This is a genomic window from Pedobacter sp. BS3, from assembly GCF_008274585.1.
In the GTDB taxonomy this organism is placed as follows: domain Bacteria; phylum Bacteroidota; class Bacteroidia; order Sphingobacteriales; family Sphingobacteriaceae; genus Hufsiella_A.
Map to the genome: position 1 here is coordinate 346,029 of NZ_VTRT01000001.1, position 57,671 is coordinate 403,699.

Genomic DNA, 57,671 nt, shown 5'->3' on the forward strand with positions numbered 1-57,671 from the left:
CCATAAAGCCGTTTATTACGCGGTGAAACAAGGTACCGTTAAAATATCCGGCATTAGCCAGTTTTACAAAGTTATCGCGATGCAATGGCGTTTGGTTGTACAGCCTTACAATACATTCGCCCTTGCTGGTGCTGATACGCACATATTGGTACAGTGGCTTTTTAGCGTAGGTTGTAAGCGTTGCAACAAGCAGCAAAAGGGTAGTCAGCTTTTTCATCAGCGGCTATCAAAAAATAGTTTCGAAATAGGTTATAATAAGCGATTTAATAATCATTTCCTGCTCAAGCAAGGTGTAGTTCGGTATGGGTTTTACCCGTTCCCAATGCGGCCAGCCGTCCTGGTCGATACCGCTAAGGCGATAAAATCCCATCTCGCTGAACAGCCGGCAGGTAGCAATATGCATCAGTTCTTCTTTCTGACGTTTACTGAATTTTGCCGGCCCTTTCCCTAATTCCTGCACGCCAATTAAAAACAGCATTACTTTGATATCCGGCTTATCGGTATCAAAATCCTGTGCTATTTTTTGTTGCAACTGCGCCCATTTGGCGTTTACTTCAGAAGGACTCATCCTTACAAAGATACAGATTGCAAAGCTATCGCGATGTCAAAAAACAGACCTTTAACAGCCGTTATGATATTGTTACAACAAACAATATAACGTATTTTATTTTTATATACCTTTGCTAAACTTTATGCGTAAATTAAAAAGATCGTATAAGCTATTAACCAGTGTGGTGCTGTTGCTGAGTTTCTCGGTAACCATACTTCCGCTCGATCTTTTTCATAACCACTCGTTTAAAGACACCCGTTGCCAGGAAGAGCGCTTAACGGGTACATGCCATCATAAAGTTCACGTTTCAGAAAAAACACCTTTTTGCTGGGTTTGCGGTATCCATTACGATAAAACGTTTGATAAGCAGCAAACTGCCAAAAAGTTCGAATCGCTGCCTGTAGTATCTTTTTTCCTCGAAAATCATGCTACAAAATACATAGCAGAACTACTCTTTACTGCACTACGCGGGCCTCCTTCCGGTTCATAGTAATCTTCTCTGCCGTAGCGTAAAACACTACGGTTTCAATCATTTTATCATTTAATCAATTTTCCCGTGAATGTAAATACGGGGATACTTTTCGCTATATATCATGACGAAATTAAAAATATACAGCTTAGTATTATCTATGCTGATCTTTATTATACCTGCACAAGGGAAGCTCATAACTGTAAAAGGTAAAGTTACAGATGCTGTTACCCAACAGGCACTGCCTGGCGCTACCATTGCGTTGCCGGATCTGAAACGTTCTGCAACAACTAATGCCGATGGCGAGTTCCACCTGGCCAACCTTCCGGCAAAAGGCCGTTACCTGGTTGAGGTAAGCTATATCGGCTATAAAAACTATACACAGGTTATTGATCTGTCTGCTATTTCCGACCTTACATTTGCCCTGCAACCTACTGCAATAGAAACCAAAGAAGTGGTCATTACAGGTACGCTTGTAAGCGGAAGCAATAAAAAGAGCAGCATTTCTGCTACTACGCTTGGCCGCAGCCAGCTTTTGCAACCGTCAACCAACCTGATCGATGCCTTGGCTAAAGTACCTGGCGTGTCGCAGATCAGTACCGGACTTGCCATCTCAAAACCGGTTATCAGGGGATTAAGCTATAACCGTGTTATTACGCTTGATGACGGTGTAAAACAACAGGGTCAGCAATGGGGCGATGAACATGGCATTGAAATAGACCAGTTTAAAGCCGAGCGTGTCGAGGTGCTGCGTGGCGCAGCTTCGCTGATGTATGGTTCTGATGCACTGGGTGGCGTAATTAATTTACTTGAGCCATTAACAGCGCCGGAAGGCCAGGTGAAAGGGGAGTTTATTTCCAATTATTCTACCAATAACGGTTTAACAGCTAATTCGCTGATGCTGACCGGTAACGAGAACGGGTTTGTGTGGCGTGCCCGCGGTTCGTATAAAAACGCATATTCGTTTAAAACTCCAACCGGGTATTTCCCCAATTCCGGCTACAATGAAACCGACCTGAGTGGTATGATCGGGCTGAACAAACGCTGGGGTTATTCGCATCTTAATTTTTCGAGCTTTAAAAACAATATTGGCTTTTATGAGCCGGAATTTAATGCCAATGGCGATTTTGTTAATGAAGATGGTGATCTGTTCACTTCTTCTGAATTTAAAAGCCGTAACCTGGAATATCCACGGCAGGATATCAGGCATTATAAAGTGGCCTTAAATAACAATTTCATTATTGGCAGCGGAAACCTGAAAGTTGATCTGGGCTACCAGAAAAACCAGCGCCGTGAGCTGGAAGACGGTCCTGATCCATCGCTGTTCTTTGACATGAATACCTACAGCGCCGACCTGAAATATTACCTGCCCCAAAGCAATGGCTGGCAACCGGTATTCGGCCTGAGTGGCGATGCCGCCCACAGTGTAAATAAAGGCGAAGAAGTTTTAGTGCCCAACTATGATACGTATGGCGTAGGAGTTTTTGCTTATGCGAAAAAAACCTGGACAGCCAGTACCTTTAATGCCGGGTTACGGTACGATTTCAGATCAAACGAAGGGCACCAGCTTTTTGCCGATGGCGACGAGGTGTTTGCTCCGTTTAAAAACACGTTCTCTAACATAAGCGGCGCTTTGGGTTTCACACACCAGTTTACCGATGAATGGAATTTTAAAGCTAACGCGGGTTCTGCTTTCAGATCGCCCAACCCTGCTGAATTGGGCTCTAATGGTGTGCACGAAGGTACCTTCCGCTATGAAATTGGCGACCCGAACCTTAAACCTGAACGGAGCTACCAGGTTGATGCTGAGTTGGATTACGAAGGTAAAATAATAAGCGCCAGCCTGAGCGTATATAATAATTATGTTCATAACTACATTTATGCATCTCATAACGGTGAGTTCAGGGATGTTACCGATGAAGACGGTAATACAGACAATTACCCTGTCTATCGTTACGGTCAGGCAAATGCCAATTTATACGGTACTGAGGCAAGCTTTATCATACACCCGGTTCCGTTTATCCATTTCGAAAATACCTTTGGTTACACACACGCACAGAATACGTCGTTTGATAAACCGCTGCCATTTATTCCGGCCGGGAATTTGCGAAATGAGCTGCGTTTTGAACCGAAGCTGAAAAACCTCAGCGACAGCTATATTTTTGTAGGCATTAATTCGGCCTTTAAGCAAACCCGTGTTGATGATGTGTTTGAAACGCCAACCAGCGGATATACCTTGCTTAATGCCGGTATTGGCACTACATTTAAGCTGGGTAAGCAACCCGTCAGATTATCTGTATCGGGAAATAACCTGCTTGATAAAAAATATTACGATGCATTGAGCCGGTTAAAACCGGGTCGTTTGGATCAGAGCGATCCTACACTGGGGGTTTATAATCCGGGACGGAACATTACATTTGGTATCTACCTGCCGTTCAGGTTTAATTAGGCTATTTTTATCCGGAGAAATTTTATGATACATCATGGTTTGTCCGGATAAACTTATGTAAATCAGATGTTAATAAATCTATAGACTTTGTGGATAAAAATCAGGATTTCTTAATATTTAACTAATAATTTATAATTATACTTGCACAAGCTCTCGGGGAAAATCCAAATCGTTCTTTATACTCTGTCCCTGAAAAGTTAATGATTAATAATAAGGAGCTGCCTGAAACAGGCGGCTCTTTTTATTTAAAGATCATCAATAGCTTATAAAAAACGCAGACAACGTTTGAAATGCTGCCTGCATTGCACAGCAATTTTGACAGCAATTTTGACAACTTTTAAAAAGTTGTCAAAATTAAATCAAATAAGCACTGCCCCGACCAAACTAAACCCGATTGAAGTGGATACCGGCCTGGTGGCTAATGCCGTGTGGTAGTTAAGCGGGTTGGAGTGCAGTATGAACATAAAGCGGGACTACCGGCACCGAAGTGATACCGGCATTGCTTTTCAAAAAAAGTAAAAACCTGATACCGCTATGCTACGGTTGGGGCTTAAAGCGGTTTACCGGGGGAATTTATATACCAGCCCTAATGCTAAACTTTGGCTGGCCTGTATTTTGGTGCTGGCATCGTCATCATATATAGCAATGCCGTTTAGGGTAACGTTAACAAAACGGTTAACTTTTGCTGTTAGTGTGATATCTAAACGATGGTCTATTTTTCCTAAAGCGTCATAGCTGGCAAACATCATATAACGGCTTTTCAGGTTAATATTTTCAAAAATATCCTTGTCAATGTTAGCCACTAACTGGAATGCCAGTTCATTTTTAAAGGTTTTTCCGGGCTCGACGCCGAAATTTTTGGCGTTGGTTTTATAGAGATTGGTATCTAATACAAACGTTTGGCGGGCGGTTCCGGTACCTATACGTAAACCGAAATATTTGGCGGGCTTATATTCAAAACCTAACGATTCGGTAAGATAAGCCGGCGCCATAAATTTGGATATGATGGTCCGGGTTTCGTTACCGGCAGCGTCTTTTGCGTACGAATACCCGTTATCAAACTGTGATTCAAAGCTCAGCGAACCGAAAAAATACCAGCTTTTAGACATTTTTAAGGCCACTTTGTTATCAAAGAACATGCGGTCGTTTGTTTTACGTTCCAGCTGGTCTTTGTTTTTCAGCTTACCGTATTGCAATATAACTTCGGAGGTATAGCTTTTATCGCCTTTAACATATTCTGCTTTAAAATTAAGCAATGATCCAAGCGCAATGGAGTTCACCCCGCCGCCGCTCCAGTTATTGCTAAAAGTGGCCTGGTTAAGGTTTATTCCCAGGCTGGTGCTTGTTTTCCAGTAGTTTACCTTCAGGTTTAAATCGTTAATGGCGATGTCAACCGGTTGGATAGCAATAACAGGCACTCGTACCCGCATAGGATTTTTTGGCGGAGGTAACCTGAGTTCCCGAAGCTGGGTGATATTGCTGGTATCGCTCTGGGCATATAGTGCAGCAGGAATAATAAGAAATACAACAAGCAGCCTTTTGATCATCTGTACAAAGAAACTAATGTTAAGTCAAAAAATCAAAAAAGGTGGAAGGTAAAAGGCAGACGGTTGATGGCTGGGTGGTTCGTAGTTTTATAGTCCGGAAGTCGGGAAAGTCAGAAAAGACCGGGTATAACAAAATAATACTTAGCCGGTTAAGACTAAGGTGATGTTCAACTTGACAAATAGTATCATTCACATAACCTAACAGTAGCAGAACAGTTAAAAACAATTTATCTTTAGATTTATTATGTAAAAATCTGTGTATACAATTATTACCTCCAATAAATTTTTAAAAGATTTAAAGCTTCTTAAAAAGCGATCAAAAGAAACCATTAATCTTATTGAATTAGTAAAATTAGGCACTCATTCTGATTTGTTTTAGTAACCAATAGAGTCCTTTACTTCCAACGCAACGTTTTTATCATCACATTGATATCCTGCTTAATAAAATCCAGTACGGGCTGAATAGAATCCAGTCGTGGTTCTTCGTTAAAATACAATGCTCCGCGAAGGTAATTCCGGGTACTGTCTGTTAAAAAAAATTGCACCGACGACGCCGCGTTACCGTCTATGGTATAATAAATACCATACATTTTCCTTTCGGGATAGGCTATACGCCCTTCATCAATGGATGTTGCTTTTATGGTATGTTTAAAGGCAAACGTTCGGGCATCTTCCACCAGCTCATTAAACATCGCTTTTGATGCTATCTGCTGATAGCTTAAATGAACACGGGCATTAAACTGCGGAAAATATACATCGTTCCAGCAGGGCTTTGCATCGCGGGCTTTATCAGGTACAACCTGTGCATATACGGGATAATCAAAAGAATAGGGACAGTTTCCGGTATATTGCCGGTAGGCTTTTTTGGGGAAATAAATACGAAAATATCCCCGTGGTTTGGGCGAATAGTTCGAATTGCCGCAGCCGGAAAAAATTAACAGAACTACAGCTAAAACTATTGCCTTATTCATTCCATATCTCCCACGATTTTTCAGCCTGTAAATGCAGCATTTCCAGTCCGTTTTTTGTGGCAGCTCCTTTGGCAGCTCCGCGTTTCAAAAATTCGGTCTGTTCAGGCGTATAAATTAAATCGTACAATAGATGCTCCGGTGTTAAAAACTCATACGGAATATCCGGACAGGCCTCTGTTTTCGGCGACATGCCCAGGGGTGTAGTATTAATTATCAGCTTGTTTTTGCGGATAATATCTTTATTCAGCTCGTTAAAGTTGATCTGGTTTTTTATTACCCGGCGACCTACAACTGTAAAATCAATATTCAGTTTTTTAAGCACATAAATTACTGCTCTTGACGAACCTCCGTTACCAAGTACCAACGCTTTGTCGTGCTGTTTTTTTAACAAGGGTTTAAGCGATGCTTCAAAGCCGTAAGCATCGGTATTATATCCTTCAAGCTTTACTTTTGAGGAGGTTATTTCGCCTGAAAAAAACGATTCTACCGGCTTATTTTTCTTTATTTTAATACAGTTTACAGCATCTATCTCTTTTGCAGCGGGATCTATTTTATCCAGGTAATACATCACGCCAATTTTATGCGGAATGGTAACATTCAAACCGCACAGATCAGGATGCGCTTTAAGCAAATCAGGCAGATCGCTGATGTTAGCTAATTCAAAAAGCTCATAAACATGATCCGTTAAGCCCTGCTCTTCAAACTTCCGGGTAAAATATCCTTTAGAAAAAGAATGTTTTATCGGGTAACCGATTAATCCATACCTCTTCATAGCAAACTACTTGTGGTTTAAAAAAAAGTCAAAGGTATCACCACGTAATCCCAGGCGAATAGTTTCGAGCGGGATAACCTCGGTAGGAGCTATATTGCCCAGGTTTACATTAGCTCCAATAAGCTTGATAAACCATACCTGCTGGTTTTTTTGCGGTGCTTCCCAGATGATGGTACCCTCGGGAACCTGGGTTAAAATTTCGTCTACCAAGCCTTGCCTCACTTCGCCCGAATCGCGGTAAATACCCACATTTCCTCCTTCACGGGCTTCGGCGATAATTTTCCATGAGCCTGCTTCTATTTCGGCTTTCATTAAGGCTATCCACTTGTAGGGTGCAAATATTTTTTCAGCGTCTTTTGAGCCTACTTCGGATATTACGGTAACCTGCCCGCTCAGCTTACGAATGTATTCACATTTTTCCTGGTGCGGAATATCAATAGAACCATCTGATATTTCGGCATATTCCATCTGGTATTCATCCAGCACCCGGCGATAATCATCAAACTGGTTACGTATGGCAAAGGCTTCAAATAATGTACCACCAAAATACGTTGGCATTCCGGCATCGCGGTATATCCTTAATTTCTCTTTAAGATTTGGCGTTACAAACGATGTTGACCAGCCTAATTTTACAATATCTGTGTGCGGACCTGCTACTTCAAGAAAATTTTCCACTTCACGTAAGCTCAGGCCTTTGTCCATCACCATAGTGATGCCTTTTTCCCTGGGCTTTTGTGTACGCTCCGGAATATTATTGAGTGAATAATTCATATTGCTGCAAATCTTAAAAAAAAATCCCATACAATGGATATTTACCAGTGTTGGGATATGATATTTTTACGTGCAACGCACTAACGGGTATAACGGTTAATGATATCGATTATTACCTTATTCTCCTGTAATTGAGGAAGATATTCAAAAAGAATATGATATTTTTCAGGGTCTGAGCTCAAAGCCAGCTCCAGGTAATTCAATGCTTCGTTATACTGTCCGTCGGCAAACAGGTAAGCCACCATGCGGTAATACAGCTCGGCCGCATCGGGATTATTTTTTATGGCTTCGGCTATGGTTTCTATAGCATTAACAAGCTTACTCTGCTCGTATAAAACCGACGAATAATCCAGCCAGGCCTCAACATCCAACGGATTTAACTCTACTACCTTTTCATACGCTTTTTCCGACTCGCCTAATTGTTTAAGCTTATATTGCGCATCGGCAATGGCAAACCAGTAATCGGGATTATCGTTTTCAAGCTCCAATGCTTTACGGTAAAAATGTAATGCTTCAAAATTACGGTCTTCGTAATCCAGCGTAACACCAATACCAAACCAACCATCGGCCAGTTTCGGATCTAATTTAACCGCTTTTTTATAGTATGAGCGGGCTTCTTCCATTTGCTCCAGCTTTTCGTAACACTCGCCAATAGCACAATAGGTATCCGCATTAGGTTGCTCATACTCAAAAGTTTGCTTATAAACTTCAATAGCTTCGCTGTATTTATCCAGGTGCACCAGCGAATTTCCTTTATTAAAGTAAGCGGATGCAAAGTTATCCTTTATCAGGATAGCATAATCATAGGCATCAATAGCTTTTTCGTACAAACCAAGCTTATTATAGGCATTGCCTAAATTGTACCAGGCCGCATACGAATAGGGCTCATTATCAATATACTGCTGATAAAACTGGATGCTTTCTTCCTGTTTATCGAGCACATCGTAGCAAAAAGCAAGCTCGTATAATGCATCCTGGTTTTCCATATTCTGCTCCAGGCATTTTTTCAGGTATTCTACCGCGGCTTCATAATCGCCAAGACTTTGATAAACATAAGCGATATGCAGTAAAATTTCATCAGTTGATTCGGCCAGTGCCAAAGCCTTTTCATAATTATCCAAAGCTTCCTGGTGCCGTTCTATACTTTCATAAATATTACCGCGGATGACATAAATATCAGCTTCCGACGGCTCTAAAATTTCGGCCTTATCTAATACTTTAAAAGCATTATCCAACTGGCCGGTTGCCATAAATAACTGAGCCTGCCTAACTAAAAATACAACTGCAAACGGATGCTGATTAACAGCATAATCTACTACCTGGAGCGCTTTAACCGGATCGTTTTTTTCTATATAATAATCAATGATATTTTCAAATGCCTGAGCGTCAAAAAAGTACTGATCGTGGTTACGGATCATCTCCTCGTAACGCTCTACTGAAAATTTAGGGTCTTCTGAATACTCAAAATCAAAGTTCTCTTCCATACATTACTAATTAAGAACTAATAAATTGTATTGCTTTATCAATACAATAAAATCAAAATACCCGGAAATAAGCGGAATTGCAGCGAATAGTTTTCAACACTGTACAGATATTTCTGTAAGTTATTGATAGATAAAATAATAGATTTTAAACATTACAGACAATATTCCGGCCCTTCTTTCCGTATCTTCTTTTGTTGTGGAAAACGTTGGATATTTTTTACAAAGGTACGTAAAATATTATGACATGGGTAGAAACGCGATTAATCGCGTTTCTACTATAATCCCAATTTTGCCGAAATCTCCAGCATACGTTCTATAGGCTTACGGGCACGGGCTATAGTATCTGCCGGCAACGTAACTTCCGGAAGCTCATTCTTAATGCACAAATACAATTTTTCTAAGGTATTGCGTTTCATGTGCGGACAATCGTTGCAGGCACAGGTATTAGTTGGCGGTGCCGGAATAAATACCTTATCGGGATTCGATTTTTCCATCTGGTGAATGATCCCGCTTTCAGTAGCTACAATAAATTCCTTTGCAGGATTATTGATAGTATATTTTAACAAACCCGTTGTAGAGCCAATGTAATCGGCCATTTTCAGGATGCTTTCTTCGCATTCCGGATGCGCTATAAACTTAGCTTCGGGATGACGCTCCTTAAGCTTTATAATGCGCTGCTGCGAGAATATCTCATGCACCATACAGGCCCCGTTCCATAAAACCAGATCCCTGCCGGTTTTCTTAGCTACATAAGCGCCCAGGTTTTTATCGGGCCCGAAAATGATTTTCTGGTCTTTAGGCAGACTTTCTACAATTTGTACAGCATTGCTCGATGTGCATACAATATCGCTTAAAGCCTTTAGTTCTGCCGTACAGTTAACATAAGTGATTACCAGATGATCAGGATAGCGTTCCTTGAACTTGGCAAATAAATGCGGCGGACAGCTGTCTGATAACGAGCAACCGGCTTTTACATCCGGTAATAACACTTTTTTATCGGGCGATAATATTTTAGCCGTTTCGGCCATAAAATGTACACCAGCGAATACAATAATATCAGCATCTGTTTTTGCTGCCTGTTGCGATAAACCTAAGCTATCGCCAATATAATCCGCAATATCCTGAATATCAGGATCCTGGTAATAATGAGCCAAAATAATGGCATTTTTTTCCTTTTTTAACCGGTCAATTTCATCAAACAGATCAATGTCCGGATCAATAGGCTCATCAATATATCCTTTTACATTAATTTCTTCTAAAACATCCATTTTTTCACAATACAATAAATACTAATTATTTTATATAAATATCTTCTTATGGTTTATTAGTGTGTTAGTTTGGTGAATAAATCGAGATACATTTAGTTGCTTTATTTGTTTCCCATAATTTACTAACAATTTTTTAACAGATTAGTAACTGTATCTCCTTGATTTACAGCTATTATTTATTTCATATCTTTTTTAAAGGATTTTTTCCTGTTAAGTTTTAGTGCTGTTTAAAACGTTAATATTTGTCCTTTTCGGTCGTTATAAAATCTGTATAAGTTCCTGTTTTAGCCGATCTGCTTGGATGGTAATTTTTTTATTAAAAAAAATGAACACCTGTTTCGCACAAAATTAACATCTTTAAGCAGCTTTATTAACATCTTTGTATGTTATAATTATTAATTGCAGAAGTTTTCAATGAAGCATGTTGATTTCTTAGTTGTAGGTTCTGGCATTGCTGGATTGAGTTTTGCCCTTAAGGCTGCAAAACATGGTAAGGTTCTGATAGTTACAAAGGCAAATGCCGATGAATCTAACACGAAGTATGCCCAGGGCGGTGTTGCTGTGGTTGTGGATAAAGAGGATTCTTTCGACAAACACATGGAAGATACATTGATTGCGGGTGATGGATTATGTGATAAACACGTTGTTGAAATTGTAGTGACGGAAGGTCCGGAGCGTATTCAGGAGATCATTGACTACGGTACTCATTTCGATAAAACCAACCAGGGCATGTTTGACCTGGCCAAAGAGGGTGGACATTCTGAGCATCGTGTGCTGCATTATAAAGATATCACTGGCTTTGAAATTGAACGTGCACTGCTTGAAAAGGTAAAAGAAGAGCCTAATATAGAGATACTTACACACTACTTTGCTGTAGAGCTGATTACGCAGCATCACCAGGGCGTGTTTGTAGATAAAAGTTCAACAGATATTACATGCTATGGTATTTATGCGTTTAATAACCGTACGCATCATGTTGAAAAGATATTAGCTAAGGTAACGCTGATGGCAACCGGCGGAGCAGGGCATGTTTATTCAAATACTACAAACCCGGTTATTGCAACCGGCGATGGCGTAGCGATGGTTTACCGTGCAAAAGGTAAAGTGCGGAATATGGAATTTATCCAGTTTCATCCTACAGCATTGTATAATCCGGGAGAGTATCCGTCCTTTTTGGTTTCCGAAGCTGTCCGTGGATTTGGCGGTGTATTGAAAACACGTCAGGGTGAAGAATTTATGCAGAATTATGATCCCCGGAAATCATTAGCTCCACGTGATATTACTGCACGTGCTATTGACTCTGAAATGAAGAAATCGGGTGATGATTTTGTTTATCTCGATATCCGTCATCGTTCAAAAGAAGATATTTTAGCACATTTTCCTAATATATACGCCAAATGCCTGAGCATTGGTATTGATATGACCAAGGATATGATCCCGGTAACTCCGGCAGCTCATTATATGTGCGGCGGCATTATGGTTGATGAATATGGCAGGTCTTCCATTAAGCGTTTGTATGCCTGCGGAGAATGCTCTTCTACCGGGTTACATGGCGCTAACCGATTGGCTTCAAATTCATTGTTAGAAGCTACTGTTTTTGCACATCGTATTTATGAAGATGCCTCGAATAATTTTACCAGCTATGCTATTCCTGGCGATATTCCGGAATGGGACGATACCAATACATCTTTATCAAACGAGGATATTTTAGTAACGCATAATCTCCGTGAAACGCAAAAGATAATGAGCGATTATGTAGGAATTGTCCGTTCTGATTTTCGTCTTGACCGTGCTATGCGTCGTTTGGGTTTATTGCATGAGGAAACGGAGAGTTTTTATAAACAAACCAAAGTTTCGGTGAAGCTTTGTGAATTGCGTAATGTGATACAAACGGCATATTTGATGATAAAGGCTGCGATGATGCGTAAAGAGAGCAGGGGGTTGCATTATACAACCGATTATCCGCAACACCAGGAAAACCCGGTAGATACCATTTTTTAGTTCGTGATTCGGATGGCTTTTTTGATTTTTTACTTTTTAATTTTGACTTGATCACCCATGCCTTTAATACTATCTGTAAAGAATAAATATCCCCGGTTCGGGAAAGATAATTTTATAGCCGAAAATGCTACGGTTGTTGGCGATGTGATACTGGGTGATCATTGCTCGGTATGGTTTAACGCGGTTATTCGCGGAGATGTCAATCATATCAGGATTGGAAATAATACCAATGTGCAGGATGGCGCTATTATACATTGTACCTACCTGAGAGCTGCAACAGAAATTGGTAACAATGTATCTATCGGGCATTTGGCCGTTGTGCACGGATGCACTGTTCGCGATAATGTATTAATTGGTATGCGTGCTGTTGTAATGGATCATGCTGTTATAGAACCGTATTGTATCATAGCTGCGGGCTCGGTGGTTCTTGAAAATACCATTTGCGAAAGCGGCCATATTTACGCCGGTTCGCCGGCTAAAAAAATAAAGCCTGTTACCCCGGAACAACGGGAATTGTTAGACCGTTTGCCTAATAACTATATCCTATATTCCGGTTGGTTTATGGATTCTGAAGAGGAGGAATTGTGATCTTTTCTTCCAGATCCCAGTTAGGCCGGATATTAAATTCCTTATCATAATTCCATATTCCTTCAGGGTATATTCTTTTTTTCACGTTACCGGTATCCCATTTCTTATTTTTATTGTCATCGTACACAATACGCAGGTTATATTTTGCAGCCTGTATATTGGTATAATGTATGGCACGGTTGCTGTTTATGGCATCAGACCGTACAATATCGCCGGTTGAGTTAAGCAGTAAGATCACATAGCTTTTAGCCGTATCAGGAACAGTAAAATTCAGTATCAGGTTACCGATATTGTCATCCACATACGCAGTAAATGCTTTATTGTAGGCTTTATTTTTTCCGCCATCAATACCCGTAATAGCATTATCGGCTATAGTAATGTTATAGTTCCTTTTCAGCCGCCAGGGGAAGGTAAGCTTATATCGTCGCACAGAGGCAGTATCTCTAACCAGCTTAAAACCACCTACCGGGATGGAATCTTCGGCCAGCGTCATTTTATTCACGTCAAAACCGGCGATGGGAGCCGAAAAAGTTAACAACAGATCCGACTTGGATTTTATTTTTCCGGATGCCAGGTTGTCTGAAATGGTTACCTCGTTTTTATAGGTATCTTTTTTTCCCCTGCGTATCAGGGCCGTATCTAAGGCTTTTGAACTATCGTTAACGGCAATAGCAATGGAATCAAATTTAATTTCGGGCAGCCAGAGCGATACAGAATCAGCTTTCCGGTTAAATTCTACCGCCTTCCTGCTATCCAGGTCTGCCGGGTCAACTATTTTTACAGACGGTTTTTCAATCCCCTTGTTAAAAGCCAGAAGGATATGGCCATCGTTAGTTATCTTTTTATCCATTATCCTGAAATTCTCAGGCTCTTCATTAAAGGTTTCCAGCAGCAGATCTTTAACATCGCTTTTCAGCACAATGGAATCTTTTAAGAAACCTATTTCTTCTTTTACAGAATTATAAATACGGTCGCCGCCTTCAGTTTCTTTGAGCGCATAAATACGATAGGTATCTTCTTTCAGATTTTTAAGTGAGAAGTTTCCCGATGAATCGGTACTGGTAAAAATGCTGGCCCGTTTTTTTCCGAATATCGTATCACGGCTGATCGGAAGAATAAATACGGTAGCATCAAGAATGGGCTTTTTGGTAATGGTATTAATTACCTTGCCGGATATGGTCAGCGAGTCGAGCATGTTGCCCGTAGAAAAAACATAGCTGTAGTTTTTCAGGATATTTCCTTCATTGTAATCAACCAATCCCTTACCGAAGTTGATGGTGTAAGTGGTATTTTTTTCAAGCGTATCCTGGAGTTTTATTTCCAGTGTTTTTTTAACGATTTTAAACAAAGGCATTTTATCCGGGGCGGGTGACATGCTGATTTCCTTGAACTCGTCTTTCAGCTTAACGTATTCGTCAAATTGAATGTTGATCTGTTTTGCATTGAAGTTCCGGGTAAGATTCGCCGGAGTTTCTTTCAACACTTTGGGAGGAATACTGTCCTTAGGTCCGCCGGTGGGTTGTTGTATGCTGGCACATCCATAGGGTAATAAAATGGCCGCAACTAAAATTAAAAAAATTAACTTTGAATAGTGTTTTCGAAAATTGGCCATTTAGATGCGTTATAAAGCGTTTTCTATTTTTGATGAACTGAGCTCTGCCTTTGCCTGAGATAATTTAATATAGCTAATATAATGAAGTCGCTTTTAAATTATTATAATTAATTGATTATCAATATATTATATGATCATCTGCTTAAATGTACCATCAATACGCTGATATCAGATGGCGAAACTCCCGAAATCCGGGACGCCTGACCTAAGGTTCGTGGTTTTATCTTCATTAGCTTTTCCCTGGCTTCTTTTGATAAGGATACCAACGTATGATAATTAAAATCAGGATTTATTTCCTGGTCTTCCATACGTTTCATTTTAGAAACTATTTCCTGTTCCTTTTCAAAATAACTTTCATATTTGATTTTTATTTCAGCCTCTTCAATAGTTTCCTTGTTATAAGCAGAAAGTAATTTATCAAATGCCTGATTGACCTTACGTAGATCTGTAATGTTCACTTGTGGCCGGCTTAGCAGCTGAAACAGTTTTACATTCTGGGTAAGGGGAGACGTTCCCAACAATTCAAGCAAACCATTAACTTCGCCTGCTTCAATACTTTTTGATTTGGTAAAATTGACGATAACATCTGAATCGGTTATTTTTTGCTTTACTTTTTCCAAACGCTCGTCACTGATCAATCCCAGTTTATGCCCGATAGGGGACAGGCGGATATCGGCATTATCCTGCCTGAGCAATAAACGGTGTTCGGCCCGTGACGTAAACATACGGTAAGGCTCTTCGGTACCCTTTGTAACCAGGTCATCGATCAGTACGCCAATATAGGATTCTGATCGTTTCATGATCAGCTCATGCAGATCATTGACTTTTTGATGCGCATTAATGCCTGCAATGAATCCCTGGCTGGCAGCTTCTTCATACCCGGTAGTTCCGTTTATTTGTCCGGCAAAGAACAGGTTGCTGATCAGCTTGGTCTCTAAGGTTAATGATAATTGGGTAGGTGGAAAATAGTCATATTCGATGGCATATCCCGGCCTGAACATTTTGGCGTTTTCAAATCCGGGGATTAATTTTAGTGCTTTGTATTGAACATCTTCCGGTAGCGAGGTGGAGAATCCGTTTACATAGATTTCGATGGTATTTAAACCTTCAGGCTCTACAAATATCTGGTGCCGTTCACGTTCTGCAAAACGATTGATCTTGTCTTCTATAGATGGACAGTAACGGGGGCCAAGACCTTTAATTCGCCCGGTAAACATGGGCGATTTTTCAAAGCCTTCTTTCAGCATTTCGTGTACGGCACTATTGGTATAGGTTATCCAGCAACAGCGTTGTTCTTCTATTCCCTTTACTTCGGTGTAGGAGAATCGGCCCCGTTCCTCATCGCCCCATTGCTCTTCCATTTTAGAATAATCCAGGCTTCGGCCGTCAATACGGGGAGGAGTGCCGGTTTTCATTCTTCCGGCTTCAAAGCCTAACAAGGTTAGTTGTTCAGTAATGCCTGTTGCTGCTTTCTCAGCCGTGCGTCCGCCACCAAAGCGTTTTTCGCCGATATGTATCAAACCGTTTAGAAAAGTTCCGTTAGTTAATACAACTGCTTTCGCCTCAATTTCAATTCCTAACGAAGTGATTACACCAGCAACTGTATTGTTTTTTACGAGTAAACCGCTTACCATATCCTGCCAGAAATCTACGTTAGGTGTATTTTCAAGCATTAATCGCCATTCTTCGGCAAAACGCATGCGGTCGCTTTGTGCTCGTGGGCTCCACATAGCAGGCCCTTTTGAACGGTTCAGCATCCTGAACTGGATACTGCTTTTGTCAGTTACAATACCGGAATATCCACCCATCGCGTCAATTTCACGTACAATTTGCCCTTTAGCCACACCTCCCATGGCAGGGTTACAGCTCATTTGTGCTATCGTACCCATATTCATGGTAATCAGAAGCACCTTTGAGCCTAAATTGGCAGCCGCAGCAGCAGCTTCACATCCGGCATGACCAGCTCCAACAACTATGATATCGTATTTTTTAAACATTTTCTATGCGTTCCACGTGGAACTTATTTTATAATATCTTTCTGTGTTCCACGTGGAACACAGAAAAGTGCTATACAGACTCTGATAATTCTAACCATTGCATAGACTTTTCGTCTAACAGGTTTTTGTAATCTTCTATTTGTTTCCCAATCTCAGTAAGCTCTACATGATTTGTACTGCGGTTTAGCTGCTCTGTTAAATCTTTAACTTTCTTTTCAAGCTGCTCTATTTCCTGCTCCAGATTTTCTAATTCTTTTTCCTGCTTATAACTTAGTTTAACTTTTTTCTCCGAAGTCTGTTTGGATAATGAAGTCCGGACTTCCTTTACAGGTTCCTTAGTTTTTTGCTTGAATTTATACTCGCTGTAATTACCGTTAAATACGTTAATATGGCCAGATTCTACAATAAATAGCTGGTCTGTCAGCTTATCCATCAAATACCTGTCGTGTGATACGAGGAACAGGACGCCGGTATAATTTTCCAGGAAATCTTCCAATACATTTAATGTATCGATATCCAAATCATTGGTAGGCTCGTCCAAGATCAGGAAATTTGGATTTTTCATCAGCACCTTCATCAGGTGAAGCCGCTTTTTTTCTCCGCCGCTTAGCTTGCTTACTACAGCATGCTGTTTTTTAGGCGGGAATAAAAACCGAGTTAACAGCTGTGATGCGGTAAGCGTTTTACCATCAGCCATCGGGATAAATTCGGCAATGTTTTTAACTACATCTAAAACACGTTCCTGCTCGTTAAATTCTAACCCGGCCTGGCTATAGTAGCCAAATACCGTAGTTTCGCCTATGCTTACCGTTCCTTCATCCGGCTTAATTTTACCGGTGATCAGGTTAAGTAGTGTTGATTTTCCGGAACCGTTTTTACCTGCAATGCCAATACGGTCGCCTTTTTTTACAGTATATGAAAAATCGGTAATGATCTTTTTGTTCCCGAATGATTTACTGACGTGTGAAATCTCGAGTATCTTATTTCCCTGACGGGATACGGTAACACTCAGATCAACCGTGCTGTTCCTGCTTAATTTGGTTTTCGCTTCCAGCTCATAAAAAGCATCGATACGGGCTTTTGATTTAGTGCCACGGGCCTGAGGCTGGCGCCGCATCCATTCCAGCTCCTTTTTAAGCAGGTTGCTGTTTTTCTGAAACTGAGCTACTTCTTCGGTTTCGCGTTCGGCTTTCTTTTCAAGATAATAAGCATAATTACCCTTGTAAGTAAACAGCTTACCATTGGCCAGCTCGATAATTACATTACATACCTGGTCAAGAAAATAGCGATCATGTGTAACCAATAAAACCGTTTTATTGCCGGTAGTAATAAAGCTTTCGAGCCATTCTATCATCTCAATATCCAGGTGATTGGTTGGCTCATCCAGGATGAAAATATCCGGGTCTTCGATCAGCAGCTTGGCTAGCGCAAGACGTTTTCGTTGTCCTCCCGAAAGGGTACTGATCTTTTGTTCGGGATTATAAACGGCCAGGCGCTCCAATATCGTTTTGATCTGGTATTCGTATTCCCAGGCGTTTACCTGCGTAAGCTGGTCTGTTAAACGGTAAATAAGCTGTTCATCCGGTTCTTTAGCCGAAATGGCTTCTTCATACTGGCGAATGAGCTGTTGCTGCTCATTATCCTGGCTATAAATAAAGTCGGCAATACGGTCAAATTGTGCGAATTGCGGATCCTGGTCTAAAAAGCCTATACGCAGGTCGCGTTCTGTAACAACCTTGCCTTCCTCCGGCTTTAATAAGCCGGAAATAATGCGTAATAAGGTTGATTTTCCGGCACCATTTGCACCTACCAGGGCAATACGTTGCCCACGGCTAATCCCGAATGTAATGTTTTGGAAAAGCCAGTTATCATTAAAAGAATGTCCTAATTGCTCGGTGGATAGTATGCTCATGTTTAATCAGGCAAAAATACGGATAAAATTTTGGAATGATATGCCCTTAATGTTATGGAATAGCTCATAGCCGGGTATCAGTAAAATTTCGGTTTTTACAAACATTTTGATTCTTGCAGGCTTTTATTATAAAACACTACAGCTATGGAAACAGTAAATGTAAATGCAGAAATTTTGAATGATCTGATCCAGATTAACAACGATCGGATTGTTGGTTATGAAAAGGCGATCGAAGAGCTGAGGCCGGAAGATAGCGACCTCAAAACGCTTTTCATAAAAATGATCGATGAAAGCCGGAGGAACAAAATGGCTTTAGCCACAGAGGTTCAGGCTTTGGGCAAAGATGCCGATACAGACACTACTACTTCGGGTAAAATTTACCGGGCATGGATGGATGTTAAGGCAACTTTTACCGGACATGACCGCAAAACGGTGCTCAGCAATTGCGAATTTGGCGAAGATGCCGCCCAACGGGCTTATAAAATGGCATTGGATGACGAGGATCTGTCAGATGAGCTTCGTGGCATTATCAGCGAGCAAAAAGAAACGCTGAAAAATTCGCATGATACCATTAAAAGGCTGCGGGATGCTTCATAGATTTTAAAGAGTATGTCTGGAAAGCACTGTCATTATGCCGACCTTTGTGACAAAGCTTTTCAGACATGCTCTTGTTAATTATGCTCATCTTTTAAAAGTAAAACCGGTACCGAAGAACTGGCTGCAAGTCCCTGGCTGATGCTTGTATGCACCAATCCTTCAAAAAAGCTGTATTTACGCGGCAAGGCAATCAACAGATCGGCTTTATGTTTACTGACAAAGCTGGTTATACCGGTTATAACATCGGTATGCTCTGTATAATAGTACTTCGGGTTAAACTCACTGAGCATCTGTTTTAATGCGTCTTCCTCTTCGGCATGATGCCGCCCGATGTTGAGCACCCATAATTCAATATCGCGTTCAATCAGTAAACGTTTCAGGTTGTTAAGCGGAATAATATCCTTTACCTTTTTAAAATCGCAGGCCAGCACCACACGTTTAATGTTCTGCCATTTATTGCGTGGCGGCACTACTAAAACCGGTACCGGACTGGTTTTTGAAACAGCAATAGCGTTACGGCCAATATCGCCGGCATCATCATTTTTACCATTGCTGCCGATGATTACTACTTCAATGTCTGTTGTTGAAATTTGTTCGTGTATAGCTCTTAAAACCGGCAAACGGCTCAAATGAGTTTCAACTTCGATATCCGGGTTTACCAGTTGCAATTCTTCCTTTAACTTTTCAAGCTGCCTTAACCGGCTGGCAATCTCATCAGATACAATTTGTTCGGTCGGTATGGTCAGATCAGGTGAAGGGAGAATACTCTCGTAAACAGAAATATAGTATGAATTTAACAGGATAATGCGGTCGGCATGTTCGGCTGCACTAAGCTCGGCCGCATACAATGAAGCGTTTTTAGCAGTTCGTGAGAAATCTGTCGGTACCAGATATGTTTTCATGTTCGGTTTTTATCAATATATGGATGCTAAAGTAAAAATTATTCAATCGATTGATTAATAAAATAATGTAATTTGACTTATTGTAAACATAATTTAAAAGGCATAGTTAATTTAAATACATCAGTACCTAAAATAACATGCCATGGAAACAAAAACAGCCCCGGCCAAAAGATCAGCAAAAAAACCGGAACCGGTAAAACCGGCCGCAGAGCAGAAAAAAGAAGTGAAGAAAGACCGCTCAACCACCTATAATAAATTTAAGAATTTTGAAGGTAAACAATATACCGGCATGCAGATCGGCCGAAGCCACCATTGGGAGTATGACCAGGGCGACTGGAAAGAAACCAAAATCACTCCTGATCTGTGGGAGATATCATACGCGGTAACCAAACGCCGTAAGGGACACGGCGCCCCGGAAGGCTCGGGCGTCCCGGTAGGTACAGAATATCACTGGTATATATTGGCGCATCAAACCGCCCGCAAGCTTAATGCTAACGATTATTCTACCGCCATGTCTGGCCTGAAATTCAAGCTGGCGCATAAGCGGGCATACGCTTTGTTCAGGATATAAGGTACCGCGACGAAAAGCCGGTTTTGCCGGTACGGTGAACTGGTGCGGGTAGGGTTATCATACAACGTTGTACTATCTATATTGGTGGTAAACAGGCCCTGCATCAGCGCATCCTGCTTAATGCTGTGGTAAGCGTGGTTAAGCAGCAATATGGGCACATAGCCCTGCCGGTTAAAATCACCGGCCCATTCGCTTACCTGCGAGGGATGCGCCGGCGCATAAGAGGCCGATGTATCTAAAGCCGAATAATAAAAGGCGCTGTACACCTGCATGCCCTGGGCAGTAGTACGAATAGTGGAATCGTTGCTGTTTTTCCCGTCGTACGCCTCCGGGTCAAAAGCGCTTAACGACCTTTCCAGTAAAAAATGGGTGGTTACATCCTGCATATCCAGGTTACCGAAAACATAGTCTACGTATTCCTGCGGGGTGAACCACAGGGAATCAACACGGGTAATGCTGTCCTGCGTAGAGGTGCTTACCCGCAGCGTTTGTGCTTTAGCCTGAATAATTAAGACACTATAAAATAATAAGAACCCAAGAAAATGCCTCGTCAGGTTGTGTATATGTTTATTCATACGCTGTTATTTAATGTAATTATTCGACAATTTTAAAATTAATCCCATTTACTTGTTTCCCGTCAAAACGTCCTTCTTTTAACACGTATGTTTTTGCCCCGTTAATTTCAAAAGCGAACCTTCCCGGTACAGTGTAGGGATGGATTGGATTTTCTTTGGTACCATAATTTCCATGAGTATTGACTTTTACCTCCCCCATATATAATGTTCCCTTTCCCCGACCTCTTTTCTCTCCTCCGTAAGAAAGCCCTGCATAATTATTTGTGCTGTCTAATAAAATAACTTTCTTATTTAATTTCAGTAAATCGGCATCATTTGTAATATGTATGTTTTTTATCACAAAGAATATCGCATTAGGCCCAAGCCCTTCTTCTAAGGAATATGGGGGAATCTTTTTATATCCTCCATTTAGAACCAATATGAGCGAATCGCCCTGGGGATAACTGTGAATTTCTAATGCAGGTATTTCAGGAATAAATGTAGGTCGCCAACATAACCATACATTATCATTTATAAACACCCCGCCCGAATTACTGCCTGTTTCTGAATAAGCAGGCAAGTCAGGAAACTCGTTATCCTGTTTAACTTTTTTACATGCGAAGAAGAACAGGATTATGCTTGCAAGCAGCAAAATTAGAGATTTGCCCTTAGGGCAACTACGGCACAACAATAAAGTCTTCATAGTGTCAGATATTAATTAGTACAGCTAATAGAATGCATAATATAGCTAAAACAAGTTTATAAAAAACAGTAATATTAACAAAATTATTTTTTACAATATGTAACCTTAAATAACTCATTACAGTTTAGCAAAAACAAATAAAATGGTAAACGTTAATTTCATAACATAAAAGATTAGTTAATATTTAGTTAGTATAATTTGAGCTCTCCAATGTCAAAACGGCCCTGGGTAACCTCTACAATTTCCCCGGTTTTTTCCGCTTTTACGCGGAAAAAAATTCACCGGAAACTATCTTGTTGACCACATCAAAACGGGTAAGCTTCAGGGTTCCGGCATTATCAAATTTGTATTCCTTACCGGTACCATCTTTTTGGTACACCCATATATCAATACTGGTATTTGAAGCATTTAATATGTACGTGCCCTCCTGCATGGGGCTATTGGTAAACCTGATTCTCATATCATCCTCATATGGTATACCATCGCGGTATCTACTGCAAACAATGTATAAGCCACCTTCTTCCGTAAAATGTGCGTCCAAATCGGGATAGCCAATAGTAAGGGTATATGCACGCAACCAAAGTTCGTTACCAAACATGCAGCCAAAGGTATCTTTGCCTTCGGTAGTAATAGGTGGTAAGGTGTTCAGGCTGTTTTTGTCTTTTTTGCACTTCATATTGGTAAAGAGCAGGAAACAACAGCCCAAAAGGATGAAAAATGTGCTTTTTAATGTTTTCATAATTTCTGTGTTTTAATTTAGTTTAAGAATGGCTAAATAATTGGATGTCAACCCATTTGGGTTATTTAATGATTATACGAATTTTTATTTGAAAACGTTACGCATAAGTGGCTGATTTTTATGTATGTAGCGTGAACTTTAAGTTAATTTTTGAGCTAATTGAAACCATACTAAAGAAGCGGGATTCTGGCCAATCGCCACAAGCTGGTGAATGAGGCTTCATGGTTTAAATAGGTTAGTAAAACAAGTTTAGAAAAAATCCATTAATGAAACAACTTTATTTTTACTTAAAACGTGTGCGTTATGTCTAACGCTACAAAAAATACCATTAAAAGATATTGCTTAACAGGTATTGCTTAAGAAGAGGCTTAAGTTAGCCCTTGCGTCCGGTCTAAGCTGAAACTTAAGCCAGGAAAGGGCAAAAGCCGCAGTTATAGAAATAAGTAACAAAATAGAGGTAAATAGTTTTTTCATATTACTAAGGTTTATTTTGAATCACATAAACAAACGTTCATTTGTAAATCGAAGCGGCCATTTTTTAAAGTGATTTGTTTACCGCTGCCACCGTTATATTCATTCAGTATAAACTCAAACTCGCCGGATATAATCTTGTTAACCGTATCTAACCTGGTAATGATAAATTTGCTGCCTGGTTGCAACCTGGTATAATTATCATCATTTTCATCTGAAAATTCCACTCCGATAGAATCTATTTTATTTCCTAATGAAGTGATTTTAGCTCCTATTCGATTATAGAGAGTTAATGATGAAGATTTGCCCGCTTTTTCTCTTTTTCTTCTAAACTGGCAATCAAACACAGACTTATCGGGGCCCGTAAGGTGATATTCAGCAGATATTTTTCCACAAGCGTTACCACTGCCACTGCCTGCCATACTCCCACCACATTTGTAATAAGGCACCCAAACTTCGTTGTTAAGTATAAAGCCAGCGGTGTTTTTGCCCGCCTGGGTAGCCGGGGGCAAAACCGCGTTTTTGGTAGGGTCTTTTTTGCAGGTCATGGTTGTTAACAGCATGGTGCAAAGGGCTAAGAGCAATAAAGGTGTTTTAAATGTTTTCATATCAATAAAAATTTATTTTTAATCACATAAACAAACATCCATTTGTAAATCGAAGCGGCCATTTTTTAAAGTGATTTGCTTACTGCTATTGCTTTCTCTCAATATCAGCTCAAATTCACCGGATATAATCTTGTTAACCGTATCTAACCTGGTAATGATAAACTTACTACCCATTAACGGCCCAATATAATAATCTGTATTACCACTCGAATTTTCTCCTCTAAAACTCACATTTATAGAGTCTATTTTTTCGCCGGTTGAAGTGATTTTAGTTCCATAGAGAGCTAAATATGAAGATTTGCCTGCTCTTTCTCTTTTCCTTGTAAAGACAAAACTAAAGTCAGACTCAGCGGGGCCTGTAAGGTGATATTCACCAGATATTTTTCCACAAGCGTTAGTTGACCAAGCATAACCACATTTGGCATAAGGCACCCAAACTTCGTTATTAAGTATAAAGCCAGCGGTGTTTTTGCCCGCCTGGGTAGCCGGGGGCAAAACTGCATTTTTGGTAGGGTCTTTTTTGCAGGTCATGGTTGTTAACAGCATGGTGCAAAGGGCTAAAAGTAATAAAGGTGTTTTTAATGTTTTCATAATTTCTGTGTTTTAATTTAAGAATAACTAAAATAACAGCTATGTACACTTAGGCAACTATCACGGCGGCACGTCGCCGTAAATGGGTTGACAGGTTTTCATGGTTTAAATAGGTTAGTAAAACAAGTTTAATAAAAATGTATTAATAAAGCAAAACTTATTTTGCTTAAAACGAGGCTGTTATGCGTAATGCTACAAATGTTATTAAAAGATAGTGCTTAACGGGTATTGCTTAAGAAGAGTTTAAGTTAGCTCTTGCTCTAATCCAAGCTGAAACTTAAGCCAGGGGCGAGTTGTTCGAGTGATATCCCGGATAACGTTGTCAACTTTACCGGCAAGCGCCCGGTAAAGTTGACAACGGTTTTGCTTACCCTTCGTATACGTGAAATTCAGTGATTATCAGATAATAGCCGTCCGGATCACGAAGCGCAAATTCCAGTTTCGTTGAATTCGGATTCAGGTGAATTTCTTCTTCTACAGCATAACCTGCTTTTTCCACATTTTGCCGGATAACGTTCATGTGCTCCGTTCTGAAATAAAGAATCAATCCGTTGCCGGGTGTAATGCCCGGATCCGCCATAGTGGGGTGCCCGTGCTCTCCCCATTTATGAAGACACAGTAAAACTTCATCATTTTCAGCTACCAGGATATCAAACGTTTTCCCGCCATGCATGCTTCTGCAATTAAATACCGATTGGTACCACCTGGAACTGGCTTCTACATCCCTTACAGCTATTATCGGATCAAGCTTTGTCATGATATCGTGTAATGTGTCAGAAACTATGGCCCTTCATCAGAACTCCATCAAATACGCTTTCAGGAACTCATTCAGGTCACCATCCAGCACCGCCTGTGCGTTTGAAGTTTCGTAGTTGGTACGCAGATCCTTGACCAGCTTATACGGATGAAGCACATAGTTGCGTATCTGCGAGCCCCATTCAATTTTCTTTTTAGAACCTTCTATGGCCGCCGTGGTTTCCATGCGTTTACGCAATTCTATCTCATATAGCTGTGATTTTAACAAGCGGATGGCGTTTTCCTTATTCTGAAGCTGCGAACGAGATTCCTGGTTTTTGATGATAATGCCCGAAGGTTTGTGGTACAATCGAACCGCGGTTTCAACCTTATTTACGTTCTGTCCGCCGGCGCCGCCCGAGCGGAAAGTTTCAAATTCAATATCGGCCGGGTTAACCTCAATTTCAATGGTATCGTCAATAAGCGGGTAAACGTATACCGATGCAAACGAAGTATGCCGTTTGGCATTGGCATCAAACGGCGAAATGCGCACCAGCCGGTGAACGCCGTTCTCGCCTTTCAGGTAACCATAGGCGAAATTGCCCTCGAACTGCAGCGTAACCGACTTAATACCGGCAACATCACCTTCCTGCGAATCCTGCTCGGTAACCTTGTACCCGTTCTTTTCGCCCCACATCAGGTACATCCGCATCAGCATATAGGCCCAGTCGCAGCTTTCGGTACCTCCGGCGCCGGCCGTAATCTGTACAACGGCATTTAGTTGGTCTTCTTCAGAGCTCAGCATGTTCTTAAATTCCAGCTCCTCTACCTTAGCAATAGCCTTATCGTACAGTTCTTTCAGTTCATCTGCCGTAGCATCGCCGCTCTGGAAAAAGTCGAACATCACAATCGCGTCGTCTACTGCGGCGTTCATATCGGCGAAAGCGTCGGTCCATACTTTTTTGGTTTTTATAGAGTGCAGTACTTTTTCAGCTTCCTTAGGGTTATCCCAGAAATGGGCGCTCAGGGTAATTTCCTGCTCTTTTTCAAGCTCCTCTAATTTGACATCAATGTCAAAGATGCCTCCTCAGGGACGCTGCTCTGTCCCTTAAATCCTGGATGTGTTCTTTCGTCATAACGGCAAAGATAAAAAAAGCCTTCAAATAACATTTTCGGGAGCTTTTTGACGATTAATTTCCCTAATATATTAATCAGGATTTTATCGTGAAATTACTGTCTTCTTTTGGGGTGAAGAAGTGATACGGTTTTTATGTATCGTCATTTTAGCTTTATAATCACGGATATACTGGCTGATTTTTTCCCGTTCTTCCTGTGTTAAAGGCTTGGGATCAACATAAAAATCAACATCTAAAGGTTCTCTGATAAGTCCCATAATTTATGTTTTAAAATACTTTTCAATTAATGCCTTTGCCGGTAGTGTATCAATAATCATTAAGTTCCCGCCAAAGTGATGGGCACCTAATGATTTCATGTAATGGTCAATCAATTTTGTTTTTGAATGGAAGGAGATGAAACCATCGAAGCCTTTTTGAAACGAAAGACGGCAAGCGTAAGCAATTAAATTTCCCGGAACACCAACATAAATTTTTGTCTTCCCCTTATTAAACGGAGCGCTTTCGATCAGGTGCATGTAAATATGATCTACATCAATACTCAAACTAACCAATCCTTGAATAACATTGGGGTTGCCCTGAATTGTTAATTTATAAACTTCCCTGTCAGGTGCATCTAATTCTCTTTTCCAGTTAAAAAGCCAGCCGTTTTTCTTAGTTACTTGTTTAATGTCTGATTTCAATAAATGCGAAACATCCGTTTGAAAGCTATCACCTGTGGTAACGTTTTCAATTGAGCGGTTAGCTTGTCAATTTCAAAATCCAAAAAATTGAGCTTCTCTTTCACCACTACAAGATACAAAAAGTATTACCATTTCTCAAATCAGATAGGGCGCACTTCAAATTTTCCCCTATAGTGCAAATGAGGCACAAGGTAAATCTTCCATAGGTCAATTGCTTGATCTTACACCAGGGGTGCAAGTTTTTAACGATTAATTTCTCTAACATTCTAACATCGTCTTTCTTTTTTTGTTGTTTTGTAGCAGTTCAATAATTCATAACGCATGTTACCCAAAATAAACTTTACCCAAACACAAGCCTTTACGTATTTAAACGACCACTTTTACGAGATAGCAGGCGTCCATCTGCGTGATTTATTTGCAGGCGATGCCGGCCGTTTTGAGAAATTCTCTCTCGCTTTTGAAGATATCCTGGTTGACTACTCTAAAAACCGGGTTAACGATAAAACCATCGCGTTGCTTATTCAGCTTGCCCGCGAATGTGGCTTACAGGACGCTATTGAAGCGATGTTCAGCGGTGAGAAAATCAATGAAACCGAGGGCAGACCGGTACTGCATGTCGCTTTACGAAACCGCAGCAATACACCGGTTTATGTGGATGGTAAAGATGTAATGCCCGATGTAAACCGGGTGCTGAAACAAATGGAGATATTTTCAGCAGCGGTAATATCCGGGGACTGGAAAGGCTATACCGGCAAAGCCATTACCGATGTGGTGAATATTGGTATCGGCGGGTCGGATTTAGGGCCGGTTATGGTTACCGAGGCCTTAAAAGCTTACAAAAACCGGTTGAATATGCACTTTGTGTCTAACGTGGATGGTACGCACATTGCCGAAACGTTGAAAAATGTAGACCCGGAGACTACACTATTCTTAATCGCGTCGAAAACCTTTACCACGCAGGAAACGATGGCTAATGCGCATACGGCCCGCAACTGGTTCCTGGGACATGGTGCGGCCGAAGCCGATATCGCCAAACATTTCGTGGCGCTGTCTACCAACGAGAAAGCCGTATCGGCATTCGGTATTGATACCAAAAATATGTTCGAGTTCTGGGATTGGGTGGGCGGCCGTTATTCCTTATGGAGCGCCATCGGTTTATCCATCGCCTTGAGCATCGGTTTTGAAAACTTCAGCGAGCTGCTGGCCGGGGCGCATGCTATGGACAACCATTTCCGCAGCAGCAATTTTGAGGAAAACATCCCGGTTATACTGGCCTTGCTGGGAATCTGGTATAACAATTTCTTTGGTGCCGAAAGTCAGGCTATTTTACCTTACGACCAGTATATGCACCGTTTTGCGGCCTATTTTCAGCAGGGCGATATGGAAAGCAACGGTAAATACATCGACCGTAGCGGGCATGTGGTTGATTACCAAACCGGGCCCATTATCTGGGGTGAGCCGGGCACTAACGGACAGCATGCTTTTTACCAGCTGATTCACCAGGGAACCAAGCTTATTCCGGCAGATTTTATCGCTCCGGCACAATCGCATAATCCATTAGGGCAGCACCACGTAATGCTGTTATCTAACTTTTTTGCCCAGACAGAAGCGTTGATGAACGGTAAAACCGCCGAAGAAGTAGTGCTGGAACTCGCTGCTGCCGGTAAATCCGAAAAGGAGATCAGATTTTTAACGCCGTTCAAGGTGTTTGAAGGTAACCGGCCAACCAATTCTATCCTGGTCAGGAAAATTACGCCGTATACCTTAGGCTCGCTTATCGCGATGTACGAGCACAAGATATTTACACAGGGAATTATCTGGAATATTTTCAGCTTTGACCAGTGGGGCGTTGAGCTGGGCAAACAGCTTGCCGGTAAAATCTTACCCGAATTACAGGAAGACGGTCCGGTTGATACGCACGATAGCTCTACTAATGGGCTGATCAATCAGTATAAAATCTGGAAGTAACAGGAATTAAAGCGCTGAATTTCGCTGCCGATAATTATCACTTATGAAAAATTATATAACGGTGAATAACCTGAAAATAGAATATCAGAAACTTGAGCATACGGATAAATCCATCATTTTTTTGCACAACAGCTCTGGTTCTATGGCTGTATGGGAAGAGCAGTGGGCCGATGAACGTTTCGGGGATTATACCTTGATGCGTTTTGATCTGCCCGGGCATGGCAGCTCTTCCCGGAGTCTTCATCCTGAAAAGGATTATTCTCTTTCAGGTCTGGCCCACGTGATATTGCAGGTTATTGAGCAATTGCAAACAGAGCGTTACATTATTTGCGCCGTATCGCTGGCTACTAACCTCGCCGGAGAAATTGCGCATCTGCTTCCTGGCTGCAAGGGATTTTTCATGGCAGGAGCCTCCGTTATTGGCAATAACCTTACTCCGGCAGATATATTATTGCCTTTTCAATACGGAGATGCACTGTTTGCAGAAGATCCCCCGGATGAAACGTTGAAGAATTATATCAAAGGATTAACTTTTCATCACAAGGAAAATATACAAGCGAAACTAATAAGTGATTACAGAAATACGGATTCACGCTTTCGTGCGGTAATAGGCCAATCCATTGCCAGCGGTGAATGGACAGATGAAATACAAAACCTGGTGAACAGTGGCCGCACGGCGGCATGGGTTTTCGGGAAAGATGAACAGATTATCAATGCAGATTATTTAGGTAAAATGCCGGTAAACCAGTGGAGAGATAAAATCCATTTTATAAACGATGCAGGGCATCTGGTAAATTTAGACCAACCAGCTACCTTTAATCAATTGTTGCTGGAATTTGCAGATGAAATGTTGGGATAACGCTGGCTGATTTTTTAGCAAACAAATTCCAGGTAATTACCAGGGTTGATCACTGAAAAAGACGCTTGTGGGGGTAGTTCCTGGCAAAAAATGCCGGCACCTTCTTAGGTTTATTGCCTCATTTAAAATCGTATACCGCCATTTGAGAACCGCTGATCTCTATCAGGTCAATTTCCTGCTGGTCTGCCCATATTCTGACAGTGCCTGCAGCCGGAAATCGCCAATCATGGCGTTACGGATCCCATTATCAAAGAAGAAGTACCATTTGGATGATTTGGTAACTTCTTTGCGCAGATTTGAGCTGTATCCGCCCAGGCGAAAAACAATTTGTACTTTTTCTAATAGGTCCAAGTAGCGTTCCACCGTGTTTTTGCTCAGGCTTAGCTGCCGTGCCAGCTCATCGTACGATACTTCAATTGAGTTTCGTCAAAAAAAGATTTTGAACGGATTAGCGGGTTGGTATGTGTTAATCCGATAAAATAATCAGGATTAAGAAATCCCGGTAATTTAATTTCTAATCCGCCAGCTCGATCCATACCGGTGCATGATCGCTGGTTTTTTCCCAGCCGCGTACATGGCGGTCAACACCGGCAGCTTTAAGCCGGTTTTGCAGTTGCGGACTGAGCAAAAAATGATCAATGCGTAAACCGGCATCACGGCCATAAGCATTCCTGAAATAATCCCAGAACGTATAAATTTTCTCTTCCGGGTACAGTTTCCGTATAGCGTCTGTCCATCCCTGATCCACCAGCTTTTTGAAGGCTGCCCGTGTCTCCGGACGGAATAAGGCATCGTCTACCCAACGCTCGGGTTTATAAACATCCAGCTCGGTGGGCATTACATTGTAGTCGCCCGTTAATATCACCGGTTGCCCGGATTTAATGAGCTCATTGGCGTGAATGGCTAAGCGTTCAAACCAACGAAGCTTATAATCGAATTTCGGTCCTGGCGCCGGATTACCGTTGGGCAGGTAAAGGCATCCGATCACAAGGTCATTGATCCTTGCCTCGATATAACGGCTATGACTGTCTTCCGGGTCGCCGGGAAGTACCCGCCTGATCTCGTAGATGTCGGCATTACGGCTCAATATGGCAACGCCATTCCAGCTTTTTTGCCCATGCCATAAAGGATAATATCCGGCATCACGTATAGCCTGTTCCGGAAACTTTTCCTGTGGCGCTTTCAGTTCCTGTAAGCAGACAATATCGGGCGTTGTTTCGTTAAGCCAGCGAAGCAGCACCGGCAATCTTCCGTTAACTCCATTAACGTTATAGGTGGCTATTTTCATCGAAAAATGCGGGGTTAGGACTGCTGGATTTATGATTCGGTTGCCAGGCGCCGGCGGTAATAGCTGTATGAGCCTGCCCAAAGTAAAAATGGAAGAAGCATGAACGCAATTTGCGGCATCCAGCCATCGGTGGCTATTTGTGAATAAGTTGCTCCTACTAAATCGAAGAAAAATCCGGCGTACGCCCATTCCTTTATACGGGGATAACCCGGTATTAGTATAGCAATTACACCTAAAACTTTAAGAATTCCAATAAATATGGTGAAATAGTCGGGATAGCCCAGGTGCTGCATAAACACTTTTGCCTCTTTTGCAAGCATAATATCCGGAATGGAGGAAAATAGCATAAAGGCTGCAAACAGCCCGGTGTAAATCCAGTAAATGGTGTTTGTTTTTTTCATGGGTTTAACGGTTAGTTATTTAAAGTTAAAAGTAATAAATCTGAAGGATAAAAGATAAAAGATAAAAGATAAAAGAAAAAAGGCTTTTTCGCTTCTTTTAGTACATAGTCTACTTGATTAATTAGCAGGGATAGTTTCTCGACACGGTATTTTCTTTACCAATTACTACTGTTTGTTACTACGATTTGCCCGTTCTTCAATTGTAGAATGTCGCCTTTAAACGCTGTATGCAGTATAAGGTTACTTTTTCTAATAATACGTGATCTTCCGTTTAGTCACATGTATAGGCTTATCATCCATCATGTAACTTTTCATCAGCCAGTTACCTTGCTCGTCGAACATCTCGTATTTAAACGTTCTGGAATAGGTGTCTTTTCCTTCTTTTTTACGTGGAAGCCCGCCAATAATCCTTATATTAGAATCCAGTTCAAATGTAAGATTGCGCTTTTTATCATAGATATAAGTTATTTTACCTGTTTTAGTCCCGGTAGAATCGTAGCTGTGATCCGCTATTTTATTATTCTGAGCATCATAAACATAGTTATGTGTTAGCTCTAAGTTCCCGTTGGATTTATACCGGGTTTCTTTAATGCAATTCCCTTTTTTATCATAGCGATAAACCGTTTTAAAGTTTAATTTTTCACCACGGGTATAACTATACGTAGTATCTCTTTTACCCAACTTATTATAAATAATACGATGCGAAATGCGGCCTTCGCGATACAGCGTTTCTACAAGGTTCCGCTTATTGTTATGATTATATTTGTAACTGGAAATATTCCTGGCTTTTCCGTTTTCAGCGGCGCTTTGTACTATTCGCCCTTTGCTGTTATAGCAGTTAACAGAATGATAATCCAGTTGGCCTGTGGTTTTGTATATATACCATTCCGCTATATTGCCTGCTTGATTGTAGTTGTACACTAATTTGCTTGTCCAATTAGTGTACAAGGCTCCGGTTGTGTTGTTTACACCATAGTCATAATAAGTAACGGATTGCACCTTGCCTTTAAGATTGTTGCTTTCCGCATCGTTTTGGTATTTACCGGATGATTCTACAATCTTATCCTGTGCCGTTACGTTCAGGCAGGTAATCATCATGAAAGCAAGTAACCGGATATACTTCATGTCATTTTAATTGGTATAATCTAAGATAGCAAGTTTATCCAGAAATAGCTTCTGATGTTTCGCACCGCAGACAGCGTTTTAAACACTGTTTGCGGTAAGGTCATTTCCACTCGTTTAAGAGTAAAAAACACACTGACAAATTTTGATTTTTTGTCAATGTGCTGTATATTTGCAGCAGAATAATGCCGAGCATGTCTCCCGAGCCTTCCATACAAGAGGATATTCTTCCGGAACAAATCCTGCAAGCCGCTTTGCAGCTATACCTCAGGCACGGGCTGAAAAAGGTAACTATGGACGATGTGTCAAAAGTTATCGGCAAAAGCCGGAGCACACTCTATTATTATTATAAAAACCGCGACGAAATATTCGAGGCGGTTATGGATGCGCTCATTCGTGAGGTGCTTGATGAAATTACCCGGACTGTAGATCAAGCCGATACGGTAGAAAATAAAATACGAGCTTTTTGCCTCGCTAAGATCAAAACATCCGAAGACAGGAGGCCGGTTTTTACCGCGATGGAAGCCGGAATGGATGCCGATGAAATATCCAGGCATGCTAAAACTATGAGCGGCGTGCACCGGCGATTGATGAAAGCCGAAGCTGAACTGCTCAAAAAGGTGCTGACAACCGGTGTAAAAAATAGTCAGATCCGCCCGTTGAGGCCAAAGGAGCAGGATATGCTGATTTTTATTCTTTTAAGTGGCATCCGTGGCATACGGCGTGAAATGCGGCACGAAAACAATTTCAGCAACTTAAAGCCGGCGGTTGATACCTTAACGGCAATGGCCATGAAATGGCTGGCTGAATAAAAAATTTTGCATAACGTCTGACATTTTCACAAATAATGTCAGATGGTGATATTGAGGAATAACGAGATGAGGAGCTTGAGTAACGTAAATACATTCAGGGCATTTAGAAGTACAAATTATACACTATATTTTGTTGGACGGTCGGTTTCGCAGTTTGGTACATGGATGCAGCGGACGGCTGTTGTTTGGATGATCTACACCATGACACATTCTGCTTTTATGCTGGGCCTTACCATATTTGCAGAACAGTTTCCGTCGTTTTTGCTTTCCATATTCGGCGGTATCGCTGCCGACAGGTATGACCGTTATAAAATTATCAGGATAACGCAGATCGCGTCGATGGTACAGGCAAGCCTTCTTGCCGTACTCATTATTACGGGGCACTATGTGGTTTGGGAAATACTTACGTTGAGTGTTATATTGGGTATGATCAATGCCTTCGACGTACCGGCCCGGCAATCCATGATCCATGAAGTTTTGTATGATGATGCGGATCTCCCCAATGCGCTTTCGCTGAATTCGGCCATGGCAAGCCTGGCAAGTTTGCTTGGTCCGGCGTTATCCGGTATTATCCTTGAGCAATTCGGCGCCGGAATCTGCTTTTTATTAAATGCAGCAAGCTTTGGCGGAGTAATGCTCTCGTTAACGTTCATGAAACTACCGGTCTATAAGCCATCTGCCACGAAGAAGAAAATTGTATTGGAGCTTATCGAGGGATTCATTTATCTCAGGAAGACGCCGGCTATCGGGTTAATTATCCTGATACTCGGCGTGGTAAGCTTGCTGGTACTGCCTTATAACACCCTGTTGCCGGTATATGCCAAAGAAATTTTTAAGGGTAACGCCGCAACCTTTGGATACATTACCAGCTTTATCGGTTTGGGCGCTGTTGGTGGAACTGTTTTACTGGCATCGTTAAAAAAAGGCGCCAGTCTTAAAATGCTGCTGCTCATTAGTACCGTTATCCTTGGCACCGGGCTTATTGCTTTTTCTTATACCAGTAACTTCCCCCTGGCCATGTTCTTTGCCCTGTTGGCCGGGTTTGGCACCGTGGCGCAAAATACCATCAGCAATATTATTGTACAGTCTGAAAGTGCGCCGCGTATGCGGGGAAGGGCTATCAGTATCATGATTATGGCGATGTATGGCATGCTGCCACTGGGTAGTCTTCTTGTGGGGGCGGTATCGCAGCAGATAGGTGCACCCAACACTATTCTCTGCCAGGGCATCATTGGGTTGATCATTGCAGCAGTTTTTTACCATCTTTTGCGCACACACCGGTTGGATAGCGAGACTACCACATAAAAAGCACCACCGAATTTGCTTTTCAAAAACAGTGTATAGTTTAATTTCATACCTTTGTGCCGATAAGTTCTTTACTCTATTTCTTCATCAACCGGTAATGGTTTTGCTTAGCTGCAAATTAAAAGGGAATCGTGTGTAAATCGCGAACTGTCCCGCAACTGTAAGTAACCAACAGGTTTTTACCGATCATGTCCACTGTTTGCCCGCCGGCGGATGGGAAGGATGGTAAAAATGTTACAAGTCAGGAGACCTGCCTTTACCGCAATTGACAATGCTTTCGTGGATTGAAGCAAAGGTTATGTTTTGATGTATGCGCCGCAGCTTTGTATGAGCTATTGGTTCGTTGCGCATACGCGTTTCATCACACATTTTCGTCCACGGATTTATTGCGAAGTTTGGAAAGAACTTTTAACAGTTAATCATTTAAACAAGTTAAAAGTAATGCAAACACACAATTTAGGCTATCCGCGGATTGGTAGCCGGAGAGAGCTCAAAAAGATCAGCGAAGAGTACTGGTCGGGGAAAACAGGTTACAAAAATGTATTGCAGGTGGGTAAGAACATCCGCCGCGAAAACTGGCTGCTGCAAAAAAATGCCGGTATTGATGGTATTCCTTCCAATGATTTTTCGTTTTACGACCAGGTTCTGGATATGTCGCTAACGGTTGGTGCCATTCCCGAACGCTATCACCCGGTTATACTGAACAAGGACAATACCGAGCTTGACCTGTATTTTGCCATGGCCCGTGGTTGCCAGAAAGACGGATTGGACATTACAGCCATGGAAATGACCAAATGGTTCGACACGAACTACCATTACATTGTGCCCGAATTTCGTAAAAACCAGCAGTTCAAGCTGTTCTCCACCAAAATTATTGATGAATATTATGAAGCCCGGCAACTGGGCATTACTACCAAACCGGTAATTATCGGGCCGCTTACTTATTTACTGCTGGGCAAGGAAAAGGAAGCTGGATTTCACCGGCTTGAGCTGCTTGATAACCTGCTGCCGGTGTATACAGAGGTTTTGAAACGGCTGGAAGCCTTGCACGTAGAGTGGGTTCAGTTGGATGAGCCTTTCCTGGCGCTGGATCTTTCTGAAAAAGAGAAAGCCGCTTACGCTTCGGTATATAAAAAGCTGCGGCAGCAATTTCCCCGGTTAAAAATTATCCTGGCTACTTATTTTGAGGGCTTACGCGATAATACCTCACTGGCCGCCTCATTACCGGTTAATGTGCTGCATATTGATTTGGTTCGTTCTCCGCAGCAACTGGATGCGGTTCTGGATGCGTTACCGGAAAAGATGAGTTTGTCGCTGGGAATTGTTGATGGACGGAACATCTGGAAAAATGATTTTGACCAATCGCTTACGCTGATTAAAAAAGCCACCGGCAGCATTGGCAGCGAACGTATCTGGATAGCGCCGTCGTGCTCGTTGCTTCACTCGCCCTGCGATTTGGAGCTGGAAACCAACGAAACGATTTTAAAGCCAGAAATCAAGCAATGGATGGCGTTTGCCAAACAGAAGCTGCACGAAGTGTTCCTGCTTAAGCAATTGTCAGGTGATGAACCTGCGGCTTCCTGCCTCAGGGAACTGGAAGCCAACCGGCAGGCGGTTCAAAGCCGTAAAACATCAAAGCTGATACACAACCAGGAAGTAAAGCAGCGTTTAGCTACGCTTACCGATAGCGATGCGGAACGCGAAAGTCCGTTTGCTGTACGCCGGCAACTACAGCATAAAGCGCTGGGCTTACCTTTATTTCCAACAACTACCATCGGTTCGTTTCCGCAAACTCCCGAAGTACGCCGCCGGCGTGCCCAGCTTAAAAAAGGCGAAATAACCTTGCCGGAATACAATCATTTTATTGAGCAGGAAACGCAACAAGCTATCCGCTGGCAGGAAGAAATTGGCCTGGATGTTTTAGTTCACGGCGAATTTGAACGCAACGATATGGTGGAATACTTCGGCGAACAACTCGATGGTTTCACCTTTACCCAAAACGGTTGGGTACAAAGCTATGGCAGTCGTTGTGTAAAACCGCCGGTTATTTATGGCGATGTTTCGCGTACCGATGCCATGACCGTAGCGTGGGCCAGATACGCTCAATCTTTAACATCAAAATGGGTAAAAGGCATGCTCACCGGCCCGGTTACTATTTTGCAATGGTCTTTTGTGCGCAATGATCAGCCTCGTTCTGAAACCTGTAACCAAATTGCCCTGGCTATTCGTGATGAAGTTTGTGACCTGGAGAAAGCCGGTATCCGGATCATCCAGATCGATGAACCAGCCATTCGCGAAGGTTTGCCGTTGCGCCAGGCCGATCGTGAAGCATACCTGAACTGGGCAGTAAAAGCCTTCCGCATTTCGGCAAGCGGTGTGCAGGATGATACGCAGATCCATACACACATGTGCTATTCTGAGTTTAACGATATTATGGAGCACATAGCGGCTATGGATGCCGACGTGATCACCATAGAATGCTCACGCTCGCAAATGGAATTGCTGGATACTTTCGCGGATTTTAAATATCCCAATGAGATTGGCCCGGGAGTGTACGATATCCACTCGCCGCGTGTGCCATCAAAAGAGGAGATGGTTGTTTTGCTCGAAAAGGCATCGGCTGTTATTCCGGCAGAGCAGCTTTGGGTAAACCCGGACTGCGGCTTGAAAACCCGTGGATGGAATGAAACCCAACAAGCCCTGGCTGCTATGGTTGAGGCTGCCCGCGATATGCGGAAAGCAGTAACAACGCAGGTAGTTGGTTAATACAGTTAGTCAGGCTTCCGAAGTATTTCACTCTGGAAGCCTGACTAACTGTTTGAAATTGCACAGAAAAAAGTTCTGCTAAATGAATTAACTCCGACCAGCTTTTCAGGTTAGCTTACATTACGCATGGAAGATTGCCTGGCAATCAGTACGGGGTCGAGAATAACTTTTTTCATGGCCTTTGTGCCCGAAGTTTTTTGCCGCCACTCCAGCAAAATTTTTGCAGCTTCCTCACCCATAGCTATAGTTTGCTGGTCGATGGTAGAAAGCGATGGCGTGATGTAGGCGCTGAAGGCCTCATTGGCAAAGCCAATAACACCAACCTCTTCCGGTATGTTAATATTACGGGCCTTAAGTTCCTGGATAGCGCCCAGGGCAGTAAAATCTTCTACGGCAACAATGGCGTCAGGAGGCTTAGGTAATGCAAGCAATTGCTTTATGCACCGTCTGCCCGATTCAATAGATACATCACCAAAAACAACCAGTTCCTCGCTTACGGGCAAACCATATTGCCTCAATGCTTCATAATGACCGTTCAGGCGCTTTTTAAATATCCCTACATTCTGCCGGGCGGCAATATAAGCTATACGTTTATATCCCTGTTGTATCAGGTGCTCGGTAGCCATAAAACCACCTTTATGGTCGTCTATAAATACCGATGGTACATTTACCTTATCTGTTACACGGTCAAAAAATACCAGTGGTGTACCCTGGTCAATGGCATCCTGGAAATGTGTATAATCTTCTGTTTCAAACGATGCGGAGGCGATAATGCCATCCACCCGCGACTGCAGCAATGTTTTTACCCCTTTCACCTCATGGGCGTACGATTCGCCTGATTGATACAGCAGTACTGTGTATCCGTTTTTATTCATCACTTTTTCAATGCCATGAATAACCGATGCAAAAAAGCTTAATTGTGCATCAGGAACAATAACACCTATAATATGGGTACGTCCCGAACGCAACGATGATGCAATTTTATTCTGACTGTAATTCAGCTCTTTAGCAACGCGTCGTACGTTCTTTTTCATGGCATCGCTGATACCGGGATGCCCGCTTAATGCCCTCGAAACCGTAGAAACCGTTGTATTTAATGCCTGTGCAATATCCTGGATGGTTGTTTTCTTGCTCAATGATTTGCAGATAAAATATTTATACAATTTTTTAATAAAAATTTGACATTAACAAATTTACTTCTACTTTTATGCAAACGTTTGCATTGATTATTGCAAAATACAGTGGTAAGATATGCGTTATACCAATTATAAGCGAGATATAACCTTATGCAATTGTTTCTTAACTTTTGGATTTTTAATAAGGCACTATCCAGTTTTGACTTTTTAATTTTGACTTCTGTCAGGCATGTATTTATTAGGTATTGATATTGGAACATCTTCGGTGAAAGTTGCTGTAGTAGAAGCAGCAACACAGCGCTGTATCATCTCAGCCAGCTATCCCGAACAGGAAGCAGAAATAAAATCAGTAAAAACCGGTTGGGCCGAGCAATCGCCCGAAGATTGGTGGCACAGTGCACAACAGGCCATCATGAAAGTTAATGCATCCCGAAAATCCAATCCTAAGGATATTAAGGCCATCGGCATTGCTTACCAGATGCACGGGCTGGTAGTAATTGATAAAAATGGCAAAGCATTGCGTGATAGCATTATCTGGTGCGACAGCCGGGCGGTAGCTATTGGCAACGAAGCATTTAACGCCATTGGCCAGACCAAAAGCCTGGAACATTTACTGAACTCGCCGGGCAATTTTACCGCATCAAAGCTGGCCTGGGTCAAAGCTAACGAGCCGGAAATATTTGAACAGATTGATAAAATAATGCTGCCGGGCGATTTTATTGCCATGAAGCTGACGGGTGAGATCACTACCAGCATACCGGCATTGTCGGAAGGGATTTTCTGGGATTTTAAAACCAGCAGCCTTTCGGCGGATGTGATGAATTACTACGGGTTAAACCCGGATTTAATTCCTGAGATAAGACCTTTATTTTCAGAGCATGGCCATCTGAAACATGCCGTGGCTGATGCATTGGGATTAACAGCGGGTATTCCCGTATCCTATAAAGCCGGCGACCAGCCTAACAATGCACTTTCGCTCAACGTGCTCAAGCCCGGCGAAGTAGCTGCCACAGCAGGAACTTCGGGAGTAATTTATGGCGTGAGCGACCAGCTAACCTACGATCCGCAATCAAGGGTGAATACCTTTGCCCATGTTAATTACACCGGTGATAAACCTTATACTGGCGTACTGCTGTGTATTAACGGCACAGGCAGCATGAATCGCTGGGCAAAAAACGTATTCAACCCTGCTTTGTCCTATCATGAGATGAATACGCTGGCGCAACAAGCGCCCGAAGGAAGCGCCGGATTACGTGTGCTTCCTTTTGGCAACGGTGCAGAACGGATGCTTAACAATCGCTTTACCGGGGCAGTACTGGCCGGCATCGACCTGAATATTCATACACAAGCGCACATTTTCAGGGCAACGCAGGAAGGCATTGCCTTTGCTTTCAGGTATGGGCTGGACATTATGCGTGAAAACGGCATGTTGCCTTCCCTGATCCGTGCCGGCCGGGCCAATATGTTCCTTAGCGATCTGTTTGCCCGCATTTTTGTGGATGTAACCGGAGTGCCGCTTGAACTGTATGAGAATGACGGCAGCGTAGGCGCCGCCCTGGGAGCAGGCATCGGTGCGGGTATCTTTAGCACACCCGAAGACGCTTTTAAAGATCAGCAGCTGATGCAATCCATTGAGCCCAACAAAGACAGCACATATCCATCTGTTTACCAGCACTGGAAAAGCATCCTTTTAAAAACATTAGAAAACTAAATTAATCATCATTATAACATAAAAATCATGTCAGTAGTAACAGGAGAGAAAGAATTTTTTAAGGGCATTGACCAGATAACATACGAAGGCCGGGACAGCGATAATCCATTAGCATTCAGATGGTATAATGCCAAACAGGTAGTTGCCGGGAAAACCATGGAAGAACATTTCAGGTTTGCCTGTGCTTATTGGCACTCATTCTGCGGCAGTGGTGCCGACCCGTTCGGTGAGCCTACCCATATTTTCCCGTGGGATGCTAAATCAGACCCAGTTGAGCGAGCGAAAGATAAAATGGATGCCGCCTTTGAATTCATCACCAAAATGGGTATGCCTTACTATTGTTTCCACGATGTAGACCTGGTAGATTATGGTAACGATATTACCGAAAATGAATGCAGATTGCAGGCACTGGTAGAATATGCCAAACAGAAACAGGCTGCAAGCGGTGTAAAGTTGCTTTGGGGAACGGCTAATCTATTTTCAAACCGGCGGTACATGAACGGGGCTGCAACCAATCCGGATTTCCATGTACTAAGTCACGCCGCAGCGCAGGTAAAGGCCGCTTTAGACGCTACTATAGCGCTTGGCGGAGAGAACTATGTATTCTGGGGAGGTCGTGAGGGATATATGAGCCTGCTGAACACCAACATGAAGCGTGAGCAGGAGCATTTAGCACAGTTTCTGCATACCGCTAAAAATTATGCCCGTAAACAGGGCTTCAAAGGAACATTTTTTATTGAGCCTAAACCCTGCGAGCCTACTAAACATCAGTATGATTATGATGCCGCTACTGTTATTGGATTTTTAAGAAAATATGACCTGTTGAATGATTTCAAGCTCAACCTGGAAGTAAATCATGCTACGCTGGCCGGGCACACTTTTCAGCATGAGCTGCAGGTAGCTGCCGATGCAGGCCTGCTTGGGTCTATTGATGCCAACCGCGGCGATTACCAGAACGGCTGGGACACCGACCAGTTCCCCAACGACATTAACGAAGTTACCGAGGCCATGCTTATTATTTTACAGGCAGGCGGTCTGCAAGGCGGAGGCGTAAATTTCGATGCCAAAATACGGCGTAACTCCACCGATGCCGAAGATCTGTTTTATGCTCATATTGGTGGTATGGATACTTTTGCCCGAGCACTGATCGCAGCTGATGCCATTTTGCAGCGTTCAGATTATACCAAGATCCGTCAAGAACGCTATGCCTCATTTGATACCGCCGAAGGTAAAGCGTTTGAAGAAGGCAGATCAACTTTGGAAGACCTGCGGACCTACGCCATGGCTCACGGAGAACCTGCTGTGCGAAGCGGTAAACAGGAATTATTAGAAAATATTATCAACCGGTTTATTTAATTCGGATAATTAATTACTTTTAGCCCCGTTAAAAGCCAATAGTACGTAACCTAAATCTGTAAAATGAATACACAAACGCTTGGATTAAAGGATTATATCGTTTTTCTGATCTACTTTGTCATTGTTGCATCGTATGGTCTGTGGATTTACCGGAAAAAGAAATCTGCTCACAGCGACTCAAAAGATTACTTTCTGGCCGAAGGTTCGCTGACCTGGTGGGCTATCGGGGCATCGCTCATTGCATCTAACATCTCTGCCGAGCAGTTTATCGGTATGAGCGGCTCAGGCTTTAAAATGGGTCTGGCTATAGCCACTTATGAGTGGATGGCAGCTGCTACGTTGATCATCGTAGCCGTGTTTTTTATCCCGGTATATCTTAAAAACAAGATATTTACCATGCCGCAGTTCCTTAATCACCGGTACAATGGTACGGTGGCCATGATCATGGCGGTATTCTGGTTGTTGCTCTACGTGGTAGTAAATCTTACTTCCATCCTGTACCTGGGCGCATTGGCCGTAAGCAGCATATCAGGCTTTGATCTGGGGCTGTGTATGTATGCCATAGCTATTTTCGCTATTATTATTACCCTTGGCGGGATGAAAGTAATTGGTTATACCGACGTAATACAGGTTTTCTTTTTGATACTGGGCGGATTAGCTACTACTTATCTTGCCCTGAGCCTGGTTTCGGATCATTATGGCACTACTGGCATCCTGAAAGGATACGGGCTAATGACCCAAAAGGCGTCCGAGCATTTCCACATGATCTTTAAACCCGAGAACCCGAATTACATCGATTTACCGGGACTTTCTGTGCTGATTGGCGGTATGTGGATAGTGAACCTGAACTACTGGGGTTGTAACCAGTACATTACCCAGCGTGCATTAGGGGCCGATTTAAAAACTGCCCGTGGCGGGATATTATTTGCTGCCTTTTTGAAGCTGCTGATGCCGATCATTGTTGTGTTACCTGGTATTGCAGCTTATGTGCTATATAAGGACGGGGCTTTCCAGACAGAAATGCTTCAGGGCGGCGAAGTAAACCCCGACCGTGCTTACCCCGTGTTATTGAACCTTCTGCCTGCGGGCTTAAAAGGATTATCGTTTGCTGCATTAACAGCTGCCGTAGTAGCTTCGTTAGCGGGTAAGGCAAATAGTATTGCTACCATCTTTACACTGGACATTTATAAGAAGGTAATTAATCCGGGCTCCAATGAAAAAAATCTCGTGGTGGTAGGTAAAGCTACGGTAATTATTGCCATGATCATAGGTGTAATTATAGCCCCGCATTTAGGCATTGATAAAAAAGGCGGATTCCAGTACATCCAGGAATATACCGGCTTCGTATCCCCTGGTATTTTCGCCATGTTTATTTTAGGCTTCTTCTGGAAGAGAACAACCTCTAACGCGGCACTTTTTGCTACCATTGGCGGATTTTTACTATCTGTTATCCTGAAGTTCCTGCCGATGTGGACAGACCTTTCATTCCTGGCATCTTCCGGATTTTCTATACCTAATGCCGCAGGTGTGTATGAAATACCATTTATTGACCGGATGGGCTTTGTTTTCATTATCTGCGTAATTGGTATGTATATTATCAGTATGATAGAAAACAGCAAAGGGGCCCGCGATCATGCACTTGAGGTTGACGCCAAAATGTTTAAAACAACGCCCGGCTTTGCCATTGGCTCGTTAATTATTGTGGCTTTACTTACTGCGTTATATACTATCTATTGGTAGGATATTAAACTCCAATGAATAAAAAGCGGCTGCATGTATTGTTCATGCAGCCGCTTTTTTATAATATGTTATGTCCATTGGCATAATAATCTGTCCGCGATAATCTTGTAAACATGAGAACTTTTTGGTCAGCCCCGTTAACTTTGACAACTTTCTAAAAGTTGTCAAAGTCTCAGAGTAGCACTGCCTTAACCAAGCTAAACCTGATTGCAGTGGATACCGGCCCTTGTGGCTAATGCTGTGCGAGAGGGGATAAGCGGGCGAGTGTGCCGTATGAACGGAAAGCAGGGCTACCGGAACCGAAGCGATAGGGTATTGCTTTTCTGCTAAGAAAACATTGTAGCCGGGGATTAGTTTATAGTATAAGGTTGGCTGAAGGTTAAAGGTAGAAGGTGTGAGTATTCGGGATTAATTTAAGCTGGTTTGTTATTAATCTGACGCTAAAAGGTTGTACTTTTACAGTAGCAATTATCATGATAAACAAGTATACTAAACGGGGTATCCTGCTGATTATTTCGGGGATTTTGCTGTATTACGTTGGTGTTTATATCCGTAATAACGAGCTGGGTTTGTATGGCTGGGCCATGATCATCGGGGTTTTGCTGGTTGGCGTGGGCCTGTTGTATGTGTTTTACCGTATCCTGCGTCGTTTTGAGCGCCGGGCCATCCTGGAGGAACGGGCTGAGGAGCAGGAGCCTGCCGGAGAATCGGCAGAACAACAATCCTAAGTTGCCTGTTAATTGCCTAAATTGCGCCTGATTTACGGCTCATGTTGCACAAAACCCGCGGTATTGTTTTTAAAACCATTCCTTACGCTGAAAGCAGCGTGATTGCGCATATTTATACGGAAAAGTTCGGCATGCAGGCTTACCTGATCAATGGGGTGAAGAAGCCTAAGGCTAAGATTAGCGGTAACATGCTGCAGGCGCTTCATTTGCTGGATATGGTGGTTTACCATAAGCCTCATGGTAATTTGCAGCGGATAGCGGAGCTGAAGAATGCGCCCGTGCTGCAACATATTCCGTACCATATTGTGAAAAGCGCTATCGCGTTGTTTTTGAACGAGGTGCTGTATAAGGCGGTGAAGCATCCTGCGCCGGACGAGCCTTTGTTTGAATATTTATTCCGCTCGGTTGAGCTGCTGGATACGATGACTGCCGGGCTGGGGAATTTTCACCTGTATTTTTTGATCCGGCTAACGCGATACCTGGGCTTTTACCCGGACACCGGACTGGCGGCTTCGGCCCCGTTCTTTGATCTTAAAAATGGCATTTATACGGCAATACTGCCCAATCATAGCTGGATATTACAGCGGCCGCACACGGAATACCTGAACCAGCTGCTGCAATGCTCGGCCGAAACCCTGGAAAGGGTACATATTCCTTTGGCAGAGAAGCGCTTCCTGCTTAGCCGGCTGCTGGATTATTACCGCCTGCACATTGATGATCTGGGCGAAATTAAATCGCACCGCATCCTGGAGGAGTTGCTAAGCTGATTTTGCCCCGGAAACAACGGTGCTGATGACTTCTTCTAAATCGGTAATGTTAAAGGGCTTGGATAAGAAGGTATCGGCGCCGGCCTGCCTGGCCAGGGTATGAATGTCGTTATTGGCCGAAAAGTAAATGATGGGGATATGTTTGAGGTCGGCCTCGTTTTTGAGCGACTGTGTGGCTACAATACCGCCGGTATCGGGTATCCAGTTGTCCATTAAAATTGCCTGGGGCGCAATCTGGCGCACACGCTCTACAATGTTATTACAGTTAGTAGAGGTAAAAACTTCCCAGCCTTGCTCTTCGAGTATATAAGTGCATATCGCCAGAATGTCGGTATCGTCGTCTAATATAAGTATACGGTTAGCCATTGTCTGAATGAGTTATGTCACAGCGTTATTCGGAAATAATAATTTAATAATTCAAGGTTATGCATCATTGCGCCCGAGCATTTAATTGTTTACCGTAAATTGCCGAAGGCGAATTTTCCCCTAAAGAACTTATTATTTTCGAATGCAACAACTTACGGGTAACAATTGTTTCAATTTGTTGTGATATTTTATTTTTATTACCGATGTCCGGATGCTGAAATAATTTTTAAATTTATTTTGCACACTCAAAAACAAGATTCTATATTTGCAGTCCCAAACGGGAAGGGAGCATAGCTCAGCTGGTTCAGAGCATCTGCCTTACAAGCAGAGGGTCACAGGTTCGAATCCTGTTGCTCCCACTACAAAAAGCCTTCAGATTGATCTCTGAGGGCTTTTTTGTTGGGAAGCCTCTGACCAGCTAGCTATAAATATCCTTTGATTTACTGAAATGTTTGTGCATAGTTTGTGCCGCAAGTAGCCATAATTTAAAACCTATGGTCTATTTAAAGCTAATTCTAGATGAAAGAAAATTCAAACAAAATGATATATATTCTATTGTTGTAAGAATTGTTTACAACAGAAAGGTAACAACCCTAACTACAGGAGTTAGGATAGAAAGAAAGTATTGGGACTATGCAAGTGGCCAGATTATAAATACCCATCCCAATTATATGCTACTCAATACTAAACTCTCTGAGTTCTATTTAAAAGTTCAGAAAGCTGTTTTAAGTCTGGAAAACATAGGATCATTTTCTATAGAAGAACTTAGACAAGAACTAAGTAATAATAAGCCAACCAATAAAATTACTAGCTCAACAACTTTTAATGAGTTTTCTCAAAAGCTTATACAAGACCTGATTGCTATTAACAAATCTGGTAATGCTATTATCTATCGTACAGCCAGTAACCGTTTAATTGCCTATGCAGATAACCAGAAACTCAAGTTCAGAGATATAGATTATAACTTGTTAGAAGGCTTTAAAAATACTTTATTACAGGATGGCGTTAAACCCAATAGCGTACACAACTACTTCAGGACTATCCGGGCTATATATAATAAAGCTATTAAAGCTAAGCTGATAGACCGTTCCTATTATCCTTTTCATGATGTTAAAGTCAAATTGGAAAGGACTGCTAAACGTGCTGTACCTGTAGATTGTATCAAGAAGCTATACAAGTTAGAGCTTAAACCTGATTCCAGGCAATGGCATGCAAGGAACTACTTTATATTGAGCTTCTCACTAATAGGTATGTCCTTCACGGATATGGCTTACTTAATCCCTAAAAGCATAGTAAGGGGCAGGCTAATCTACAACCGCAGAAAGACCCATAAAACTTATGATATCAAGTTAACTACTGTAGCTATCCAGATATTGAAATTGTATGAGGGCAGGAATACCAAATATCTGTTACCGATACTTCCACCATCTGTAGTAGAAGATTCTATGGAAGCTAAGAAGATTATATCCCAATGGATTAAAACTACTAATAAATGGCTGAGGAAGTTAGCAGAAAGTCATAAACTGGAGGAAGACTTAACAACGTATGTTACCCGTCATAGTTGGGCCACCTCTGCAAAACGTTTAGGATATTCCATTGAGTTAATAGCTGAAGCGATGGGACATGAGCATGGTAACCGGATAACTAATATCTACTTGGATACCTTTGACCAAGAGGTTATTGATGAAGTGAATGAGCGGGTGGTGAATACAATAGTATAATTATTTAGATTTGAATAGGGGATATTAATATTTGATTAATGTTCCCTATTTACAAAGAGTTAAATTGTAATATTGTTCATTACAATACTTTAACCTACCTTTAGGTTTAGTCAGTAGTATGAGTTTCTGCTGGCTAAACTTAAAACACGGTAGGTTTTTATATGAATAGCGACTCAATTCCTTAATGAGATACGGCTACCCTAAAGAATCTGATTGAATATGAATAAACGGCTGTATAAACAGGAATTTTGTTCATCCTAGAAGAGAATTAAAAGATAAGTTCGATAAGCCGAAGGGTGATTTGTACTTTATAGTACAACCGAGATATTGAGAAAAGTTTTGTAATTAACAAATATTGATTAATGAAAATTTCAGATTCTCTGATTAGAATTAACAGAATCTTAACTAGCCTCAATGATGGGGATGAAGTAAGTGACTTAAAATATGAGTATGCTAATATCTTAGATAATCCAAATGGGCTCTATGATGGTGAAGTTGTAAGCTGTATTTGGAATAGCGAAAGTTGTTGTTGGAATCTGGAAATTGTTAAAAATGGTTATGATTTTATTTCAATAACTGAAACTTTCTCTTCCTATGTTAGCAGAATAGTTAAATGCCATCTAAATAGTATAACCAGTTTGTTGATAATATTTCACCTCAATTATGAACCACAGAAATTCAAAAATTTGATAAGAGGTATAATCACAGAAATGAATTTTCTTGTTTTACAATGTGGTGAATTGCCGGAACTCAAGGCGGAATTTTCAAAATTTATAGTATATATTAAAGAAAAGTATAATAAAACAGGAGAAAGTTCTCCAATGAAGCCTATCTCTACCAAAATCAAATTATTACGTTCAATTAACCTTTTTACAACATTCCTTTTGGATTATTCTGATAGTAAAAATACTTTAGGAAAACCTGTATTCGAAAGAGATATACCAGCTTTTAAAGAGTTAGTCATAAATAATTTCATAGATAAAGACGATCGTTCCATTTCTAAAGAAACAATAAACACTTATTTTGACACCAACAAGCAAGATGAGAAGCGTGCTAAGAAAAAACCTATTGAACTCCCCGATACTTATAATGAATTAGATGATACAGAGGTTGAAGAAACCGAAGAATCAAATTCTTAATTCCTTCACAAAAAGTCAGCTGACCATTTTTTGACTGACTGACCTTATTTTTTTAGGCACTTTTGCATTATCGTATCAAAAAAGCCGGTTTGGTACGTGCGTGCAATAGTGCACAAAAGTAACCGGCAGGAGGAAATAGAATTTGGTAAAAATTCAAAACCCCATAGTAAATATTACAGTCTCCATGTTCAGGAACTGTATAAGTAACGGGCCTCGTCAAGCTAAATTAGAAACATTGCTTGAGGCAATTAAGAACGGTAGATATGCCGCAAAAATTAATGAAATAAGAATGGCAAATGATAAAGCCATAAAAAACAAGTTAAAAACAAATGGGTTACCCGCCTTTACCCCAAGTGGAGTATTTAACGGTGGCCGGACAATTAAAAATCTGGTTAATTATAACCCATTAGTTGTATTGGATTTTGATAATATCCCTTTAGAAAGGTATCAGGAGATATTTTATAAAATTACAGCATCACCATATACCTTAAGTGCTTTTAAAAGCCCAAAAGGAAACGGAATTAAGGTTTTGATATTAACATCCAATAATGATGCAGAGAACCATAGCATGGTGTTTTACCAGGTGGTTGATTATTACCAGGAACTGGTAAAATTTGATGTAGACCAATCAGGGAAAGATGTATCCAGATTATGTATTGTTTCTTATGATGAGCATACCTATATCAGTGATAACCCTGAAGTATTTAAAGTTAGGCCGATAGAAGAGCAGAAAGGAGAATTAGAAGTGGATAACTTAAATGTAGATTTCAATAGTGGCTATGCAATGGCATTGTCATGGACAAAAAAGAGAGAACAATTTGAAGAAGGGAGCAGGAATAATTTTATTTATTATCTGGCCTGCTGTTGTAATAGAATAGGATTAAAGCAAGATAAAGTGAGAGAGAAAATAATAATGGAATACGGAAAAAGTGAGGATTTAATAAATGAATTTACTAAATCAGTAGACAGTGCATATGAACACCACAGAGAAGAGTTTGGTAAATTTAGGCACATAGAAGAAACAGATATAATAGAAGAAGCTGTTGCGGAAGTTGCGCAACAACCAAATGCAACAGTCAATGGAAAGGTATTGAGGGGAAGCTTAAAAACCTTTAGAGAACTGGCTGATGAGGGCAAGAACCTAAAACCTTTAAAAAAGATTTTTGGGAATTATATTCTGGAAAAAAACACAGTCCTGTTCCCATCAGAACGTGGAGTTGGTAAATCACTTTTAGCTATGCAGTTAGCATTAGTAGTTGCAAATGGGGATACAGAGTTTCTTGGGGAACCGATAGAACTTCATGGAAACGTATTATATGTCAATCTTGAGTTAGGAGAATCTGTATTAGCTAGGAGAATGGCTACATTGACAAAAAATATAGAAAGCAAATCCACCACTTTTAATGCCCTCGCACTTACTTCAAGAGAGGGGCTTAAAGCGATTATAGATGATATAAAAAAGGAATGTGAAGCCTATAGCCCTGTTTTAATCATTATTGATAATCTTAGAACAGCTTTTTCCGGTGCGGATAATGAGAAGAATAAAGAAATGACTTCTGCTATTTCAATGATTAATAAATTAAAAGATGAAGTTGGAGCAGCCTTCCTCATTGTCCATCATACTAAAAAAGGAACGCATAATCAATTAACCAATAGCGATATGCAATCAGGAGCAGGAGCGTTAACAGATTTGGTAGATGCTGATTTCTTTTTGAGAAGAAGCAATAAAGGTCGTAACCTTAGAATATTGAAAAGAATAAAATCCCGTGAATGCGAAGAGCAGGATGGCGCTAAATTAATAACCCTGAACCCTGAAACGTTATGGTTTGAGCATCTTGAAGATAATGTGGATGAGCGTTCCCATGTATTATATGCCCCTTCAAAAGAGGATTCAGAAGAAATAAATAAGAGAATACTTGAAATGCATAAACAAGGAATATCTAATGCTGAAATAAGTCGTCAGATTGGAATAGACCGTTCAAATGTAGGAAGGAGGTTAAAGCAACTGTCATAAATTGTTGCGTTGCAATTTAACCGCAACAAATAGCAACACTGCAACATCAGAGGTCGGTAGAAATACCGGCCTTTGTTATTTTAAATTTTTTTCCAATTTTTTCAGCGCAATTATTCTCGCAACCCTCCCCATAAACAACTCCCCTACCTGATTTTGGAATTGCCGGATACCCGGTAAACTCCAGGAGTTATAAATCAAATTTTTCAAAAAACACATTATTATGGTAACAATTACAGGTTATGAAAAAAGACAGGGAGAGCAGCAAGAGTTCTTCCTGTTGCAATTACAGGGAGATATTGAAATAGTCTATTCCCAAACTACAGGACAACCCTATGCCACTGTCAGAAAAACCCTGATGTCAACAACATTTAATGAAGCAACATGTCAGGCGTTAATAGGAAAGCAATTGCCCGGAAATATTACTAAAGTAAGTACAGAACCCTATGAATACACCATTCCGGAGACAGGTGAAGTCAAAACACTGGATTACAGGTATCAATATGCTCCAGAAGAAACCCAGACAGTAGAAGAAGCAGTATTTGCTTAGTCTATAATACCCACACTTTATTCATGATAAGGGATTACAACAGTAGTCCCTTTTTTATTTCATCACCATTTATAACAAGAATATGCAGATTAGAAAAGCAGAAAGAAAGTATGCCAAAATTAAAATGGCAGTACAAGGAGCAGCAGGCTCCGGTAAAACCTATAGCTCACTATTAATAGCCTATGGACTATGTGCAGACTGGACAAAGATTGTCATTATAGATACCGAAAATAACAGCGCAGATTTATATGCCGATTTAGGTAACTATAATGTATTACCCATACAAGAACCCTTCACACCAGAAAAGTACATCCAGGCCATAACCCTATGTGTACAATCCGATATGGCAGTTATCATCATCGATAGTTTAAGCCATGCATGGGAATACCTTTTAGACCAACATGCAAATATGGCCGGGAACAGCTTTACCAATTGGGCAAAAATTACACCACGACAGAACGCATTAGTAAATGCCATCCTGCAAAGTAACACCCATATCATAGCCACCATGCGGGTAAAGCAAGATTATGTATTAAACCAGAAAGATGGCAAATACATACCAGAGAAAGTAGGCTTAAGAGCCATACAACGAGATGGGTTAGATTATGAATTCACCATTGTACTGGATATAGATATCAAACATTATGCAACAGCATCCAAAGACAGGACAGGCTTATTTATGGATAAACCAGCATCAAAAATATCCAGTGAAACCGGGGAACATATCCTCAACTGGTGTATCTCCTCCTTTAGAAGAGAAGATAGCCCCGAACCTATCCTTCCAGACAATACCATAGATACCATTAAACAAGCCATTAATCAGGCAACAACTATAGAAGAACTCAGGAAGATATTTAATGACAATCCCCAATACCAGCAATCACTTGCCGAAGAATTCTCAAAAAAGAAAACGGCCTTAACCACCATCAATCAGTTAACCCAATCATTAAACACCAAATTCAATCCCAATGGAAGCATTACCATTAACCGTACCTGATACAGCCATGAATGTATCATCAGAAAAAGCCTTTATACAAGCCAATACCAGCCCCATTACCTTACAGGAAATCAGACAAAAACATATCATCCCCGTTTTTGTAAAAGATAATGAACCGGTTATTAGCCATGCAGACTTCATAGAAACAACAATAGATGTGGTACAACACCTGTTCCAGCATGAAACCATATTATCCCCCGCAATACGCATCAGCCATCCCATAAAAGGAAGAATACCCGAAGCAAAAGAAAAACCAGCCAGTCAGTTACTGGAATCAGAAAAGACCGTGTATTATGAACGTATGGCCTTTATTGTAGAAATACCAAGCATAAGCGATGATATATCAGGCAACAAGCTGTCACTAACAATAGGAGGCGTAAAATCCCATCACCAGGATAACCTGTCCGGTAAAAAAGGTTCAGATGAACACTTCAAGCTATTTATAGGATTCCAGAATAAAGTATGTACCAATCTATGCATCTGGTCAGACGGATTTATAGCCGATTTAAAAGTAAAAACCAGCCACCAGTTAATGGATGGTATCATACACCTGCTGGTCAGTTATAATGCAAAACAACATATAGATAACATGCGCCAGTTAAGCAATTACTACCTGTCAGAATATGAATTTGCCCAGTTAGTAGGCCGGTGCAGAATGTACCATTATCTACCCAATGAATTTAAAAAGAAGCTGCCGGTATTCCAATTTGGAGACACCCAATTAGGTATCTTAACCAGAGATTACTATAAAGATGAAGCATTTCGTCAATATGAAGATGGAAGTATAGACCTGTGGCGGTTATATAACCTGCTTACAGGAGTAAATAAATCCAGCTATATCGATACCTTTCTGGATAGAGGAGCAAATGCCTTCGACTTCACCAATAAGTTATACCAGGCTGTAAGTAACAAAGAATACAATTGGTTTCTACATGGCAGAAAGTAATGATGGATGCGCCCCAATTCTATCAATACCTGAACTATAAAAGCATATTAATAGTTACCCAAAAGAATAAGCTGGAACGCTTATATTGTCCATTCAGGGTATGTAAAAAATCCCCTACCGGAAGAACAATAATCTATATAGTAGAGCAAGTTAAAGCCGGGGAACATAACCATATTTATTATAAAATAAACGGCAGATATGAAGCCTATTCCGGTTACCAGATATTATGTAATAGCTGATTTAGCAAGATATTCAATCTCGCTGCAATTATTGATTATTTTAAATAATACTATCGGCAGGACATTACTATTAATATAGCTAATATAGTTAACACAGCTAAAGAGGTTATGCTGGATTTTCTTTAAAAGTATTCTTATGAGACGGTTTCCTCTATAATAAAAACCCCTGAAAAGAACACCAAATGCAACTTATCATTATCACTTAGTTAAACCAGATAGCTAAAATGAAAATACCAAGTGAGAAGTTAAGACATATTTTATAAATTAGCCTTACCATTAAAGCGGAGGTAAACAACCAGAAAAGTAGATTGTAAACAATTTATTTATAAAAATATAAGCGTTAGCTATCAGTTCTTGCATCTCAGGAATCCTAGGAAAATTTCAGAAACATTGCAACAAGAACAGGTACGACAACGCCTACGTAAAAGCGTAGGTGCTTGTCTATCTGTTGCAATAGGTCTCTCCTAGGAACCTCTGAGTGCAGATAAGATGAGTTCCCTACGCTTTCTCATTTATTAACCCACCGTGTTCGGAACTGCCCGGTATAAATTAATTTTTTATGAAAAAATATGTATTGGTATTATGCGCAGTAACAACACTATTGTCCTGTTCAAAGAGCAAAAAGAGGGACGACTCACCAACGTCACAGTCTTCATTATTATCTAAGATTATTGAGGTCGAATCCACCGGAAAAGAGCTAATCAAAACAGAATTTAATTATTCTGAGAACAACCAGCTTAAAGAAATGATAGAGCATCATTATGATGAAGGTATTGAGGGAAACCGATATGTTTTTAATTACAATAACGATGTGATTCAATCAATAGATGCCTATTCTTTAGGTACTGGCAGGCATTATGCAACTATTAACCAGTTTAAATTTAATAATAATCACCCTACTCATTTTGTGTATAATTTTTTAGGGTTCAGTGATGCCGATCAATATGCACAATACTATATGATTAATGATTTAAGTTATGCTAATAACAGGTTAACTACTATAGTAGCAAAGAGTTATGAAACTTATAGTAATGAATTAAATCAGACTGAAATATCAACATATAACTATGATAATAATGGGAAATTAATCAATATACACAAAGCGACAGAATTTCCTTTATCTGGAGTATCCAGAGATACAATCACATTTAAATCCTATGATGGTAAGAAGAGTATATTAAGTCCATTTCCAGAGTGGTTTATGGTGACTATGTATTCACCTCCAACAGAATTAACGTCAAGTCCATTTGGCAATATATTGGAAGAAGAAGAAAACGGCGATGGATATTATTACAAATATCAATATGAATATGGATATAATGAACAAGGTTACCCAATAACAAGCACTTCGGTGTTGTATACTAACAACCAGTTGAATCTATCGATTTCATATAGATATGAGTATAAATAATTCAAATGCCTTGAAAAATCATTAGATGATGGAGGGGGATAGTGACAAATATTAGCCATATCTACCCTCTCTTTTAAATAAAAGTTGTTATGAAAAAATATATTCTAGAAGTAAATCTCTTGCTCATTATCATAGTTGCGAGCTTAAATGCCTATTCTCAAGCAGGACTAAATAAATCAAAGGAGGATTTGTTAAACTTTATTAAAAGACCAGCCTACGCAGATTTATACCCAGAAGTCACAATTGCAGATACGTCTATTGTAACATTCTCAAGTGATTTTAAAAAGGCAGAACACTATCATTTAAATGCCTATAAGAGATGCGTTATGGAGGTTATGTCAGAAAAAATTGAATATAATAACTATGAATCGATAATGTCATTTTTTGTAAGATATCTAAAGGCGTGCAATTATGAACCTAGTCTAGAAATTGATAATAAATATGTGAATAGCTCTAAAAGAATAATTGCTTACATAGAAAAGAATGACGAATGGTTAAACATTGTGTTTAAAAAGTATTAGATATGCCAAAGTATATTTTTTCAACTATAATTTCTCTATTAATAGGATTAAATTCTCTAAATGCCCAAATAATAGAGATTAAGAAAAAAATAAGTGAGATTTTCTTTGATTTTAATCTTAGCCCTGAAAAGTTTGATATAAAAAGAAACTATGATAGAAGCGATAATTTTTATGACTATGATGAGATTAAATTTGGTGATCAAGATGATGTAACGTTCAAATTTGAGGAGCATCCTCTGTTAAATTTCTTAGGTAAGAAAAATGAAATAACGATTATTTTCAAACCAAGTGGAGCTTTTGATCAATTAATAATTTTGAGTCATTATCCAGCGTCTGAAATCGGAAAATGTGAGGCTCAAATACAACAGATATTATCTTACTTTAACAAGTTATGTTATAAGGTAAAAAGTAGCATATCCCAAAATGGTCAAAAGAAACTGGTAGGTAGGGGTTATTTCTTTTATTCATCCCTTAATCAAAGTAAAACATTCAAGCCTTTTCTGAATATCTCATGTGATATAGATCGCTATGGAGGCTATGTGCTAGATATTCATTATTTCCCATCTTTTTTAAAGTAATTCTGAACGTTAAATCTCTATAATGCATATACAATGAAACAATTTTTAATGACAATAGCATTAAGCTTAATAACAGCTCTCTGCTACAGCCAGGTAACTTATTCAAAAGATTACGCTGGAAACACGGTGGCAAAAGACCAATATGGAAATATTATAGCTATTGGTTCTACAGATTATTCCGGCAAGTTTGTTTGGAAAGATAAATATGGAAATATAATTAATACCGAATCAACAGATTATTTAGGAAATACCGTAAAGAAAGACCAGTATGGAAATACAGAAAGCATACAATCAAATGATTTCCTGGGAAATACTGTTGAGAAGGATAAATATGGCAATATCCTATATATCTATTCAAAAGACTTTGCGGGTAATATCTTAAAGAAAGATAAATATGGTAACCTTATTGGCACTTACAAAAAGGACTATTCCGGGAATTGGGTATTCTACCCTAGGTAATGTTACAATAACTCATTTACTTAATTCAGCACAAGATGAAGAACTTATTATTAATTACAGTTTTTACTATCTATGGGCAAATAACTAGTGCCCAATCAACAAAATATCTACTTCCTAACATTGGCTTTATCACTGTTTCAGATAAGATGGAAATCCAAGGCGGTAGTTACAAAGCTGAGGTTAATGACTACTTAGTAGCCAATGGGGTATCCACAAGTAATAGATATGTATTTCAGCAAAAAGGAATTAATTCTGGAAATGGCTATGATACCTATGCGAGGATTATTATAAAAAAGAATGATGAGGCCCCAAGTATCTATTTATACAAGCTAAAATCAAATGGTATCTATACAAAATCTGAATTAAACAGCCTGAATACACGGTTGAAAAAGGAAATACAAGATGCTATTTCTGCTTATGTAAATGCCTCTATTACATATTGGAAAGGTGTTGAACAGGTTAAAATCAATGGACAAAATGCCTTACAGTGTGTATATAAAAGAAAATCAGCTATGAGTCCATCCGTTACCTGTGTCAAAAGACTTTTATTAGTCAGAGGGAATAGCCTTTATCTAGTCAATCTGGAATATTGGGAAAAAGATGCATCCTTATGGAAATCTATTCTGGATAATAGCATTGCTTCATTTAAAATCAAGGCATAAAACCAATACTAAACAATAAAAATTAATGAAAATGAAAAAAATCGTATTTATCACATTGACTATATTTATGAGTAGATCACTCTTTGCTCAAGATAAGATTATTACTCATGTAGGAGATACTATTAACTGTAAAGTTATAGAGGTGCTGGACAATAGTATCAAATATAGATATCCCGATGAGGATATAGTTTCATCAATAAATAAAACCCAGGTAGAAAAGATAAATTTTGCTAGTGGAAGAAGCCAACAGATAACTGAAAAAATAGTTGTGAATGGGGAAGAAGATTGGCAAAAGGTTATTATAACAAATGTTGCTGACGATGTAAAAGGGTTAAAGCGAAAGGGTGAAGTATATGGTAAAGCCTTAGGTGGCTGGGGAGCAGCCTCAAATGCTAAAAAAGTTTATATGAAAGCAGAAGAGAGACTAAAAAAAGAAGCTGCTAAATTGGGTGCACATATCATTTATGCAAAAGATTTAGTAGTAAAGAATGGAGAAATTACAAGTGGTCAGTGGGCCCGGTCAATGCTTTCTGGTGTAGCTTATGGCTATAAATAAGTATAATTTTATATGCAAAAGGTACTGCTGGTTTAATCTTTCTTAGCAGTCTGGATTATACTGAATACTCAAATCCAGCGGCAGTTATTCTGAATATATGAGATTATTCCGGTCAATTAGGCATACATTGCTTTTACTCTTGCTTATCCCTGTTATATGCTCAAAATATCTTCGCATGTAAGTGCTATATTTAAATATGTTTGTCGTGAATGCAAATATGAAGTAGTGCTCAAAACAGGTAACAATGCTTTTGGTTTGCAGCCAGGAAACCCAACTCACAGATTGGGCACTTGCTTAAATTGTCATAAATTAGTTTCAACACCTAATAATTGTTGCCCCTTCTGCGGTACTAAAGAATATAAGAATAAATGGTATCGATTTAGAAAGAAGCAAAGCCTGTTTAAATTGGTTGAGGCTGAATTTGGTGTAAATACTGGGATACCTTGTCCTAATTGCAATTATCAGAGCTTAATATGTATACGCAAGCTGGTTGTAGAGACTAATTAACACTTATGAAACCTAATGCAATAAAGGTATTAGCAACTGACAGTTTTTTAGAACCCCTGACTGTCAGATCAAGTAGTGGCTATTACAATTAATTTTATTGTGTGGCAGCTCTGAGAATTCCTGAACTCGGTGTAGTATAGTCGGAGTACACGGTCTAAGTTTGCACGTCAGCCCACCTGATAGAAAACCAGTGTTGGCTGTCGTTTTTATTGGAATAGCTTCATCTGTTTGTCGTTTTCGTTCTTATCTCTTCGGTATTTTTTCCCTTGGTCTGTTTCAATAATGTTGTTACTTTCTACAATTTCTAATACTGTCAAAACTTGTGAACTTATAGTTTGTATAACTCCGATTTCATCAATTTTTCTATTTTG

General features: G+C 40.7%; 56 protein-coding genes, 1 tRNA gene and 1 riboswitch (2 of these 58 cut by a window edge). Of the genes, 29 read left to right on the forward strand and 28 right to left on the reverse strand.

Features of this window, described 5'->3' with window-relative positions:
* Together FW774_RS01460 and FW774_RS01465 are read right to left on the reverse strand one after the other, a co-directional pair.
* Positions 1-217: the 5' end (the start) of a peptidylprolyl isomerase gene (locus FW774_RS01460; RefSeq protein ID WP_149346381.1), read on the reverse strand. Its footprint begins 515 nt before the window's first position; only the first 217 of its 732 coding nucleotides appear in the window; its start codon is at positions 215-217; its stop codon lies off the left edge, out of view.
* Positions 218-226: 9 nt separating this feature from the next.
* Positions 227-568: a hypothetical protein gene (locus tag FW774_RS01465; RefSeq protein WP_149346382.1), complete on the reverse strand. Its 342-nt coding sequence runs from the start codon at positions 566-568 to the stop codon at positions 227-229.
* Positions 569-692: 124 nt separating this feature from the next.
* Here FW774_RS01465 and FW774_RS01470 point away from each other — a divergent pair, with 124 nt between their 5' ends.
* Complete coding sequence (locus FW774_RS01470) at positions 693-1,040, forward strand: hypothetical protein (protein ID WP_149346383.1); 348 nt, start codon at positions 693-695, stop codon at positions 1,038-1,040.
* A gap of 103 nt (positions 1,041-1,143) precedes the next feature.
* Positions 1,144-3,468, forward strand: coding sequence for a TonB-dependent receptor (locus tag FW774_RS01475; RefSeq protein ID WP_149346384.1), 2,325 nt, complete (start codon positions 1,144-1,146; stop codon positions 3,466-3,468).
* Positions 3,469-4,028: 560 nt separating this feature from the next.
* Here FW774_RS01475 and FW774_RS01480 read toward each other — a convergent pair.
* The 6 genes from FW774_RS01480 to nadA form a co-directional block, all read right to left on the reverse strand.
* A complete protein-coding gene (locus FW774_RS01480; RefSeq protein WP_149346385.1) occupies positions 4,029-5,015 on the reverse strand; it encodes a DUF3078 domain-containing protein in 987 nt (328 codons plus the stop codon).
* 395 nt (positions 5,016-5,410) lie between these two features.
* Positions 5,411-5,986, reverse strand: coding sequence for a gliding motility lipoprotein GldD (gene gldD / locus FW774_RS01485; RefSeq protein WP_149346386.1), 576 nt, complete (start codon positions 5,984-5,986; stop codon positions 5,411-5,413).
* Complete coding sequence (locus FW774_RS01490) at positions 5,979-6,758, reverse strand: shikimate dehydrogenase family protein (RefSeq protein WP_149346387.1); 780 nt, start codon at positions 6,756-6,758, stop codon at positions 5,979-5,981. The genes gldD and FW774_RS01490 overlap by 8 nt, the downstream gene beginning before the upstream one ends.
* Before the next feature lie 6 nt (positions 6,759-6,764).
* Positions 6,765-7,529, reverse strand: coding sequence for a phosphosulfolactate synthase (locus FW774_RS01495; protein WP_149346388.1), 765 nt, complete (start codon positions 7,527-7,529; stop codon positions 6,765-6,767).
* Positions 7,530-7,609: 80 nt separating this feature from the next.
* Entirely contained in the window at positions 7,610-9,013 is a 1,404-nt protein-coding gene (locus tag FW774_RS01500; RefSeq protein ID WP_149346389.1) for a tetratricopeptide repeat protein, read from the reverse strand.
* A 275-nt stretch (positions 9,014-9,288) separates the two neighbouring features.
* Complete coding sequence (gene nadA / locus FW774_RS01505; RefSeq protein WP_149346390.1) at positions 9,289-10,281, reverse strand: quinolinate synthase NadA; 993 nt, start codon at positions 10,279-10,281, stop codon at positions 9,289-9,291.
* 414 nt (positions 10,282-10,695) lie between these two features.
* On the opposite strand from nadA, the gene nadB reads away from it, so the two are divergent.
* A complete protein-coding gene (gene nadB / locus FW774_RS01510; RefSeq protein ID WP_149346391.1) occupies positions 10,696-12,282 on the forward strand; it encodes an L-aspartate oxidase in 1,587 nt (528 codons plus the stop codon).
* A 57-nt stretch (positions 12,283-12,339) separates the two neighbouring features.
* Positions 12,340-12,870: a gamma carbonic anhydrase family protein gene (locus FW774_RS01515; RefSeq protein ID WP_149346392.1), complete on the forward strand. Its 531-nt coding sequence runs from the start codon at positions 12,340-12,342 to the stop codon at positions 12,868-12,870.
* On the opposite strand, the gene FW774_RS01520 is transcribed toward FW774_RS01515, so the two are convergent.
* From FW774_RS01520 to FW774_RS01530, 3 genes are all read right to left on the reverse strand, one after another.
* On the reverse strand, positions 12,842-14,482 hold the full coding sequence (locus FW774_RS01520; protein WP_149346393.1) for an Ig-like domain-containing domain: 1,641 nt from the start codon (positions 14,480-14,482) through the stop codon (positions 12,842-12,844). The genes FW774_RS01515 and FW774_RS01520 overlap by 29 nt on opposite strands.
* Before the next feature lie 134 nt (positions 14,483-14,616).
* Entirely contained in the window at positions 14,617-16,479 is a 1,863-nt protein-coding gene (mnmG, locus tag FW774_RS01525) for a tRNA uridine-5-carboxymethylaminomethyl(34) synthesis enzyme MnmG (protein ID WP_149346394.1), read from the reverse strand.
* A gap of 70 nt (positions 16,480-16,549) precedes the next feature.
* On the reverse strand, positions 16,550-18,391 hold the full coding sequence (locus FW774_RS01530; protein WP_149346395.1) for an ABC-F family ATP-binding cassette domain-containing protein: 1,842 nt from the start codon (positions 18,389-18,391) through the stop codon (positions 16,550-16,552).
* A gap of 144 nt (positions 18,392-18,535) precedes the next feature.
* Here FW774_RS01530 and FW774_RS01535 point away from each other — a divergent pair, with 144 nt between their 5' ends.
* Positions 18,536-18,988, forward strand: a complete 453-nt coding sequence (locus FW774_RS01535) for a ferritin-like domain-containing protein (protein ID WP_149346396.1) — start codon at positions 18,536-18,538, stop codon at positions 18,986-18,988.
* A 74-nt stretch (positions 18,989-19,062) separates the two neighbouring features.
* On the opposite strand, the gene FW774_RS01540 is transcribed toward FW774_RS01535, so the two are convergent.
* Positions 19,063-19,890 (reverse strand): universal stress protein, encoded by an 828-nt coding sequence (locus FW774_RS01540; protein ID WP_149346397.1) that lies wholly within the window; start codon positions 19,888-19,890, stop codon positions 19,063-19,065.
* A gap of 142 nt (positions 19,891-20,032) precedes the next feature.
* Between FW774_RS01540 and FW774_RS20570 the strand changes: the two genes are divergently transcribed.
* Positions 20,033-20,461: a hypothetical protein gene (locus FW774_RS20570; RefSeq protein ID WP_242457672.1), complete on the forward strand. Its 429-nt coding sequence runs from the start codon at positions 20,033-20,035 to the stop codon at positions 20,459-20,461.
* Here FW774_RS20570 and FW774_RS01550 read toward each other — a convergent pair.
* The 9 genes from FW774_RS01550 to FW774_RS01585 form a co-directional block, all read right to left on the reverse strand.
* Positions 20,389-21,036, reverse strand: a complete 648-nt coding sequence (locus tag FW774_RS01550; RefSeq protein ID WP_149346398.1) for a hypothetical protein — start codon at positions 21,034-21,036, stop codon at positions 20,389-20,391. The two genes, FW774_RS20570 and FW774_RS01550, sit on opposite strands and share 73 nt — an antisense overlap.
* A gap of 19 nt (positions 21,037-21,055) precedes the next feature.
* Positions 21,056-21,718, reverse strand: coding sequence for a hypothetical protein (locus tag FW774_RS01555; RefSeq protein WP_149346399.1), 663 nt, complete (start codon positions 21,716-21,718; stop codon positions 21,056-21,058).
* Positions 21,719-21,980: 262 nt separating this feature from the next.
* Positions 21,981-22,457: a hypothetical protein gene (locus FW774_RS01560; protein ID WP_149346400.1), complete on the reverse strand. Its 477-nt coding sequence runs from the start codon at positions 22,455-22,457 to the stop codon at positions 21,981-21,983.
* A 485-nt stretch (positions 22,458-22,942) separates the two neighbouring features.
* Positions 22,943-23,536, reverse strand: a complete 594-nt coding sequence (locus FW774_RS01565; protein WP_149346401.1) for a hypothetical protein — start codon at positions 23,534-23,536, stop codon at positions 22,943-22,945.
* Between the two features lie 18 nt (positions 23,537-23,554).
* The gene (locus FW774_RS01570) at positions 23,555-24,127 is read right to left on the reverse strand and encodes a hypothetical protein (protein WP_149346402.1); all 573 of its coding nucleotides are present in this window, start codon (positions 24,125-24,127) and stop codon (positions 23,555-23,557) included.
* Between the two features lie 367 nt (positions 24,128-24,494).
* A complete protein-coding gene (locus tag FW774_RS01575; protein ID WP_149346403.1) occupies positions 24,495-24,884 on the reverse strand; it encodes a VOC family protein in 390 nt (129 codons plus the stop codon).
* A gap of 36 nt (positions 24,885-24,920) precedes the next feature.
* Positions 24,921-25,998 (reverse strand): peptide chain release factor 2 gene (gene prfB, locus FW774_RS01580; protein ID WP_149346404.1). Its coding sequence is split into 2 segments (ribosomal slippage): positions 24,921-25,937 and positions 25,939-25,998, totalling 1,077 coding nucleotides; the frame shifts between segments, so codons are not numbered across the junction.
* Positions 25,999-26,081: 83 nt separating this feature from the next.
* On the reverse strand, positions 26,082-26,255 hold the full coding sequence (locus FW774_RS20315; RefSeq protein ID WP_187774773.1) for a hypothetical protein: 174 nt from the start codon (positions 26,253-26,255) through the stop codon (positions 26,082-26,084).
* A 3-nt stretch (positions 26,256-26,258) separates the two neighbouring features.
* Positions 26,259-26,678: a hypothetical protein gene (locus FW774_RS01585; protein ID WP_317132752.1), complete on the reverse strand. Its 420-nt coding sequence runs from the start codon at positions 26,676-26,678 to the stop codon at positions 26,259-26,261.
* Between the two features lie 321 nt (positions 26,679-26,999).
* On the opposite strand from FW774_RS01585, the gene pgi reads away from it, so the two are divergent.
* Together pgi and FW774_RS01595 are read left to right on the forward strand one after the other, a co-directional pair.
* Positions 27,000-28,646: a glucose-6-phosphate isomerase gene (gene pgi, locus FW774_RS01590; protein ID WP_149346405.1), complete on the forward strand. Its 1,647-nt coding sequence runs from the start codon at positions 27,000-27,002 to the stop codon at positions 28,644-28,646.
* 43 nt (positions 28,647-28,689) lie between these two features.
* Positions 28,690-29,505 (forward strand): alpha/beta fold hydrolase, encoded by an 816-nt coding sequence (locus FW774_RS01595; protein WP_149346406.1) that lies wholly within the window; start codon positions 28,690-28,692, stop codon positions 29,503-29,505.
* 162 nt (positions 29,506-29,667) lie between these two features.
* On the opposite strand, the gene FW774_RS01600 is transcribed toward FW774_RS01595, so the two are convergent.
* The 4 genes from FW774_RS01600 to FW774_RS01615 all read right to left on the reverse strand — a co-directional run bounded on the left by FW774_RS01600 (position 29,668) and on the right by FW774_RS01615 (position 32,319).
* A complete protein-coding gene (locus FW774_RS01600) occupies positions 29,668-29,868 on the reverse strand; it encodes a DUF4143 domain-containing protein (RefSeq protein ID WP_149346407.1) in 201 nt (66 codons plus the stop codon).
* 151 nt (positions 29,869-30,019) lie between these two features.
* Entirely contained in the window at positions 30,020-30,793 is a 774-nt protein-coding gene (gene xth, locus FW774_RS01605; RefSeq protein ID WP_149346408.1) for an exodeoxyribonuclease III, read from the reverse strand.
* 29 nt (positions 30,794-30,822) lie between these two features.
* Entirely contained in the window at positions 30,823-31,194 is a 372-nt protein-coding gene (locus FW774_RS01610; protein ID WP_149346409.1) for a DoxX family protein, read from the reverse strand.
* Between the two features lie 249 nt (positions 31,195-31,443).
* Entirely contained in the window at positions 31,444-32,319 is an 876-nt protein-coding gene (locus tag FW774_RS01615) for a hypothetical protein (RefSeq protein ID WP_149346410.1), read from the reverse strand.
* 191 nt (positions 32,320-32,510) lie between these two features.
* Between FW774_RS01615 and FW774_RS01620 the strand changes: the two genes are divergently transcribed.
* From FW774_RS01620 to metE, 3 genes are all read left to right on the forward strand, one after another.
* Complete coding sequence (locus FW774_RS01620) at positions 32,511-33,128, forward strand: TetR/AcrR family transcriptional regulator (RefSeq protein WP_187774774.1); 618 nt, start codon at positions 32,511-32,513, stop codon at positions 33,126-33,128.
* 66 nt (positions 33,129-33,194) lie between these two features.
* Positions 33,195-34,433, forward strand: coding sequence for an MFS transporter (locus tag FW774_RS01625; protein WP_149346412.1), 1,239 nt, complete (start codon positions 33,195-33,197; stop codon positions 34,431-34,433).
* Positions 34,434-34,514: 81 nt separating this feature from the next.
* Positions 34,515-34,706, forward strand: a riboswitch (cobalamin riboswitch).
* A 168-nt stretch (positions 34,707-34,874) separates the two neighbouring features.
* On the forward strand, positions 34,875-37,199 hold the full coding sequence (metE, locus tag FW774_RS01630) for a 5-methyltetrahydropteroyltriglutamate--homocysteine S-methyltransferase (RefSeq protein WP_149346413.1): 2,325 nt from the start codon (positions 34,875-34,877) through the stop codon (positions 37,197-37,199).
* A gap of 110 nt (positions 37,200-37,309) precedes the next feature.
* Here the strand turns inward: metE and FW774_RS01635 are convergent, their stop codons facing one another.
* Positions 37,310-38,335 (reverse strand): LacI family DNA-binding transcriptional regulator, encoded by a 1,026-nt coding sequence (locus FW774_RS01635; RefSeq protein ID WP_149346414.1) that lies wholly within the window; start codon positions 38,333-38,335, stop codon positions 37,310-37,312.
* A 229-nt stretch (positions 38,336-38,564) separates the two neighbouring features.
* On the opposite strand from FW774_RS01635, the gene FW774_RS01640 reads away from it, so the two are divergent.
* The 5 genes from FW774_RS01640 to recO all read left to right on the forward strand — a co-directional run bounded on the left by FW774_RS01640 (position 38,565) and on the right by recO (position 44,637).
* The gene (locus FW774_RS01640; RefSeq protein WP_149346415.1) at positions 38,565-40,046 is read left to right on the forward strand and encodes a xylulokinase; all 1,482 of its coding nucleotides are present in this window, start codon (positions 38,565-38,567) and stop codon (positions 40,044-40,046) included.
* A 27-nt stretch (positions 40,047-40,073) separates the two neighbouring features.
* On the forward strand, positions 40,074-41,402 hold the full coding sequence (gene xylA, locus FW774_RS01645) for a xylose isomerase (protein ID WP_149346416.1): 1,329 nt from the start codon (positions 40,074-40,076) through the stop codon (positions 41,400-41,402).
* A 63-nt stretch (positions 41,403-41,465) separates the two neighbouring features.
* A complete protein-coding gene (locus tag FW774_RS01650; RefSeq protein ID WP_149346417.1) occupies positions 41,466-43,142 on the forward strand; it encodes a sodium/sugar symporter in 1,677 nt (558 codons plus the stop codon).
* 473 nt (positions 43,143-43,615) lie between these two features.
* Positions 43,616-43,870, forward strand: coding sequence for a signal peptidase (locus tag FW774_RS01655; protein ID WP_149346418.1), 255 nt, complete (start codon positions 43,616-43,618; stop codon positions 43,868-43,870).
* A 41-nt stretch (positions 43,871-43,911) separates the two neighbouring features.
* Positions 43,912-44,637, forward strand: coding sequence for a DNA repair protein RecO (gene recO / locus FW774_RS01660; RefSeq protein WP_149346419.1), 726 nt, complete (start codon positions 43,912-43,914; stop codon positions 44,635-44,637).
* On the opposite strand, the gene FW774_RS01665 is transcribed toward recO, so the two are convergent.
* Positions 44,629-45,003, reverse strand: a complete 375-nt coding sequence (locus FW774_RS01665; RefSeq protein ID WP_149346420.1) for a PleD family two-component system response regulator — start codon at positions 45,001-45,003, stop codon at positions 44,629-44,631. The two genes, recO and FW774_RS01665, sit on opposite strands and share 9 nt — an antisense overlap.
* A gap of 284 nt (positions 45,004-45,287) precedes the next feature.
* Between FW774_RS01665 and FW774_RS01670 the strand changes: the two genes are divergently transcribed.
* The 13 genes from FW774_RS01670 to FW774_RS01730 all read left to right on the forward strand — a co-directional run bounded on the left by FW774_RS01670 (position 45,288) and on the right by FW774_RS01730 (position 56,793).
* Positions 45,288-45,362 (forward strand) — tRNA-Val (locus FW774_RS01670).
* A 135-nt stretch (positions 45,363-45,497) separates the two neighbouring features.
* Positions 45,498-46,724: a site-specific integrase gene (locus FW774_RS01675; RefSeq protein ID WP_149346421.1), complete on the forward strand. Its 1,227-nt coding sequence runs from the start codon at positions 45,498-45,500 to the stop codon at positions 46,722-46,724.
* A gap of 362 nt (positions 46,725-47,086) precedes the next feature.
* Positions 47,087-47,863: a hypothetical protein gene (locus tag FW774_RS01680; RefSeq protein WP_149346422.1), complete on the forward strand. Its 777-nt coding sequence runs from the start codon at positions 47,087-47,089 to the stop codon at positions 47,861-47,863.
* A 142-nt stretch (positions 47,864-48,005) separates the two neighbouring features.
* On the forward strand, positions 48,006-49,877 hold the full coding sequence (locus FW774_RS01685; RefSeq protein WP_149346423.1) for a BT4734/BF3469 family protein: 1,872 nt from the start codon (positions 48,006-48,008) through the stop codon (positions 49,875-49,877).
* Between the two features lie 220 nt (positions 49,878-50,097).
* Positions 50,098-50,424 (forward strand): hypothetical protein, encoded by a 327-nt coding sequence (locus tag FW774_RS01690; protein ID WP_149346424.1) that lies wholly within the window; start codon positions 50,098-50,100, stop codon positions 50,422-50,424.
* Positions 50,425-50,506: 82 nt separating this feature from the next.
* A complete protein-coding gene (locus FW774_RS01695) occupies positions 50,507-51,421 on the forward strand; it encodes an AAA family ATPase (protein ID WP_149346425.1) in 915 nt (304 codons plus the stop codon).
* A complete protein-coding gene (locus tag FW774_RS01700; protein WP_149346426.1) occupies positions 51,393-52,367 on the forward strand; it encodes a DUF3871 family protein in 975 nt (324 codons plus the stop codon). Before FW774_RS01695 ends, FW774_RS01700 begins: the two co-directional genes overlap by 29 nt.
* Positions 52,368-53,165: 798 nt before the next feature.
* Positions 53,166-54,017: a hypothetical protein gene (locus FW774_RS01705; protein WP_149346427.1), complete on the forward strand. Its 852-nt coding sequence runs from the start codon at positions 53,166-53,168 to the stop codon at positions 54,015-54,017.
* An 89-nt stretch (positions 54,018-54,106) separates the two neighbouring features.
* Positions 54,107-54,538: a hypothetical protein gene (locus tag FW774_RS01710; RefSeq protein ID WP_149346428.1), complete on the forward strand. Its 432-nt coding sequence runs from the start codon at positions 54,107-54,109 to the stop codon at positions 54,536-54,538.
* Between the two features lie 2 nt (positions 54,539-54,540).
* Positions 54,541-55,116, forward strand: a complete 576-nt coding sequence (locus FW774_RS01715) for a hypothetical protein (RefSeq protein WP_149346429.1) — start codon at positions 54,541-54,543, stop codon at positions 55,114-55,116.
* Positions 55,117-55,149: 33 nt separating this feature from the next.
* Positions 55,150-55,575 (forward strand): hypothetical protein, encoded by a 426-nt coding sequence (locus FW774_RS01720; RefSeq protein ID WP_149346430.1) that lies wholly within the window; start codon positions 55,150-55,152, stop codon positions 55,573-55,575.
* Between the two features lie 35 nt (positions 55,576-55,610).
* Positions 55,611-56,237 carry a hypothetical protein gene (locus FW774_RS01725; RefSeq protein ID WP_149346431.1) on the forward strand — a complete coding sequence of 209 codons (627 nt, stop codon included), beginning with the start codon at positions 55,611-55,613 and terminating at the stop codon, positions 56,235-56,237.
* 31 nt (positions 56,238-56,268) lie between these two features.
* Entirely contained in the window at positions 56,269-56,793 is a 525-nt protein-coding gene (locus FW774_RS01730) for a hypothetical protein (protein WP_149346432.1), read from the forward strand.
* 713 nt (positions 56,794-57,506) lie between these two features.
* Here FW774_RS01730 and FW774_RS01735 read toward each other — a convergent pair.
* Positions 57,507-57,671, reverse strand: the 3' portion of a protein-coding gene (locus FW774_RS01735) for a hypothetical protein (RefSeq protein WP_149346433.1). The gene runs 726 nt beyond the window's last position; only the last 165 of its 891 coding nucleotides appear in the window; its start codon lies beyond the right edge, outside the window; its stop codon occupies positions 57,507-57,509.

Bases quoted from the DNA above. Each gene is read 5' to 3' on its own strand.
- FW774_RS01720 (WP_149346430.1), top strand. From the start codon at position 55,150: ATGAAACAATTTTTAATGACAATAGCATTAAGCTTAATAACAGCTCTC.
- FW774_RS01730 (WP_149346432.1), top strand. From the start codon at position 56,269: ATGAAAAAAATCGTATTTATCACATTGACTATATTTATGAGTAGATCA.
- pgi (WP_149346405.1), top strand. From the start codon at position 27,000: ATGTTACCCAAAATAAACTTTACCCAAACACAAGCCTTTACGTATTTA.
- FW774_RS01680 (WP_149346422.1), top strand. From the start codon at position 47,087: ATGAAAATTTCAGATTCTCTGATTAGAATTAACAGAATCTTAACTAGC.
- FW774_RS01490 (WP_149346387.1), bottom strand. From the start codon at position 6,758: ATGAAGAGGTATGGATTAATCGGTTACCCGATAAAACATTCTTTTTCT.
- FW774_RS01710 (WP_149346428.1), top strand. From the start codon at position 54,107: ATGAAAAAATATATTCTAGAAGTAAATCTCTTGCTCATTATCATAGTT.
- FW774_RS01565 (WP_149346401.1), bottom strand. From the start codon at position 23,536: ATGAAAACATTTAAAACACCTTTATTGCTCTTAGCCCTTTGCACCATG.
- FW774_RS01540 (WP_149346397.1), bottom strand. From the start codon at position 19,890: ATGAAAACATATCTGGTACCGACAGATTTCTCACGAACTGCTAAAAAC.
- FW774_RS01615 (WP_149346410.1), bottom strand. From the start codon at position 32,319: ATGAAGTATATCCGGTTACTTGCTTTCATGATGATTACCTGCCTGAAC.
- FW774_RS01530 (WP_149346395.1), bottom strand. From the start codon at position 18,391: ATGAGCATACTATCCACCGAGCAATTAGGACATTCTTTTAATGATAAC.
- FW774_RS01595 (WP_149346406.1), top strand. From the start codon at position 28,690: ATGAAAAATTATATAACGGTGAATAACCTGAAAATAGAATATCAGAAA.
- xth (WP_149346408.1), bottom strand. From the start codon at position 30,793: ATGAAAATAGCCACCTATAACGTTAATGGAGTTAACGGAAGATTGCCG.
- FW774_RS01610 (WP_149346409.1), bottom strand. From the start codon at position 31,194: ATGAAAAAAACAAACACCATTTACTGGATTTACACCGGGCTGTTTGCA.
- nadA (WP_149346390.1), bottom strand. From the start codon at position 10,281: ATGGATGTTTTAGAAGAAATTAATGTAAAAGGATATATTGATGAGCCT.
- FW774_RS20570 (WP_242457672.1), top strand. From the start codon at position 20,033: ATGGAAACAAAAACAGCCCCGGCCAAAAGATCAGCAAAAAAACCGGAA.
- FW774_RS01625 (WP_149346412.1), top strand. From the start codon at position 33,195: ATGAGGAGCTTGAGTAACGTAAATACATTCAGGGCATTTAGAAGTACA.
- FW774_RS01665 (WP_149346420.1), bottom strand. From the start codon at position 45,003: ATGGCTAACCGTATACTTATATTAGACGACGATACCGACATTCTGGCG.
- FW774_RS01695 (WP_149346425.1), top strand. From the start codon at position 50,507: ATGCAGATTAGAAAAGCAGAAAGAAAGTATGCCAAAATTAAAATGGCA.
- metE (WP_149346413.1), top strand. From the start codon at position 34,875: ATGCAAACACACAATTTAGGCTATCCGCGGATTGGTAGCCGGAGAGAG.
- FW774_RS01495 (WP_149346388.1), bottom strand. From the start codon at position 7,529: ATGAATTATTCACTCAATAATATTCCGGAGCGTACACAAAAGCCCAGG.
- FW774_RS01575 (WP_149346403.1), bottom strand. From the start codon at position 24,884: ATGACAAAGCTTGATCCGATAATAGCTGTAAGGGATGTAGAAGCCAGT.
- FW774_RS01715 (WP_149346429.1), top strand. From the start codon at position 54,541: ATGCCAAAGTATATTTTTTCAACTATAATTTCTCTATTAATAGGATTA.
- xylA (WP_149346416.1), top strand. From the start codon at position 40,074: ATGTCAGTAGTAACAGGAGAGAAAGAATTTTTTAAGGGCATTGACCAG.
- FW774_RS01690 (WP_149346424.1), top strand. From the start codon at position 50,098: ATGGTAACAATTACAGGTTATGAAAAAAGACAGGGAGAGCAGCAAGAG.
- FW774_RS01570 (WP_149346402.1), bottom strand. From the start codon at position 24,127: ATGAAAACATTAAAAACACCTTTATTACTTTTAGCCCTTTGCACCATG.
- FW774_RS01520 (WP_149346393.1), bottom strand. From the start codon at position 14,482: ATGGCCAATTTTCGAAAACACTATTCAAAGTTAATTTTTTTAATTTTA.
- FW774_RS01475 (WP_149346384.1), top strand. From the start codon at position 1,144: ATGACGAAATTAAAAATATACAGCTTAGTATTATCTATGCTGATCTTT.
- FW774_RS20315 (WP_187774773.1), bottom strand. From the start codon at position 26,255: ATGGGACTTATCAGAGAACCTTTAGATGTTGATTTTTATGTTGATCCC.
- FW774_RS01535 (WP_149346396.1), top strand. From the start codon at position 18,536: ATGGAAACAGTAAATGTAAATGCAGAAATTTTGAATGATCTGATCCAG.
- FW774_RS01480 (WP_149346385.1), bottom strand. From the start codon at position 5,015: ATGATCAAAAGGCTGCTTGTTGTATTTCTTATTATTCCTGCTGCACTA.
- FW774_RS01705 (WP_149346427.1), top strand. From the start codon at position 53,166: ATGAAAAAATATGTATTGGTATTATGCGCAGTAACAACACTATTGTCC.
- FW774_RS01650 (WP_149346417.1), top strand. From the start codon at position 41,466: ATGAATACACAAACGCTTGGATTAAAGGATTATATCGTTTTTCTGATC.
- mnmG (WP_149346394.1), bottom strand. From the start codon at position 16,479: ATGTTTAAAAAATACGATATCATAGTTGTTGGAGCTGGTCATGCCGGA.
- FW774_RS01725 (WP_149346431.1), top strand. From the start codon at position 55,611: ATGAAGAACTTATTATTAATTACAGTTTTTACTATCTATGGGCAAATA.
- FW774_RS01675 (WP_149346421.1), top strand. From the start codon at position 45,498: ATGGTCTATTTAAAGCTAATTCTAGATGAAAGAAAATTCAAACAAAAT.
- FW774_RS01700 (WP_149346426.1), top strand. From the start codon at position 51,393: ATGGAAGCATTACCATTAACCGTACCTGATACAGCCATGAATGTATCA.
- FW774_RS01620 (WP_187774774.1), top strand. From the start codon at position 32,511: ATGTCTCCCGAGCCTTCCATACAAGAGGATATTCTTCCGGAACAAATC.
- FW774_RS01655 (WP_149346418.1), top strand. From the start codon at position 43,616: ATGATAAACAAGTATACTAAACGGGGTATCCTGCTGATTATTTCGGGG.
- nadB (WP_149346391.1), top strand. From the start codon at position 10,696: ATGAAGCATGTTGATTTCTTAGTTGTAGGTTCTGGCATTGCTGGATTG.
- FW774_RS01470 (WP_149346383.1), top strand. From the start codon at position 693: ATGCGTAAATTAAAAAGATCGTATAAGCTATTAACCAGTGTGGTGCTG.
- recO (WP_149346419.1), top strand. From the start codon at position 43,912: ATGTTGCACAAAACCCGCGGTATTGTTTTTAAAACCATTCCTTACGCT.
- FW774_RS01515 (WP_149346392.1), top strand. From the start codon at position 12,340: ATGCCTTTAATACTATCTGTAAAGAATAAATATCCCCGGTTCGGGAAA.
- FW774_RS01640 (WP_149346415.1), top strand. From the start codon at position 38,565: ATGTATTTATTAGGTATTGATATTGGAACATCTTCGGTGAAAGTTGCT.
- FW774_RS01550 (WP_149346398.1), bottom strand. From the start codon at position 21,036: ATGAATAAACATATACACAACCTGACGAGGCATTTTCTTGGGTTCTTA.
- FW774_RS01465 (WP_149346382.1), bottom strand. From the start codon at position 568: ATGAGTCCTTCTGAAGTAAACGCCAAATGGGCGCAGTTGCAACAAAAA.
- FW774_RS01560 (WP_149346400.1), bottom strand. From the start codon at position 22,457: ATGAAAACATTAAAAAGCACATTTTTCATCCTTTTGGGCTGTTGTTTC.
- FW774_RS01555 (WP_149346399.1), bottom strand. From the start codon at position 21,718: ATGAAGACTTTATTGTTGTGCCGTAGTTGCCCTAAGGGCAAATCTCTA.
- FW774_RS01500 (WP_149346389.1), bottom strand. From the start codon at position 9,013: ATGGAAGAGAACTTTGATTTTGAGTATTCAGAAGACCCTAAATTTTCA.
- gldD (WP_149346386.1), bottom strand. From the start codon at position 5,986: ATGAATAAGGCAATAGTTTTAGCTGTAGTTCTGTTAATTTTTTCCGGC.